This window comes from Streptococcus parasanguinis, assembly GCF_019929185.1.
GTDB classification, from domain to species: domain Bacteria; phylum Bacillota; class Bacilli; order Lactobacillales; family Streptococcaceae; genus Streptococcus; species Streptococcus parasanguinis_O.
Genome location: NZ_JAHZPC010000005.1, coordinates 57672 through 115342, shown reverse-complemented (window position 1 = coordinate 115342; position 57671 = coordinate 57672). Strand labels below are relative to the sequence as shown.

Genomic DNA, 57671 nt, shown 5'->3' with positions numbered 1-57671 from the left:
TTCATTGTATCACAATTTTTAAGAGGAGAAAAAAAGTTCTGCAAAACAGAACTTTTAAATGATTTACTACTTGAAACAATAGACTTGTCACACCAAAAAATGCCAGTAGATATAATTGTAGACGAAGATCCAAATTGGTTTCCAGTAAGATAAAAGATTGTAAAAAGCATGCAAGAGAATAACCAATCGCAGATCCCTATGTTTTTTATAAACTTCTGCAAAGAATACCCCTCCGATAAAATAAAGCAAGAAGGAGATCGGATCGCGAAACACAAACACTAGATGGAGCACTGAAAAAAACAGAGCTGATACTAATACATCTAAGTGCAAGTGGCTATGTTTAAAAAAGACATTCATCATGTAAGCACGACAAGTCAATTCTTCCAAAATTGGATAAATCACGGTGGATTGAGCAAAATCCAAAAAAACTACTATACCAATCCCCTTCAAAAACACTGAATCTGGTAGCCTAGGTAATAAATCATTCGGTACAAGTACAATGTAGTTTTGAAATGCCCTACTAATCCATATCGTCATAATTCTTAAAAGTAAATCAAGGAGAAAATATATCAGATAAGCCCACTTCCATTTTGAAGCGGTAAACGTGACCAAAATTTTCTCCCGTTTCAGCCAGAGGATAATACCAAGAATCAATAAGCATTCGAGAGCCAGTTGGATACTATATAGGAAAGTAAAGCTCCCATTGAAAAAGGCTGTGATATTTGTTGCCATCCATACTACAACAAACATATCTATAAAGTGAAAACATAGCAAGGCAATCATATGTTTCAAATATTTCATAATTTCATCTCTACTTTTTTAATTTGGAATTTCATGAAAATGATATTTATTATAGCATAGATTACCTTTCTTGAGAACACTTTATTTTAGTTTTTCTTTCGTTTCTAAAATATATAAAAGAGTCTTCCGCCCCTTATAATGCAGATGAACTTTTTCACATAAATCATCCGTAGTAAACTGTCAGAAAACATCATCACGATTTTCAACTGATGCAAGCATCTACTGAAACTTTCCGCTGTGAGAAAAGTGCCTGAAACATAATTGTTTCAGGCACACGGGAGTTTTGAAACCTTAGGTTCAAAACTAAGTCATGGAACTTCTATGAAGTTCGCTGACGTCCGTACTCACCTAAGGAAAGTTTCTAAGATGCTTTTTCTATTATTTCAAAGCTTTTAACAAATAATCATAGCCTTCTTGCTCCATTTCCTCTTTTGGAATAAAGCGCAGAGAGGCCGAATTGATACAATAGCGAAGACCACCCTGGTCTTTTGGTCCATCGGTGAAGATATGGCCGAGATGGGCATTGCCTGAGCGGGAACGAACTTCGATCCGCTCCATCCCGTGGCTATGATCCTGGTAATAGTGGACAACATCTTTGGCAATGGGACGGGAGAAACTTGGCCATCCACAGCCAGATGCAAACTTATCCTTGGCAAAAAAGAGAGGCTCCCCCGTCGTAATATCCACATAGATCCCCTCTTCAAAGGTCTGATCATAGGCATTGTGGAAAGGACGTTCCGTCGCGCTTTCTTGAGTGACTTGGTACTGCTCTACTGTCAGTTTCGCCTTTAGGATTTCTTGGTCTGGCTTCTGATAAGCTGCTGGATCAATCAAGGGCTGCTCAGCATCTGTCACATCGATATGGCAATAGCCCCCAGGATTCTTCTTAAGGTAGTCTTGGTGGTAGTCCTCAGCTAGGATATAGTGGCGCAAGGGTTCCAACTCAACCGCGATTTTGCGTCCCAGTTGCTTCTCTTCTTCCGCAAACACTTGGGCGATCACCTCACGATTTCCTTCATCTGTATAATAGACACCCGTCCGATATTGGCGGCCTCGATCATTTCCCTGTTTGTTAACGGACAAGGGATCGATCACACGGAAATAGTAGAGCAGAATCGCTCGTAGGGTGATCTTGTCTGGATCGTAGATAACTTGTACAGTCTCTGCATGATCCGTTTCCTTGATCAGTTGGTAATTGGTCGTCTCTACCTGGCCATTGGCATAGCCCACCGTCGTCTGTTCTACACCGGGGATCCGTGAAAAATACTCCTCCAAGCCCCAAAAACAGCCACCTGCTAAATAAATCTCTGCCATCTTTCTTCCTCGCTTTCCGCATTCCCTAAAAGGAACACTTCTTATCTATTAGCTCCATCATAATCCAAGAGCCTCAGATTTTCAAGGATTCTGCATCAAAAATCCCTCCTACTATATGTAAAAGGGATTCAATCCTTCTTATTTTTCAAATAAGAAAAAGAGCGAGTAATAAAAGTTCCAAAACGATAGGATTAACTGATGTAGAAAATCATGAAGGACTACCATGACCAACACCTCCTCTGAATATCTGTGGACAAGCACCAGGCACATCAACTACAAAAGCACCGTCGGTCCATAGACCTGTAACTGAGACTTCACTACCTCGTAATGCCAGTGATCATAAGCTCGCCAAGCTTGAAAGGCTTCTTCGTTCAATGCTAGCCCGCCCAGACCAATCAATAGACTGGCGGTCTGATAAAACTTTTCCAACTCGATCAACAAGCGATTGTCTACCCGCCTAGCCTTTCGTAAATCTTTCAACATCTGATCTAGATTTTCTTGAAATCGAAGGGCATCTGGACTGGGGGTGCATCCTTTCAAAAAGGCTATTTGAAGAAGGCTGACCGTTGTTTTTGCCTCTTGAATCACGTCCCTTTCTTCCATAGAAATCACCTTCCTTTTCACCTCCATTGTACACCTTTTTCTCTTTATAAAAATGGAAAATTCCTAAAACTAGGAACAGAATGAGGCTGGGACAAAAGTCCTAGCCTCTCAATTGTTTCTAGATTGTCGAGCAAGACGCAGTGGTTGAGTGGGTCTACTACGCTGATTTCATCAGCTTTTACAGCCCTACTCAACTGTGCGGAGGTGGGACGACGAAATCGAATTCTAACGAATGACCGATTTCTGTCCCACTCTCATAAAAAACTTCCCCAAGTTTCCACTTGAGGAAGTTTTTTTCGAAAAATTAGTCAATGTAGCGCAATTTGCCACGGAAGTCTTCCAGGCTTTGGTAGCCTTTTTCTTCCATGATGGCTTTGAGTTCCGCAGTGATGCGTTCAAAAGCTCCTACTCCTTCTTTATGAAGCGTGGTTCCGATTTGCACCATACTAGCCCCACATAGAATATGTTCAAAGGCATCACGACCGGTCAAGACACCACCAGTCCCTATAATTTGAATTTCTGGATTCAGACGTTGATAAAAGGCATGGACATTAGCAAGGGCAGTTGGTTTGACATACTCTCCACCAATCCCACCAAAGCCGTTCTTCGGACGAATTACTACGGATTCATCTTCAATGTAGAGACCATTCCCTACGGAATTGACACAATTGACAAACTTAAGCGGGTATTTGTTAAAGATTGCTGCTGCTTGATCGAAGTGAACAATATCAAAGTAAGGTGGCAATTTAATACCAAGCGGTTTTGTGAAATAGGCAAAGACCTCGGACAAGATCCGATCGGTCGTATCAAAGTCATAAGCAATCTGAGGTTTTCCAGGGACATTAGGGCAAGAAAGGTTCAGTTCTGTCAAGCCTTTAAAGTCGCTGTCTTGCACCTTTTTCAAGATGGTATGGGTCTCTTCAGGAGACATGCCGACAAGAGATAAGAAGAAGGTCCGGTCAGGATCTGTTTTTTGCAACTCTAATAGGTAATCCAAATAATAATCCAAGCCTTGGTTGGGAAGGCCCATCGAATTGATCGAGCCAAGTGGCACATCATGATAGCGTGGTTCGGGATTTCCAGCACGGAATTCTAAGGTCGCTGTCTTGGTCACAAAAGTCCCAGCAGCCGAATTCTTCACTTCTTCCAACTCTTCCTTGGTCATACAGGCCACTCCTGCCGCATTCATCAGGCAATTGTCAAATTCAAAACCAGCAATTTGCGTTTTTGTCGATACCATCTTGTACTCCTTTTTGAAACACCCATCAACAGAATCGTTCGGGATGCTCTCTATTTTCTTCTTTCATTATACCATCACTTGGAAGCTTCCGGACAAACAAAGCTAAAAATTCTTGCAAACATTCGGACTTTCCTAGTCGCGATAAAATTTTCAGAAAATTCAACTTTTTTCTTTACAAGCCAAAAAAAGTCTGCTATAATGATCCATGTAATAAAACGTGACATTGTTTGTCAACTGTCTCAAAACCACTCCCCTAGCGGGTTTGCTGGTTTTCGTTACATTCACAAAGGAGAATTAACATGACAACTGCAAAAGAATATATCCAAAGCACTTTCGAAACTGTAAAAGCTCGTAACGGCCATGAAGCTGAATTCCTTCAAGCTGTTGAAGAGTTCCTCAGCACTTTGGAACCTGTTTTTGAAAAACACCCTGAATACATCGAAGAAAACATTTTAGCTCGTATTACAGAACCTGAACGCGTGATTTCCTTCCGTGTTCCTTGGGTTGACCGTGAAGGAAACATCCAAGTAAACCGTGGATACCGTGTTCAATTCAACTCTGCTGTAGGTCCTTACAAAGGTGGTCTTCGTTTCCATCCAACTGTTAACCAAGGGATCTTGAAATTCCTCGGATTTGAACAAATCTTCAAAAACGTTTTGACTGGCCTTCCTATCGGCGGTGGTAAAGGTGGATCTGACTTTGATCCTAAAGGAAAAACAGACGCTGAAGTGATGCGATTCTGCCAAAGCTTCATGACTGAATTGCAAAAGCACATCGGTCCTTCTCTTGATGTCCCAGCTGGTGATATCGGGGTTGGTGGACGTGAAATCGGATACCTTTACGGTCAATACAAACGCCTTCGCCAATTCGATGCTGGTGTCTTGACTGGTAAACCTCTTGGTTTTGGTGGTAGCTTGATCCGTCCAGAAGCAACTGGTTATGGTTTGGTTTACTATACTGAAGAAATGCTCAAAGCCAACGGTGACAGCTTTGCTGGTAAGAAAGTCGTGATCTCAGGTTCTGGTAACGTTGCCCAATACGCTCTTCAAAAAGCAACTGAACTTGGTGCAACTGTTATCTCTGTATCTGACTCAAACGGTTACGTGATCGACGAGAACGGTATTGACTTCGACCTTCTTACAGACGTGAAAGAAAAACGTCGTGCACGTTTGACTGAATACGCTGCTGAAAAACCAACTGCTACATACTACGAAGGTTCTGTATGGACTTACGCTGGTAACTATGACATCGCTCTTCCATGTGCAACTCAAAATGAAATCGATGGCGATGCTGCTAAACGTTTGGTCGCTCAAGGTGTGAAAGTTGTCTCTGAAGGAGCAAACATGCCAAGTAACATCGATGCCATCAACGTATACAAAGAAAATGGTATCCTTTACGGACCTGCTAAAGCTGCCAATGCTGGTGGAGTTGCTGTATCTGCTCTTGAAATGAGCCAAAACAGCCAACGTCTTTCATGGACACGCGAAGAAGTGGACGGACGTTTGAAAGACATCATGACCAACATCTTCAACACTGCTAAAACAACTGCAGAAATTTACGGACTTGGTAAAGATTACCTTGCAGGTGCCAACATCGCTGCCTTTGAAAATGTCGCAAACGCGATGATTGCACAAGGTCTTGTATAATCAATCGATATTTTTCTTTGAGACCTTCGGGTCAAAGCCTCTCAACTCCTGAAACCAATGTGTTTCAGGAGTTTTTTGTAGCTACTGATCTCTTTAAGGACAATTGGTTCCAAGGGAGGAAAATCATTTTTAAAGAAAGGAATCTTAACCGTCATTAGTGGTGAGAAATTTGAGCCATCTCTTTTTCTGTATCTTTTTCTAAAAAAATTTTATTTTTTTTACTTTACCCCCTTGCATTTTTAATAAATTAGTATTAAACTATAGCAAAAGGAGGTGCGCTTATGTTTCATTTTGCTCAAGACAAGTCAACTACCATTGAATTCCTTAAGTCTGAATTGATGCAACTGCTTTCTGATATGCGTCAGGAGATTGCAGCAAGCCGTCAAGCACAGACTTGTACTGCTTGCCAGCACATCCAACACTGCATTAATAAGATCCAAAGGGCAAAAAGTTCCGTAGCCATAGCCCTTCCGATCGAATCATTGGATCTCGAAATCACCGCCCTATTGCGCAAGCAATTATTGATCTTACCACCTGAGGCTCGAAAGATTTGGGATCAGATTAAATATTTGGATGACAAATACTGCCACTTAAAATAGACCAAAAAAGCTCAGAAAGGTTTCTGAGCTTTTTTGTGTTAAAAAATATAAAAAATTGGTTCATAAATTAATTTATTCTATAAAAAACTTCATTTTCACTCGATGGAGCAACTTGTCCAGCTATTATCCGATCTCTGTTAATATCAGAATTAACATAAGGTAGGGAAGTCCCTGCTGGATAGAACGAAATAGCGTAGCCTGATGCGCCTGCACTTACATTATATGACGTTATGCCATTCTGTTGACCTGAACTAATAACAGTTCCACCATTAACTAATCCATTCTCATCAAAAACAATCCTTAATCCGTTGGCATTCTCCCAAGTGCCTACAACTCCTGAAAAATTACCTGTTGATGAAGATTGTTGAGATGATGAACCTAAAGTTTGACTTGATGTACTTGAAACTGAAGATTCCTGTTGTGAAGATTGCGAAGATGAATTTAATAAAGATGAAGATTCAGAAATTGAAGTTCCATCTTCTTTTGACGATGCAGTACTTGGTTTGTTTGAATGGGAATTTTTATTTCGAAATGAATTTCGATTACTCACTTTTGACTCTGTAATATTATTTTCCTCACCATGTTTTTTTAAAGCAGAAAATAAAATAAGTGAACAACAAATTGTAATAAAAATAACAGATAAAAAGACGTACGGCCATTTTTTTGAAGAAGTTTTTAACTTTGTCACATAAATTTTTTCTTTAGAACGATATATTTCTACGTTATCTTTTACTTTAGGCTTAAAATTTAGTTCACTTAATGGAATTTTCAATGTCTCATCTGAATTTAACAAAATGTACGCATGAGTCTTTGTAACACTAATTATTTTATTATACATAAGCCCTCCTAATTTTCGTACATTAGTGCTAGCATAGATGGAAGTGTTTTCGAACTATTGAAAACCGTTGTATATGATTGTCTTCCAGTTGATAATCCGTAAAGTGTTATCTGATCACCCTCTGCAATAACCCTATCATAATGAGAATCTGAAATTACAACTAATACAATTTTATCATAGTCGTCATTGATTGATACTCGTAGAAGGTGTGAGCCGTCTTCTTCTAATTCTTGTAATACTTTACCATTAATTTTTATTTTTGTTCCATTTTCAATTTCATCATGATTCCATGCATCATAATCCACATCAGTATAATGTGACTTATCATTATCTACATCGATTTCCGAAAGTTTATCTACATCATTTTCTTCTTCACTAGCTGAGGTTGATTCTTCATAGTCGCTTGTTTTTATTTGACTACTTGATTCGGTGGTAACCTTTCTCATAGGAAAAACATCTTTATCAGAAACAATAATCAAAGCAATGATAAGTGTTGTAACGAATGATAATAAAGAAATAATTAGATATACCATCGTTGCATTTCTATCTTTCAATTTCTTTCTAAATAATGTAATTAATAGATAGAATAGATTTAAGATACTAAATACTATGGCAACTAGGAAAAATAGGTTAAACAAATCTTCAAAATAGATTTTTCCATGTTGTACAACTGAGAACGTAAAAAATATTATAGCAATTAAAAAAACAAGAAAAAGTAAAGAAATATTAATCTTAGTAATCAGTAAAGTATTATTAAATCTAACTCCTGTATGTGACTTTCTTCTTTTAGAATTCTGAGCCAACGTAATAATGTCATCAAAAATCAGTACCTGTGCATTTATATATGGTTCAAAATTCAAATTCTCTATTGGAAACTCTTTAGCTGTTCCATTCTCAAAACCAATTACTATAATTTTGTCTGTAATTTTAATTATAATTCCATTCATCATAAATCCCCCTAGATTAAATGTAAATATTAAACTAAAAATTTATGCTCACTGGATAGCTTCCAGATTATTACCAATTAGTTATAATTATATCATACATTTTAATATTAGATTAACTCAATACTAAAATTTACTAACCCCAAAAGTATTCAGTTTAATAAGGATTTTCTACACCAAAATAGCTCAGAAAAATATTTCTGAGCTTTTTTACATGATTACGTTATTTCCTGTTGGAAGGTTGATTCCTGCTTCCATCAAGGCATCATGATAGAGTTTACAGTAAGTATGATAAACAGTAACCTGTGTCCCATTTTGCGCGGTCATCGCAATACGGAAGGAATAGCGACCATTTTTTTCGATCTGTGGGCCTAAAATAGTAGGACCTGTCAACACTTCTGGGTGTTTGTCTTGTTGAGACTGGTTGACCTGCGCAATCACCTGATAGATCTTATCGAGATCGGTATTCGCATCTAGCGGAATATCCACCAGCACGCGCATATCTCCACGCGAGAGGTTGCTGACGACAGTGATATTGCGGTTTGGGACAAAGTGGAGAGACCCGTCAAAATCACGTACTTGAGTTGTCCGAATTCCCACACTGCTAACGATGCCGGCGATATTAATAGAACCATTGGTAAGTCGGACATTGTCCCCCACATCCAGCTGGCGTTCTAAAAGGATAAAGAAACCATTGACCAAATCGGAAAGGAAGCCCTGGGCTCCCATCCCGATAGCCACCCCAGCAATCCCAGCACCAGCCAATAGACTAGAGACTGGAAGACCGAGGATCGACAAGATCCAGTAGATCAAGATAAAATACAAGCAGTAGTTCAAGAGACTCTCTACTAAACGGAGAATGGTTTTTTTACGGGCTTCATCCTGCACCGTATACTTAAAAGAAGGGGTTAATATCCGCTTGACCAGGCTATGGATGACCTTTTTAGCGATAAAAAATAATAGAAAGACAAAAATCAGGGAGATGCATTTTGAAATTAGGTCATCAAAAATCTTTGTCCAGTCTATTTTACTGAAATAACGTTGGAAAGCTTGACTCATTTATTCGGGCCTTTCTAACAAAGAATAGTATGATTATATCAAATATTCGGAAATAAAGCTATTTTTTAAAAATTTCATTGCTTTCCCCCCCTAACTATCGTATAATATTCCTTAATTATTTTTTAAGGAGGTCCTACATGATTCATCGACTGATTACCACTTGGAATAAAACCAACCTTATGAAAAGGATCGCAATCGGGATTGTACTTGGTGTCATCCTAGCCCTTCTCTTTCCGAAAGCATCTGGCATTGGACTCTTAGGTCAGTTCTTTGTTGGAGGGCTCCGTGCGATCGCACCCCTTCTGGTCTTTGCGCTTGTCGCAAACGCTCTCTCCCAACACCAAAAAGGGACAGAGACCAATATGAAAAAGGTCATCGTCCTCTATCTCCTAGGAACCTTTGCAGCTGCCTTCGTCGCTGTTTTGGTCAATTACATCTTCCCCATCACCATTACCCTGACTGGAAAGGCCGCTGAAGGATCCTCTCCAAACGGGATTGGCGAAGTGATTAGTAACCTCTTGCTCAAGATCGTCGACAACCCGGTCAACGCCTTGCAGCAAGCCAACTACATTGGGATCCTTTCTTGGGCAACTGTCTTTGGGATTGCCATGAGAGAGGCGAGTGAACATAGTAAAGACCTCCTCCAAACTCTAGCAGACATCACTTCAAAAATTGTTGAGTGGATTATCAACCTAGCTCCATTTGGGATCTTAGGCTTGGTCTTCACGACCATCGCTGGCCAAGGACTCAGTGCCCTTAGTAACTACGGGATTCTCTTACTTGTTTTGGTTGGTACCATGGCATTTGTAGCCCTGGTCATCAATCCATTGATCGTCTTTTTCATGATCCGCAAGAACCCCTATCCCCTTGTTTTTAAATGCCTCCGTGTCAGTGGGGTAACAGCCTTTTTCACTAGAAGTTCTGCAGCTAACATCCCTGTCAATATGCGTCTCTGTGAAGAGTTGGGGCTGAATCCAGATACCTATTCTGTCTCCATTCCACTTGGTTCAACTGTAAACATGGCAGGCGCAGCCGTGACGATCAATATTTTGACGCTCGCTGCTGCCAATACCTTGCACATTCAGGTTGACTTTGGAACTGCTCTCATTCTGAGTGTGGTAGCGGCTATCTCTGCTTGTGGAGCATCTGGAGTTGCGGGAGGATCTCTCCTTCTCATCCCTGTTGCTTGTAGCCTCTTTGGTATCACCAATGATTTGGCCATGCAAGTCGTCAGCGTCGGCTTTATCATCGGGGTCATCCAAGACTCTTGCGAAACAGCCCTCAACTCTTCGACAGATGTGCTCTTCACCGCCATCGCCGAAATGAGTAGCTGGCCAAAAGAAAAACGCTATTAAATGCTCCTATCTCAAATAGATAAGAAAACCCAGATCCATCAATCTGGGTTTTCTTATTTCTTAAAGTATTGTTTGCTTTCTTTGATGATGACAGGGGAGAGAGCTAAAAGGGCAATTAGGTTGGGCAAAGCCATCAGCCCATTCACAATATCCGCGATCACCCAGACCAGGTCCAGCTTAAGGAAGCCTCCTAGTCCAACCATAAAAACAAAGAAGGTCCGATAGAGGTTGATATGTTTAACACCAAATAGGAATTCAAAACACCGCTCTCCGTAATAAGACCATCCAAGTATGGTCGTAGTCGCAAATAGCACCAAGCATAGCGTCAGAATGATGCCTCCGACTGGGCCAAAGACGCCTGTAAACGTATCCTGAGTCAGGGTGCTAGTGCTGCCCTTAGCCATCCACTCACCTGAAACCAAGAGCGAAAGTCCTGTCAAACTACAGATGATAATGGTATCAATAAAGGTTCCTGTCATGGAGATCAAGCCCTGCTCGACGGGCTCATTGGTCTTCGCTGCGGCGGCTGCAATGGGTGCAGATCCGAGACCCGATTCATTAGAGAAAACCCCACGCGCCACCCCTTTTTGGATAGCCATTTTGACCGTTGCTCCTGCGAAACCTCCCATGGCTGCAGTCCCTGTAAAAGCACCCGAAAAGACCGATTTCAAGGCTGGAAGCAATTGGTCCAGATGCAAGACAATGATCGTGACAGTCGCAAAGATATAGGCAGTAGCCATAAAAGGAACCACTTTTTCAGAGACTTTGGAAATCCAGTGAATCCCACCAAAGATGATGGTCGAAACCACTAGCGCAATCACTACACTAGCCACTTCTGGAGCTGTGCCAAAACTTGCTTGAAGAGATCCCGTAATGGAATTAACCTGGGTCATGGTTCCGATCCCAAAGAGGGCTACCAACACTCCTGCAACCGCAAAGAAAATAGCCAGTGGTCGCCACTTCTCTCCCATCCCGTGAAGAATGTAGTACATGGGACCACCTGAGATATGACCGTTGTCATCCTTGGTCCGATAACGAATGGCTAAGAGCCCTTCTGCATACTTGGTCGCCATTCCAAAGAAGGCCGCCATCCACATCCAAAAGAGGGCCCCTGGGCCACCTGTCTGAATCGCTGTCGCTACCCCTACGATATTCCCTGTCCCTACAGTTGCCGCTAGGGCCGTCGCAAGGGCTCCAAAGCTCGAGATATCCCCATGCCCCTCATCTTCTGTAAAGATCAAGCGAAAGGCTTTTGGAAGATAGCGTATCTGAAGCAAGCCCAAACGAAGGGTCAGGTAGATCCCTGTCCCTACCAAGAGCACCAAAAGTGGGGCGCCCCATACTAAATTATCGAGTTGCTGAAAAAATTGCAATACATGATCCATTCTCTGTCTCCTTTTTATCGACCGCTCGACAGAAATGAGAAAAAGAAAGAGTACATGTCAAACATGTACTCTGGTCCTGCTTAAAATAGGGGACTTTCCCTATTTTTCGCTCTGTCCTTTTACCTGAGAGTTTGAGTAGATGCATCCTCTACCTTGCCCCTTCGGTGCCATTTCTGGTCTCTCCAGAGTTCCGTCCATTCACAGTCACTCACGCTCCTGCAAACTTCATTCGGTCGTATGTAATTTTCTCTATTTTAATCGATTTTCAAAAATCTGTCAATCATTTCCGAAAAAATATTGTAAATTATCTGAAAATGTACGGTTTTTAATCACTTAAGGAGAAGTGATTGGTCATAAGGTTGCTAGCATCGAGCAAAATCTTGTCCAAGAGTTGATCTGTCGCTTCTTGAATCTGATCACTCATGGCTTGGTTTTCAGCCTCAAAATCGACGGTTACACCTGCTGCAAGGGCACGATCGACTTTATTGATGCGTGCATGTCCCCAGGCCATTGTCGATTCTTGGTAATCATCTAGATCGCCAACATGGTGGGCATAGTGAGGATCTGCAAGTCCTGCAATAATCCGGTTAGCCCAGTAGAAGGAATCCGTTGTCACCTTAGCCGTCGTATTGGCAAAGTAGCCTGGCGTTGTATCCACTTGGGTAAAGAAAGGGACAGCTGTATTGTAAGGCATCGAACCGTAAGAAATCCATTGGATGCCTGTCGTTTCTTGCGGCTTGTTGGGACGCAATTGCAGAATCGCTGTTTGACTGGTCCGGTTGATCCCGATCGTCCGGAAAGTTCGCTGACTCACCTGATCTCCTTCCGGTCCATAAGGATCGTAGATGGTATCTTGGTAGTGATTGCTCAAGACATATTTGACATCCTCAATCGTCACCTTGCGATAGGGCTTTTGACACCAAGGAATCTCAAAGCTCCGTGGATCCTGCTCAATTTCAGGATTAAGGAAACGCTGGATGGCCCAAGCCCGCGGTGTATTGTAGTGACGGTCCTTGTCTTTTTGGCTACCAAAGGCATAGCGTGGATTAAAACCTTTTCCTTCTTGATCCAGAATCAAATGGTGCTCTGTGACAAAATTTTCAAGATCTGGGTCACAAAGAAACTCGTCTGGATTTCCAAATTCAAAATAATCACTTCCCAGTTGGTTCGGGTTGGTCACATAGGCATCATCTGGTACACGGCGCGCCATCCAGTGGTGACCTCCGATGGTTTCCAACCACCAGATTTCATTCACATCTGAAATCGCAATCCCGTTAGATTCATAGGTTCCGTACTCTTCTAAAATCTTTCCGAGACGCAAAACCCCTTCGCGGGCAGTCTTGATATAAGGCAAGACCAAGGTCAGCATGTCTTCCTCACCGATGCCACTCTCTACAAGAGGATCGGCCCCTAGCACACGGCTATTAGTCGTAATGGTCTCTGTCTCACTCATGGCTACATTATAGATATTGATCCCAGCTTCTCCCCAGATCCCGTCTTTAGGAATGGCATCTGGAACTGCCGTATAGCGAACTGGATTATCTGGCAAGTCGATTTCAAAAGATGATAAAATAGACTTGTAATGACGCGGTTGATCTTCTGGTTTGACCACGATTAATTTCTTAGGCGTAAAAACGCCATTTTGAGAATCCTCTGTTCGTGCTACAATGGTCGAACCATCATAGCTAGCATTTTTTCCGACTAGAATCGTTGTACACGAATCTGCACTTTCACGTTTACGCATGCGTATCCTCCCAAATCATTCATTGCCTCTATTATAGCACTTTTAAAAGGGAGAACCTACTGAAAATCCGATTTGAAAACGGATCGTTTTCAATTTCTTTTAATCCGGTTCATTATGTAAAATTTAAAAAAACCTAGCTGTTTATCAGCTAGATTCAGATTGAAGAAAAAGTTATCTTAGAAACTTTCCTTAGGTGAGCACGGACGTCAGCGAACTTCGAAGAAGTTCCATGACTAATTATTGAGCCTAAGGTCTCAATAATTCCGAGTGAGACTGGGACAAAAGTCCTAGCCTCTTAATTGTTTTTGGATTGTCAAGCAAGACGCAGTGGTTGAGTGGGCTCTACTACGCTGATTTCATCAGCTTTTACAGCCCTACTCAACTGTGCGGAGGTGGGACGACGAAATCGAATTTTAACGAATTACCGATTTCTGTCCCACTCTCACTTTTCTCACGGCGGAAAGTTTCGGTATTTTCTTTATTCATTTTAAAAATGGGAGAGATTTATATTTTTTTGCAGAATTTCCTAACTTATTTTTCTTTTTAAAAATTTAGTCTACGTTCTAAACCCCAGCTAATGAACAACTAGGGCTTACCTTATCCTTTAAACGTGACAATGGTTGCACCGCTTCCACCTGCATTTTGTGGGGCATATTCAAAACTCTTGACATGCTTGTTGCGGCGGAGGTATTTTGTCACCCCTTCACGGATGACCCCTGTCCCGATCCCGTGGATGATATCGACTTGGGCCATGTTGTTGAGCAGAGCCTGATCGATAAAACCATCTAGCTCTTGCATGGCCTCTTCATAGCGTTTCCCACGGAGGTCCAGACGCGCTCTCGGCCCACTCGTGTTGGAGCGCTTAACGACATTCACCTGGCGTTTCTTAGGTTGAGCCGCTTCTTTTTCAACCTTGATAAGGTTGAATTCTTTTTCTTCCAAGGTCATCTTGATCAAGCCGACTTGCGCCTCCCAGCGCCCATCTTTGAGTTGCTTGACTAGGGTTCCACGTTGGCCATAGCTGATAACCAGGATCTCATCTCCTACCTTAGGAGCACGCGCCTTCTTGGCTTTTTTCAAGACCTTATTTTTAGAAAGATCGACGGTCTCAGGAGCTAGTTTTTTCAACTGAGCCTTGGCCTCAATGATCTCATGTGGTTTCAACTGGGATTTAGCATGAAGACCTTGAAGGATGCGGTCACTCTCTGAAAGTGCCATGTCCACAATTTCCTTGGCTTCTTCTCTTGCCTTATTGAGCTCTGTTTCCCTCTCTCGAGTCAGCTCGTTATAGAGCTTTCGAAGAGCGCGATTGAATTTGAGATTTTCTTGCTCCACTTCTTGAATGGTATCCAAGCGCTTGCGACTCTCTAAGGTCTGCGCCTCCAGTTTTTCAATAATCTGATTGACATCATTGTCCGTATTGGTCATCTTCATGGCATCCTGGATAATGGTCTCAGATAAGCCCAAACGACGGGCGATCTCAAAGGCATTGGAGCGACCAGGCACCCCTTGCATGAAGCGATAGGTTGGACGAAGACTCGCTGTGTCAAACTCCATGCTGGCATTTTGCACCCCTGCAGTCTCAATCCCGTAGACCTTGAGCTCTGGATAGTGGGTCGTCGCCATGGTCTTAATTCCGCGTAAGCGCAGGTCTTCTAGGATGGCAATAGCAAGGCCAGCCCCTTCTTGAGGATCGGTTCCAGCTCCTAACTCATCCAGGAGGATCAAGGAGGCGGTATCTACTTGATGTAAGATCGATACGATATTGGTCATATGACTGGAGAAGGTCGACAAGCTCTGCTCGATCGATTGTTCATCTCCAATATCTGCAAAGACTTGTGAGAAGATGCCCACACGACTACCTGGATCCGCTAGGATGGGAAGACCAGACTGGGCCATAATTTGCGCTAGTCCCAGCGTTTTTAGCATGATGGTTTTACCACCTGTATTGGGACCAGTAATCACGATTTCAGTCAAGTCCTCGGTAAAATGCAGGTCATTCGCGACAGCATTTTCAATCAAGGGATGACGTAGTTGCAAGAGCTGAATAGAGCGATTACTGCTAACCTCTGGTACCACGGCCTTGAAATCACGCATAAACCGATACTTGGCCTTGATCAAGTCCAAGTGACCGATAATCCAGGCGTTGTTAGCAATCTCTGCCGCATGGGGGCGCAGGCTGTCAGACAATTCCTCCAGAATCTGAATGATTTCATACCGTTCATCTGCTCGATGATTGGCAATTTCTTCATTGAGATTAACCACTGCACGAGGTTCGATATAAACAGTATTCCCACTGGCTGAGATATCGTGGACCACCCCTGCAATCCGGTTGCGATAGGTGTTTTTTACCGGTAGAACATTGCGTCCATTCCGGCTAGCAATCACAGCATCCGCTAACATATCGGCCTTACTTTTCAACAGGTCTTGCAGAATCTCTCTGACCTGGTGTTCATTCTCTTGGATGCGGCGACGGATTTTAGCCAATTTTTCACTGGCAAAAGACTCGACAAAGCCTCCTTCGTTGATGGCTTGAAGCCCACCTTGTAAGCGGGGCAGATCCACCAAGTTGTCAAAGAGTCGGTGGAGCCTTTCCAGACGGACATTTTCCAAGTTGTCGTAGAAATCCTTGAGATCATGTGTCACCCGAAGGACAGCTTTTAGCGCTAGTAATTCATCGATATTGAGGGCTGCCTCCATCTCCAAACGCTTGGTCACTGGACGGACATCTTGAATGGTCGACACGGCAAAGCGAGGCTCTTCCAAGAGGATCTGCTCCATATCTTCTAGCTCCATAAAAGCCGTTTCGATGCTTTCTTTTTTATCGGTTGGAGTAAGGACTGCTAGCTCCATCTCCCCTTGTTCTGTCTGTAGATAGGGTTCAAAAAGTTGCTTGACCTTGTCAAACTCCAGAATATCTAAGATTTTTTTATTCATGTTTCTCCTACAAAAAAAGTGAGCGTCCTTCCTTGAGTCGGACTTGTCTCACTCCTTTCTTCATTTTTGCTCCTTAAGCTCCGATAATCGCAGTCATCCACAAGTTGTGGAACAGACTGGAACTGATCGGGGTATGAAGGATGATAAAGCGGATCAATCCACTTGCATTTAGTCTATTTTGGATGGAAGCCATGGGAACCGTTGAGAGAACAGTCAAGCCCATCTGGATCACCAAGAGGGTTATCACGACGGCGATCACACCTGCTCCAATTTGATACTTGCGATCCTCCAATTTTTCTGGCTGGGGAACCAAGTGCATAAAGATTCCAATCACGCGGCCGATCAAATAAACCAGCGCAAAAATCAACACATAAGCTAACCCTGCATAAAAGATGTCATCTAATTGAAACAGGTAGCGGTTGGCATAAAAATAATTCACCGATTGCTGGGTGGGACTCGAAAAAGGAACCCATAGAGACAAAACCTTAGCCAGTCCCTTGTAGCTACCACCTGCAATCAAGAGGGCCACCAAGGTCACTAGAAAGTAATAGGACTGGAGGATGATGCCTCTTGCATAGCCAATATAAAAGCTCCATGCCAAAATCAATAAGATTAAGAAAGTTAACATGTATCTCCTCTTATTTGGATGATTTATCCTTTAAGTCGTCTAAAGCTTTGCGACGAAAATCATCTAATTCTGTTTCTTTGTCGTCAAACTCAATCTCGCGATTCAGCTGCATAGACAAACTATTTACTGCCAATAAGATAGCGATGGTTTCATCATCTGCTTCTGGCATTTGTTCCTTAATTGCTTGGTATTTTTCTTTCGCAACACGTTCGACTTCTTCCATAAACAAATTATCATGGTTGGTTGTTAAAGTGAGCGCTTTGTTTCCAAATGTAAATTTATATCTATTTAAGCTCGCCATAAAAATCACCTCACGGTATTATACCAAAAAAGGCTAGCTTTGTCAGTAGCAAAGCCCCTCTTCCCAGGGATTTTCCAGTGGATTCTTTCTTTCTTTTTGCTCCCTCTCTCCCTGAATTTGTGGTACAATAGTGGTTATGGAAAGTATGACACTCACTCCAACACAGGAGCAAATCCTTGATTTTGTCCATACCTATCGCAGTTCTCTCACTCAAAGCAAGAACCCTCATATGGATTATTTCTTTCGACTAGAGGGAGCGACCGTTTCGATCTACAAGTCTGGAAAGGTCCTGCTCCAGGGCAATGACCTCACTCCTTACCTGACCTTTTTCGGGCAAGATGCTGGGAACCCTAAGCGTTCTACTTTATCTGCACGACAAGACCTAGCCATGATCGGAACCGATGAGGTCGGAAACGGCTCTTATTTTGGTGGACTCACCGTTGTCGCATCCTTTGTCACACCTGACCAGCACGACTGGCTCAAAAAGCTTGGTGTTGGAGATTCGAAGACCTTGGATGATCGAAAAATTCAGCAATTGGCTCCTCTCCTTGAGGAAAATATCCAGCACCAATCACTCTTATTGTCTCCAAAGAAGTACAATGAAGTGATCGCTTCTGGTTACAATGCTGTTTCGGTCAAAGTAGCCCTGCACAATCAGGCCATCTACCTTCTGTTAAATAAAGGAGTCCAAGCAGAGCGAATTGTGATCGATGCCTTTACGACGGCTAAAAACTACCAAAAATACGTAAAAGCTGAAAAAAATCAGGTCACGCAAGCCATTGAGTTGGAAGAAAAAGCCGAAAGCAAGTATCTAGCTGTGGCAGTTAGCTCCATCATCGCCCGTAATCTCTTCCTTCAAAATCTGGAAGATCTGGGCAAGGAACTGGGTTTTAATCTTCCTAGTGGAGCAGGGGCTAAATCAGACCAAGTGGCCGCTAAATTGCTCCAGACCTACGGGATGAAAGCTCTGGATTATTGTGCCAAACTCCATTTTAAAAACACAGAAAAAGCAAAGAAATTACTAGAAAGATAAGTCATGTCAAAAAGAAGTTCAAAACATACATCGAGCTCACCTGTGGTGAGATTCCTTAAAGAATGGGGCCTCTTCAGTATCATTGTTGGTCTCATCATCGCCTCTCGCATTTACCTCTGGGCTCCGGTCAAGGTGGATGGCCATTCGATGGATCCGACCCTGGCCGATAGCGAGTACCTCCTTGTGGTCAACCACCTCTCAATCGATCGTTTCGACATTGTCGTTGCCAGTGAAAAAGACGACGATGGCAAAACCAAGGACATCGTCAAGCGGGTCATCGGTCTTCCTGGAGATACCATCCAATATGATAACGATACCCTCTACATCAATGGGAAAAAGACCAATGAGCCTTATTTGAAAAACTATATCGCTCGTTTCAAAAAAGATAAATTGCAATCGACCTACACTGGAAAAGGCTTTGAAGAAAACGGAGAACTCTTCCGCCAACTGGCCAATACAGCTCAAGCCTTTACAGTGGACAAGGATGGCAATCCTAAATTTACTTTGAAGTTGCTTGACGATGAATATCTCTTACTTGGAGATGACCGGATCGTTTCAAAAGATAGCCGTCAGGTCGGAGCTTTCAAGAAAGAACAAATCAAGGGGCAAGCCGTCTTTAGACTATGGCCTATCTACCCTTTCAAAACTTATTAGTATAGATTAACAGACTGAGGCTGAGACAAGTATGTCCCAGCCTTGCTTTATAAAAAGGAAAAAATGATGGAATATTATTTTTCAGGCACCATCGAGCGCATTATTTTTGAAAATCCTAGCAGTTTTTTTCGAATTCTCTTGCTCGATATCAGCGATACAGATGCCGAAGATTTTGACAATTTTGAAATCATTGTAACGGGGACTATGGCAGACATCTTAGAAGGTGAAGACTACTCCTTCTGGGGAGAGTTGGTCCATCATCCCAAATACGGAGAACAACTTAAAATCAGTCGCTACGAACGAGCTAAACCCACTAGCAAGGGCTTGGTAAAATATTTTTCCAGTGATCACTTTAAAGGGATTGGTCTCAAAACCGCTCAAAAGATCGTCGATCTCTATGGCGACAACACCATCGATAAAATTCTTGAGGCTCCTGAAAAATTAGAAGAAATCGCAGGCCTCTCCAAGAAAAACCGCTTGGCTTTTGTGGACAAGCTCCGTCAGAATTATGGAACAGAACGCATTCTCGCCCAACTAGCTAATTACGGAATTCCCAATAAATTGGCCTTTCAGATCCAAGATTTCTACAAAGAAGAAACGATCCAAATTGTGGAGCAACAGCCCTACCAATTGGTGGAAGATATCCAAGGTATGGGCTTTAAAATCGCGGACCAATTGGCCGAAGAGCTTGGCATTGCCAGTGACGCCCCTGAACGTTTCCGTGCGGGGCTGATTCACAGCCTCTTTAGCTATTCTATCGAGACAGGAAATACCTATATCGAAGCCAAGGACCTTTTGCGCTACACTATTGATCTCTTAGAATCTGCACGACCAGTGGAATTGGATCCTTCCACTGTCGCCCAAGAATTAGGCCACCTCATCGAGGAAGACAAGGTCCAAAACGTGGATACTAAGATTTTTGACAACAGCCTCTTCTTTGCGGAGGAAGGCATTCACAGTCACATCGGTCGATTGTTGGAAAAAGGAAAGCAGACTTCATTTGAAGCTGAGAAAATCAACCAGGCTATTGCGCAAGTTGAAAAAGATTTGGGGATCCACTACGATGCCATTCAAAAAGAGGCCATTCACCAAGCCATCCAAAACAAGGTCTTTATCCTCACTGGGGGACCGGGGACAGGAAAAACCACTGTTATCAATGGGATGATTAGTGTCTATGCCCAACTCCACCAGTTGGATCTTCGGAAGAAACAAGACCTGCCGATCCTGCTGGCTGCTCCAACGGGACGGGCAGCTCGGCGCATGAATGAGCTGACAGGGCTTCCGAGCGCCACTATCCACCGCCATTTGGGAATGACAGGAGATGATGATACCAGCCACTTAGAGGACTATCTAGATGCAGATTTTATCATTGTGGACGAGTTTTCCATGGTCGATACCTGGCTCGCTAATCAATTAATCAGCAACATCGCAACCGATACCAAACTCTTGATTGTGGGAGATGCTGACCAATTACCATCCGTCAGTCCTGGACAGGTCCTAGCGGATCTCTTGCAGATCCCAAGCATCCCTCAGACCAAACTCGAACATATTTTCCGTCAGAGTGAAGATTCGACCATTGTCTCACTAGCAGGAGACATTCGCCAGGGCAAGCTTCCTCAAGATTTCACAGAACGAAAAGCCGACCGCTCTTATTTCGAAGCCGGAAGCGAACACATCCCTAAGATGATCGAACAGATCACCTCTGCCGCCCTTCGCAGTCAGATCCCAGCTCGAGATATCCAAGTCTTGGCACCTATGTACAAGGGCCAGGCCGGCATTGACAACATCAATACTCTCATGCAAGACCTTCTCAATCCAGCTGTCAAAGATCAGGTCGTCTTTGACTCGCCAGACTGCCAATACCGCGATGGAGACAAGGTTATCCATCTGGTCAATGATGCAGAAAGCAATGTCTTTAATGGAGATATTGGCTACATTACCGATCTTCTCCCCGGAAAATATACAGAATCGAAGCAAGATGAATTGACTATCCAATTTGATGGCAATGAAATCGTCTACCCGCGCAATGAATGGTACAAGATTCGCTTAGCCTATGCGATGAGTATTCACAAATCGCAAGGAAGCGAATTTCCTGTGGTGATTTTACCCATTACGAATCAAAGCCACCGGATGTTGCAACGTAATTTGATCTATACCGCCATCACGCGCTCAAAGAGCAAGCTGATTCTCTTAGGAGAATACAGCGCCTTTGATTTCGCTACTAAAAATACAGGTACAGCGCGCAAGACCTATTTGGTTGAACGCTTCAAGAACCTGGACGGAGGCGAGGCAACCACAGACTATTCTTCATCCGTTGCAACGGCTTCTGCTACAGTCGAATCTGCACGAAGCAAGGAAGGGACTGTTGAAACGAAAGCAGAGACGTCTAAGCCTACTGTCTATCGACTAACAGAAGACAATCTCCACGCCATCTCGCCTATGATTGGACTAACAGAAGAAGAGATTGCAGCCTTCTTTGATATCAAACAACCTAATTGATACCCCAAAAATTAAAATAATATATTTTTTAAGGCTCATTCAAATACAACTGAAACTTTCCGCCGTGAGAAAAGTGCTAGAAACACTATGGTTTCTAGCACTCGGGAGTTTTGAAACTTTAGGTTCAAAACTAAGTCATGGAACTTCGTAGAAGTTCGCTGACGTCCGTACTCACCTAAGGAAAGTTTCTAAGATGACTTTGTCATCAATCTCAGACGACTAGTGAATAGACTAGTCGTCTTTTTCTTCCTCTACCAGAGGCAGTTCAGTATGATCAACAAAGTTGGTCATGGTGACACCCAAGAGGCGGATTCCTGTATTTATCGATTCGATTTCTTGAAAAATGTGACGCGCTGAACGATTGATGCGCTCAGCATCTCGCGTTGGCTCCGTCAAGGTGATGCGCTTAGTCAAGGTGGTAAAGTCTCCATAGCGCACTTTTAAGACCAAGGTCTTTCCTTGCTTATCATGTTTTTCCAGCGATTGGGCCACCTTACTGGACAGATTGGCAATTTCTTCTAGAATATCATCTTCTGCATAAAGGAGCTTGCGGTAGGTTCGCTCTTTTCCGATCGACTTGCGGATGCGATGACTTTTGACAGGGCTATTGTGAATCCCTCGCGCCTTTCGAAAGAGATCATAGCCAAATCGCCCAAACCGATCAATCAAAGTCATCTCCGAGACGGCTAAAAGATCCGCGCCAGTATAGACCCCCATCTCATGTAGTCGCTCTACTGTCTTCTTTCCTACTCCATGAAATTTGGCAATGTCCATTTGGCTCAGGAAATCCTCAGCGTCCTCCGGTAAGACCACCGTTAGCCCACGGGGTTTTTGGTAGTCACTTGCCATCTTGGCCAAAAACTTATTATAAGAAACACCCGCTGAAGCTGTGAGATGCAACTCTTCCCAGATAGCATGCTGAATCAAGCGGGCGATTTTGACAGCTGATTTGCTCTGGATTTTATTTTCCGTCACATCTAGATAGGCTTCATCAATACTCATGGGCTCGATTAGATCTGTATAACGCTTGAAAATCTCACGGACCTGCTCACCTACTTCTCGGTATTTCTCATAATTTCCAGAGATAAAAATCGCTTGAGGACAAAGGTCCAGCGCTTCTTTAGAGCTCATAGCTGAATGAATGCCATATTTCCTTGCTTCATAGTTACAAGTCGAGACAACACCTCTCCCTCCTGACTGACGAGGGTCCTGGCCAATCACGACAGGCTTGCCCTTCAAACTAGGGTTGTCTCTTTCTTCGACGGCAGCAAAAAATGCATCCATATCAATATGAATAATCTTGCGACTGGTATCATTCACTAATGGAAATATCAGCATTTTTCACCCTCCTTTCTTTCTATTATAGGAAGAAAATTTCAGAATTGCAAAAATCGACTCTCCAGAAAACATGAAAATTGATGAAAAACTGTGTTTGTTTTCAAAAATATAGTACAGTATCGCATAGGATTTGAAACTGTATTACAAAAGAATCTGTTGTTTTTCGCAATTCGCCTTTGTGTAACCGATTTCTGTATGGTATACTACTATTGTAAGTGCAACAGATATAGTTGCTAGAAAGACAATAGAGGAAAATAAAAATGGTTGTTAAAACAGTCGTTGAAGCACAAGATATTTTTGACAAAGCCTGGGAAGGCTTCAAAGGTGAAGATTGGAAAGAAAAAGCAAGCGTTTCTCGCTTCGTTCAAGCTAACTACACACCATATGATGGAGATGAAAGCTTCCTAGCTGGTCCAACGGAACGTTCTCTTCACATCAAAAAAATTGTTGAAGAAACAAAAGCTCATTATGAAGAAACTCGTTTCCCATACGATAACCGTCCAACATCTATCGCTGATATCGCAGCTGGATATATCGACAAAGAAAATGAAGTCATCTTCGGTATCCAAAATGATGAATTGTTCAAATTGAACTTCATGCCTCGTGGTGGTATCCGTATGGCGGAAACTACTTTGAAAGAAAATGGATACGAACCAGATCCTGCAGTTCATGAAATCTTCACAAAATACGTTACAACTGTAAACGACGGTATCTTCCGCGCTTACACTTCTAACATCCGTCGTGCTCGTCACGCTCACACTGTAACTGGTCTTCCAGATGCTTACTCTCGTGGACGTATCATCGGGGTTTATGCTCGTTTGGCTCTTTACGGTGCTGACTACTTGATGGCTGAAAAAGCAAACGACTGGAACTCTATTACTGAAATCGATGAAGAATCAATCCGTCTTCGTGAAGAAGTAAACCTTCAATACCAAGCACTTCAAGAAGTTGTTAAATTGGGTGACCTTTATGGTGTAGACGTACGCCGCCCTGCCTTCGATACAAAAGAAGCGATCCAATGGACAAATATCGCCTTCATGGCTGTCTGCCGTGTGATCAACGGTGCTGCTACTTCTCTTGGACGTGTGCCAATCGTTTTGGATATCTACGCTGAACGTGACTTGGCTCGTGGTACTTACACTGAATCAGAAATCCAAGAATTCGTTGACGATTTCGTTATGAAATTGCGTACTGTTAAATTTGCTCGTACAAAAGCTTACGACCAATTGTACTCAGGTGACCCAACCTTCATCACAACTTCTATGGCTGGTATGGGTAACGACGGACGTCACCGTGTTACTAAGATGGACTACCGTTTCTTGAACACTTTGGACAACATCGGTAACTCTCCAGAACCAAACTTGACAGTTCTTTGGACTGATAAATTGCCATATAGCTTCCGTCGCTACTGTATGCACATGAGCCACAAACACTCTTCTATCCAATACGAAGGTGTAACAACAATGGCCAAAGACGGATACGGTGAAATGAGCTGTATCTCATGTTGTGTATCTCCACTTGACCCAGAAAATGAAGAACAACGCCACAACATCCAATACTTCGGTGCTCGTGTTAACGTGCTTAAAGCTCTTCTTACTGGTTTGAACGGTGGTTACGACGATGTTCATAAAGACTACAAAGTATTTGACATCGATCCTATCCGTGACGAAGTTCTTGAATTCGAATCTGTTAAAGCAAACTTCGAAAAATCTCTTGACTGGTTGACTGACACTTATGTAGATGCTTTGAACATCATCCACTACATGACTGATAAGTACAACTACGAAGCAGTTCAAATGGCCTTCTTGCCAACTCACCAACGCGCTAACATGGGATTCGGTATCTGTGGATTCGCTAACACTGTTGATACTTTGTCAGCTATTAAATACGCTACTGTTAAACCAATCCGTGATGAAAATGGCTACATCTACGATTACGAAACAATTGGTGAATACCCACGTTGGGGTGAAGATGACCCACGTTCAAACGAATTGGCAGAATGGTTGATCGAAGCTTACACTACTCGTCTTCGCAGCCACAAACTTTACAAGAACGCTGAAGCAACTGTTTCACTTCTTACCATCACTTCTAACGTTGCATACTCTAAACAAACTGGTAACTCTCCAGTCCACAAAGGGGTATACCTCAACGAAGATGGTTCTGTAAACTTGTCTAAATTGGAATTCTTCTCACCAGGTGCTAACCCATCTAACAAAGCGAAAGGTGGATGGTTGCAAAACTTGAACTCACTTGCTAGCCTTGACTTTGGTTATGCAGCTGATGGTATCTCACTCACTACTCAAGTTTCACCACGCGCTCTTGGTAAGACTCGTGACGAACAAGTTGATAACTTGGTAACTATCCTTGATGGTTACTTCGAAAACGGTGGACAACACGTTAACTTGAACGTTATGGACTTGAACGATGTTTACGAAAAGATCATGTCAGGTGAAGACGTTATCGTTCGTATCTCTGGATACTGTGTAAACACGAAATACCTCACTCCAGAACAAAAAACTGAATTGACACAACGTGTCTTCCACGAAGTTCTTTCAATGGATGATGCCTTGAGCTAAGATTCAAATAGATGAAAAAACCAGTCGGAAACGGCTGGTTTTTTTATCCTCATCGCAAGATTATTCTGAATTTTGAAAGAGTTTAAGAGCCTGCTATATAGAGTTTGACAGCGCTTTCTCCAAGTGTTATAGTAGAGCTGTGAATAAGATAGAAGGGGTGATCCTATGTTTTTAACATTTATTTTCGCTATTATTTGGCTCTTTATCCTGATTGCACTGATCTTTTTAGCAACCCTTCTCGTCCAGGATATGACCGTGCAGCACCACCACCCGAGTTAACGAATCTTAGGGCTAGACAATAGCTATTCTAAACGAATTCATAAGGACAAGAAACAAACTAGAATTGTCAAATTTTAGTTCTGTCTCTCGTCCTTTTTTGCTATAATAGAAACAGATTATTTAGTAAGAAGGAAATTATGGAAGAGTCAAAACAGATCAACCAAGTGATCGACGTCCTGATGTTAGCTGGAACCCTCCTGATAGAGAGCGGTTCTGAGATTCACCGGGTCGAAGATACCATGATCCGGATCGCCCATTCACAGGGAATCGTCGATTGCAATGTTTTAGCGATGCCAGTCGCTATTTTCTTTTCAATTGAGAACACCAATGTCACGCGCATGAAACGGATCTTGCGAACTAATTACAATATCGAGAAGGTCTGTGACGTCAACCAGATCTCTCGTCAACTAGTCTCTGGAGAGATCGATCTCGAGCACGCTTACCAGGCCCTGAGCGAGTTAAAAAATAAGCGTGTTCCTTATACCAATCTCCAGTTGACCATTGCAGCAACCCTTAGTGCGCCTTTCTTCTCCATCATGTTTGGTGGAAATTTCTATGATGCGATTGGAGCGGGCATTGCAACTGTCTTTGCCTTTGCTTTTTCACTTGTCGTAGAGAAATATGTTCGCATTCCTTTTGCCACTGCTTTTGCGGCAGCCTTTGTCTTTGGCTTTTTAGCCCATATTTGGACGCGCTATAGTGGTTTTCCTTCCAATACCGATCTCATTATCGCAGGCTGTGTCATGCCCTTCGTTCCTGGGATCGCTATGACCAATGCCGTCCGAGATCTGATGAATTACCACCTCAACTCTGGGATGAGCAAACTCTTTGAGACTCTCCTCATTACTCTTGCACTTGGTGCCGGTACAACCGTTGCCCTCGTCCTTATGAAATAAAATCATGAACTTAACTGAATTTTTAATCCAAGCGGTGGCTAGTTTGATTGCCATCATCACCTTTTTAATTGTCCTAAATGTGCAACGCTCCATGCTGATTCCTGGAGGAATCTTAGGGATGGGCATCTGGCTACTATACTATATTCTAAAAGGTCCTACCAATGTTATCGTAGCAACCTTTATCGCAGCTATTGTCGGCTCCTGTATCAGTCAGATTTTAAGTATCATTCTCAAGACGCCTGTCGTGGTCTTTATGTTGTCCATTCTCGCCCCCTTGGTTCCTGGATATATTTCCTATCGGACCACTTCCTTCTTTGTTAGTGGCCAATATCGACAGGCAGTAACCAGCGTGACCCTGGTGGTTATTCTCGCCTTGGTGATCTCCATCGGGATGGCTAGTGGATCTGTCGTTTTGAAACTCTACCATTCTTATCAACGCCATCAAAAAAGAAAAATGACCAATGCCAACTAGCATTGGTTGTTCAATTTTTATGAGTGTCATCGCTTGCATTTTCCACATAAAAGAATACAATAAAAGTGAAAAACAAATCCTTTAAAGGATGCGAGGTGCTGTAGGATGGTAAACAAGTATATCAAGTATCTTCCTTGGGGGATTTTAGGAGCAATCAACTCCTATCTAGAAGCAACTAACTATGCACGCAATTCATTTGACTTGTTCTTTCTGACCTTGAACTTTCTGATTGTGTACATCGCTATACTCGTCTTCTACGAAAAAGTTCTAAGAGATAAATGCAAAGAACTCTTCATAAGAATCATGAGCAACCCTAAGAAGGATAAGCAAGCATAAGAGTTGAAAAGCCATCTAAGGATGGCTTTTTCTGATAGATTCTTTATTTTTCTATGAAATATTGCAAAATCGGTCCCGAGAATGATTTCCTTGCTGATCTAGCTTTTTCAAGGGAGTTTTACCCTTAAATATGGTAAAATAGTAACGAAATATACTAGTAGATATCAAATAAAAAAGAGGTTAAGAATGACAATTGGGATTGATAAGATTGGTTTTGCGACGAGCCCTTATGTCTTGCGTTTAGAAGATTTGGCTGCTGCTCGTGATACTGATCCTGAAAAACTGAGCAAGGGTCTTCTCTTAAAAGAACAAAGTGTTGCACCGATCACAGAAGACATCGTCACACTGGCTGCAACTGCGGCAGATGATATTTTGACAGATGAAGACAAACAAGCAATCGATATGGTGATTCTTGCGACGGAATCTGGGATTGACCAGAGTAAGGCTGCTGCTGTTTTTGTCCATGGTTTACTAGACATCCAGCCTTTTGCCCGCTCTTTTGAGATGAAGGAAGCTTGCTATGCTGCAACTGCTGCTTTGGATTATGCTAAACTCCATGTTGAAAAATTCCCGCAGAGTAAGGTCTTGGTCATTGCCAGTGACATTGCTAAATATGGAATCGGAACTCCTGGTGAACCGACACAAGGGGCTGGAGCGGTTGCTATGCTAATCAGTCAAAATCCCCGTGTTCTATCTTTTAACGATGATAACGTCGCCCAAACACGTGATGTCATGGATTTTTGGCGTCCAAATTATGTGACAACCCCCTTCGTGAATGGGATTTATTCAACACAGCAATATCTAGATTCTCTGAAAACAACCTGGGCGGAATACCAGAAACGGACTGGCCTTACCTTGACAGACTTTGCAGCCGTCTGCTTCCACTTGCCTTATCCGAAATTAGCTCTCAAGGGCTTGAAAAAAATCTTGGATAAGTCAGTATCAGAAGAGAAAAAAGATCAATTACAATACAATTTTGATCAATCGATTCTATACAGCCAACGCGTAGGAAATATCTACACTGGATCTCTTTTCTTAGGCTTGCTGTCACTACTGGAAAATCGTCCCCAACTCAAAGCCGGGGACCGAATCGCCCTCTTTAGCTATGGAAGTGGAGCAGTTTCTGAGATCTTTAGTGCCAACCTTGTTCCTGGTTTTGAGCAACTCTTAGATCACAAACGCATGGAAAAACTAGACCAACGTACGGTTCTTAGTGTTGCTGACTACGAACGACTCTTTTATGAGGAAGTAGATCTAGACTCTAGTGGCAATCAAGTATTTGAGCCTGCTACGCTTCAAACTTATGCTTTGACAGAGATCAACGAACACCAACGCACTTACCAGAAAGTAGAAAAATAATGGCACGATTACCAGGTTTTGCAAAACTTTCGCCCACTGAACGCATAGAGGCCTTACTGAAGGAAGGCCTCTTAACTTGGGATGAAGCACAGATCTTAAAAGAACAAAAGGGACTCCCCCTCTCTATTGCAGATCAACTGACGGAAAATGTCGTGTCGACCTTTGATCTGCCTTTTAGCCTCGCTCCTTATTTTCTGATCAATGGTCGTGACTATGTCCTTCCTATGGTCACAGAAGAGCCTTCCGTCGTTGCTGCAGCCAGCTTTGCAGCCAAGCTCATCCAACGTTCGGGCGGTTTCACCACCCAAGTGCACCAACGTCAAATGATCGGTGAGATTGCTCTGACAGATGTTAGGGATGTGGAAATGGCTAGCAAGCGCATCCTAGAAGACAAGGAAACTCTTCTTCAGCTGGCTAATGAAGCCTATCCTTCTATCGTCAAGCGTGGAGGCGGAGCGAGGGATCTTTGGGTCGAAAACAAGGGGAACTTTCTCATTGTCTACTTGGCTGTCGATCCTAAAGAAGCCATGGGGGCCAATATGCTCAACACGATGCTGGAAGCTCTGACCGATCGCATCCAAGAACTCTCTGGTGGACAGGCCTTAATGGCGATTTTATCCAACTTGGCCACGCGCTCTTTGGTGAGTGCACGGTGTGCTATCGATTTTAAAGCACTGAGTCGAAATCCTGAGGAAGCCATTGAGATTGCCCACCGGATGGAGCTAGCTAGCCAACTGGCTCAAGTGGATCCTTACCGTGCAGCCACTCATAACAAGGGGATTTTTAACGGGATTGATGCCCTGGTCCTTGCGACAGGTAATGACTGGCGGGCTATCGAAGCAGGAGCCCATGCCTATGCCGCGCAAAGCGGCTCATACAAAGGCTTGAGTCACTGGACAAGTCAGCCAGAAGAGAAAAAACTCTATGGAGAGATCACCCTGCCAATGCCGGTTGCGACAAAAGGAGGCTCCATTGGCCTCAACCCTACGGTTCAAGTCAGCCACCGTTTACTAGGAGAACCTTCTGCTATCGAATTAGCCGGTATCATCGCGTCACTCGGTTTAGCGCAGAATTTTGCTGCCCTGAAGGCCCTAGTCACCACAGGGATCCAAGCAGGACATATGAAACTCCAAGCACGCTCTCTAGCTCTGCTAGCAGGAGCTAAGGAAGAGGAAGTTCCCTGTCTGGTCAGCCAACTCCTTGAAAACAAACCCTTTAATTTAGAAAAAGCACAAACACTCTTACAAGAACTGAGAAAATAAAAGAACTAAGACATGTTTTTCGTTTTCAGATTGAAGACAATGTCATTTTTGAAACTTTCCTTAGGTGAGTACGGACGTCAGCGAACTTCTTCGAAGTTCCATGACTTAGTTTTGGACCCAAGGTTCCAAAACTCCCGAGCGCTAGAAATAATCTAATTTCTAGCACTTTTCTCACTGCGGAAAGTTTCAATGTATGTTTGAACGAGCCTACTGATATTATCAGTTTTAATTATTCTTCATCACTTAGATTGTTTTATGTAAAAAACAGTTTGTTTACATTCTAAAAGAACTAAGACGCACGTCTTAGTTCTTTTTTGTTTGAAAAAATTTGACTTATTATTTTAAAAATGGCAAATCGGGCTCTTTCTTGGTATAGAGCACCACTTCGATAAAGGTCCCTACTTGGACGGCAAAGAGCAGTCCGACGAGAAGATTAATCCGATGGTCTGTTTCATAAAACGGAGAATTCCATAAGAAGTGATTGGCTACTGTCGAGACAACACACCAGAGTCCAAAGAGTTTTTCCTTTTTCTGGGTCACTTGAGACAACAAGAGGAAGACACCAACGGATACAACTGCTGTATAGAGGGCGTGTGAAGCTAACCCACCAGAAATACGGTTAATGGCCTCAGTAACGGCGGCTAATTGGCTCGTTTTTGTTTGGCGGGCAACGTACCCTAAATCCTCAATGATTTGAAAACCAAAACCAGAGCCCAAGCCTGCAATTAGAATCGCTTTTAGATCTTTTTTGCCAACCATCAAGACAACCCAAAAGGCAACCAGAGCCTTAAAGAATTCCTCTGAGAATGGGGCTGTCAAGGCATCGGTCCACTTGTTAAAGACAGTGGCATCCTTGATCACATGGCTATTCATAATATCAATCAAGCTATTACCTGAAAAGCTCAACCAGCCTGCTACGAAGGCACCCCCAAACATAGCAATCCATAAGAGATAGGTTGGGACAGACAACTGCTTGGCCAATCGTTTTGAAAAGAGATAGAGTGGGATAATAATAGCAGCTAAAACAGACAAGTTCAAGACCAAGTCTCTTCCTGCAGACTGGCTAAATTCTTGTTGAGAAAGATGACCGAGTTCAAACTCCAAGCCAATTCCTGCAAATAATAGAAAGAGATAGATCGAGGCTCTTTGAATTTTAGTCATCTTGTTTTCCTCCCTTTTGTTTCTTTGAGCGAATTAGGTAGATCACAATCGCTAGAAGGGTTGCTCCGAACAAGCCTGCTGCTAAAATGTAATCATAGTCAAAATCAACCAAATCAATTTTTTCTTCATAAGCAGCATCTTCTTCGTCATCTAGATCTTGCAGAGCACTTTTTCCGTGTTCATCTGCTACCTTTTGTTCTGCTTCTTTTCTAATTTCTTGCAAGCGTTCAAAGGTTTTCTCAGCTCTCGCTATTCCTTCTTCTGTTGCCTTCTTACTCGCCTCTTCAGGCTGAGAAGCAAGGGCAATTTGTTCCTGATCACTCAGATCTTGTTCAACCATCCACTGAGATTCCAATCGTTCCATTTCAGTACGAATCGCCCCATCTTCGAATAAATCAGGATACTTGGCTACAAGGTCATTGATTCTTGAAATGGTCCAATACCAGGAGCGGTCATTGTAATGATCCCCTAATTCTTGGTAGGCTTGATAGGTGTTGAGAATATTGCCATAGTACGGTAGGTAAGGAGCATTCCGCGGACTACCCATCGACAGCCACATGGTGCCTCCACCCGCACTTGCTGGGACCTCGTCTTTCAGTTGGAAAATATGGGCCTCCATGACATTTGGATTGGAGATGGGGTATTTATAAACGGCATCAAACTCTCCTTTTTTCGGGATGCCTTTTCCATCCAGCTCCATTTGATCCTGTGGTTTGTATTTGGTTCCTTCCAAACGATTGCGTTGGAGATTCATGGCATCGCGGAGAGTTAATTTCCGATCGGTTGTATGAAGAAGGTCAAAGGACGCATCGTCATATTTAACAGGAGAGCTTGGATCTAGAGATTTGATCCCAGACCAAACCCGCGAGCGATCCGCTTCTTGCAAAGGCGGATTATAGGATTGAGAAACATGGAATTTTCCATCCACTTCCTTATAGCTATTTGCGTCCTTGGCGACTTTTTCAAGATCTTTTGAGGCAATCGTACGCTCTGTATCTGATAAATCAACATGGCCTAAGAAGAAAGTATTTGGAAAGACTGCAAAGCGATCTTCTGGGAAGAGAATGGCCGCATATTGGTGACCAGATAGGATTTCCATATACCAGACGCCTTCTTTATCGGCAATAGTCACAATATTTCCTTCTGCAGCGCCTTTTTCTTCGACGATTTTAGCAATGAGTTCAACACCTTCTCTTGCGGTTTTCACACTTGGGAGAACAATGCTGGTTAAGCCGGATTCTGCCAAACCATCCTTGACATAGGGATCCACTTTTTGGATCTTGTCATTTGCTGAAGCAGATACAGTAGCAGAAATGGAAACCCCATATTCATTGAATCCTGCTTCGTCAAAAATTCCCTGATCTGGGGTGACATCTGGGACGGCTGTATACTTATAGCTAATCTCTTGCAAGGGATATTGAAAACCGTTGGCGGCATCCTCAAAGATGGCACCTTTTTTATTGTAGACGCGCTCTCTGACTACAAAATTTTTATTATGGTTGGGCTCTAAATCTTCGGTACGCCCTACCAAGGTCGAGCCGTCGGCCGTCAGTTTCTTCCCAATGATGAACCCCGTACAAGCCTCAACAGGTTGAGCAATCAACAAAAGCGGAAGCAAGGCTGCTACAGCTGAGCGAAAATAGTGCTTCTTCATCCTAAACTCCTTTTTAAAAATGTTTTTCCTTATTTAGTATACTCTTTTACAAGCCTATTTTGCAAGCGATTCCAGCAACCGTAAACGATTCGTAAACTATCAGAATTTTTGAGGAGAAACACTTTTTCAAAAAAGAAAGGATTGGCTTTAAAAAGTCAATCATTATGTAGATAAACTATTTTAAAGTAAAATAAGTTAAGCGATTCTGCAAAGAAATAAAAATGCATTCCAATTTTTAAATCGATCCAAAAATACTGAAACTTTCCGCTGTGAGAAAAGTGCCTGAAACGTTTTTGTTTCAGGCACTCGGGAGTTTTGAAACCTTAGGTTCAAAACTAAGTCATGGAACTTCCTGGATTGCTGAAATCATCCACTGGATAATTTCACCTAACCTCCGTACTCACCTAAGGAAAGTTTCTAAAATGATTTTTCTTCATTTTCTCTGTTGCTTCGCTTGCCACAATTTTCCATAGAGGAGATAGTCGACTTCTCTGAGCTCTTTCAGGTTCTGACAACCGAGCGCACAAAGGAGTAATTTAAGGTCTTCTTTCCATCCTTGGACAATAGCAATCACTTCTTCGATGCTCTTGGTCTCTACCATCTCAAGAAAAACGCGGGAAAGTCCTACGCCACGCGCTCCAAGGACCAAGGCCTTGACCATATCAAGGGGATGACGGATGCCCCCACTCGCGAGGATCTCAACCTGATCTATCTGATCCTGTAACTGTAAGAGACACTGCGCAGTTGACTGTCCCCAGTCATCCAGATAAGCACGATTGCCACCACGACGATTCTCAATATAGGCAAAACTAGTACCACCACGGCCAGAAATGTCGACGGTTTTGATCCCAGCCTCTAGTGCCAGCTGAACTGTTTTAGGATCCATACCAAAGCCGACTTCTTTCAGGACTACCGGCACAGGAAAGGCCTGCCCATAGCTCTGGAGATGGTCTTTCCAAGTGCGGAAAATGCGCTCCCCTTCTGGCATGAGTAACTCTTGCATCAGATTCACATGAACTTGAAGAAAGAGGGGTTGTAGTTCTTCCACCGTTTGTAAACCCAAGTCTGGTTCTTTATCTATGCCAATATTGGTCGCTAACAGTAGACGAGGGTGATCTGTTTTGACAGCGTACGATTGATCGCTCGGATCCTTCAGCCCTGCACTGTAAGAACCCGTCACAAAGAGAATCCCACAGGCTTGGGCTACTGCTGCCAACTTTTGATTGATCTCTTTGGCCCGTTCACTCCCACCGGTCATGGCATTGATATAAAAAGGGACCTCCCAATCACGGCCTGCGAAATGGGTCGTTAGATCAATCTCCGCTAGATCCACAAGTGGGAGGGAACGGTGAATTAGCTCGATCTCATCAAAGCTATTATAGGAGGAGCTTTGCTCCAAAGCATAGCGAATATGCTGGTCTTTTCGATTTTCGCTCACGAATCTCCCATCCTTTCTTGGTAAATGACTTCAATATTCTTTTCCTTCCAGCGGTCTATCAAGGTCTGAGTCTCAACTGGGTCAAAACTAAGGGCGATTCCACAGTCGCCTCCTCCAGCGCCACTAGATTTGGCACAGGCAGAAAGGTCCTCTGTCGCTTCTTGCAGCTCTTTTAGAGTTGGGGTATAAATCAAAGGGTTCAAAGACTTTAGGTTCTTATCCGCACGTTTGATACTTGTCTCAATTTCCTTTTGATTCCCTTCACGGAGGCCTTTTTCAAGATTCTTCACTGCAGTCTGACTCTCCTTGAGAAAGTCTTCCTTGATCGCTCCCTTGACCTGGCGGATCAAATCACTTGAAATCGCTGGTTCCTTGGTCCAACCAACCAGAAAATCATAAGCGATGGCTGGCTGGATCGAGCAGATCTGGTAGCCCCAATCTAGGTCTAAAACTTGTGAAAGAGACTGAGAAGTCAATACTTCATGCAACCAAGCCCGATCAAAGGATTGGTAGTAAACCAAGTCCTCGTAAGCAATACAAGCCAAATCGCCCATGGAACCATTGTCCCCTCTTTGCACCAAGACCACTGCCGCTAGTCGAAAGAGCAGATCCGGATTTAGGTCTAGTTCATACAAAGCAGCCATGGCCTTGATCACGAGCAAAACCACACTTCCGCTGGAACCAATCCCATACTTCTTTCCCTCTTCCCCCAGTGTCCCCCTAAGGTGAAGATCAAGGGGTTTCGGGGCTATTCCCTGATCTTTCAACCATTCTTCCATGAGCTGGATGGTCTCTTGAATCAAGGCGTAGTCCTTATTTGGGGTCAAATCTACACTATAGCCAAAAAGATCTGAGGCTAACTGGTAGGCTGTTGCTTCTTGGATGATAGCTGACAGATAAATGGGAATAAACTGAATCACGGCTCCACACCCAGGCGTTAGCACCGCGTATTCTCCAGCTAGATAGAGCTTGCCTCCGGTCTGTACCTGATACTTAGTCTTCATCTTGAGGATCCTTTGTCTTAGATACGATGGTCCGATAGCGGGCGTCAAATAAGGGCACCAGCTGATCCAAGTCTTCTTCTAAACAGAGAACTTTAACGTTTGGCCCTGCATCCATGGTAAAGTAACAAGCATGGCCTGCAGCACGGAGTTCACGGACATAGTCCATGGCTTTGTGGCTTTCTTCTGTCAAGTAGCTAAAGGCTGGAGTGGCTGTCATAGTGGTCGCATGCATAGCAAGAGCATTGCGCTCTGTCAAGTGACCGACTTGTTCAAAATCATTTGTAGCTAGATAGCCCAGCATGTCCTTGTAATCTTGTCGAGACTCTTCGATCCATTCTTTGAAATTGGTCGAGGTTTCCATGCAGCGTTTCATCCCTTCGCGGCTGGAAACGGGCTTTTGCTTATCATTGAGAACCAGCATAATCATAGCCAGTTTTAGGTCTGTTTTGACCTTATAAATCTCTCCACTTTCTTTGTCCCAGGCTGCTAAGGGACCAAAGAAAGACCGTGAAGAGGAACCCGAAGCAAACTTGGCTTTTTGAGCTAATTCCTCCTGAGTTAAGCCCAAATCATAATACCGATTGCAGGCCTTGACAAGAGCAGAGAGGCCGCTTGAGCTAGAGGACAAACCGGCTGCAGTTGGCATGTTGTTGCTGGTATCCACCCGAACAAATCCTGCTTCATCTGCTGGCTTCAAGCCATTAATCACAGCTCCAATTTTGGCTTGCTCAGCTGGATGTTGGAATGCCCCATCGATGTAAAATTCATGCGCTGTCGCATCTGCTGGCAAGGGAGAGAGACTCGTCTCTGTATACATATTCTCTAAGGTCAACGAAATCGAACTAGTCGAAGGAACCATTTGTTTGGCATCTTCTTTTCCCCAGTATTTGATAATCGCGATATTGGCATAGGACTTAGCCTTTACAGGTTTTCGATCCATGTATGGTGCGCTCCTTCTTTTTCTAATGCATGGGCAATGGTTGCTGCTTCACGAGAATCCTTGACGAGGGCAATCACACAGCCACCAAGACCGCCTCCGCTCATTTTAGCGCCTAAGGCCCCATTTTCAAGGGCAACGGCGACCAGATGGTCTGCTTTTTCACAGCTGACACCCACGGCTCTCAAGTGCTCATGGCAAGTAGTCAGAGCCTGTCCTAGGTTCGTTAGATCATTCATTTCCAGAGCCTCTTCCACCTGCTGGGTCAACTGACCAATCTCATGGAAATGGGACAAAACTTCCTGCCCCCTGGCTTCAACCTTTTGAATCGCCTCACGGGTATTGCCGTGAATTCCCGTATCCGCAATCACCAAGCTCGCTTTTATACCCAGCTCCAGCGGGTAAAAGCCGACATTCCGGATGAATTTAATGGCTTGATCGCTCAAACAGGTCTTGGCATCGAGCCCACTTGGATTCATATGGGCAATGGTTTCTGCTCGATTGACCAGGACTTCTAAGGTCTCATCATCCAGCTCCTCTTGATAATAGTCAAAAACGGCACGAATGGCTGCGATACTCACCGCCGCAGACGATCCCATCCCCCGTTTTTCCGGTACCATGGACTGAATCCGGCAGCGAATTCGGGCCTCGCGAATCCCGAGGTGCTCAAGAGACGCAAAAACCGCCATGGACAAGGTGTCATCTTCAAACAAAATCCATGGACTGTCTGCCGGGATGATCTGGCAGGTCACTTCGATATGATGGAGTGGCAAGGCAATAGCCGGATAACCATAGACCACCGCATGCTCTCCAATTAAGATAATTTTACTATGCGCCCTTCCGACGCCTATCTCTTTGTTCATATTCATCTCGTTCTATTATGGTCATTACTATTTTAATATAAATCAGCCAAAAAAGCGATGCTTTTGAAGGAAATCCAACCTAAGACGGAGTTCAAAAATGAATCTCCTACCAGTTTCTTTCTCACGGACAGACCGTAAAAGGCCAGGATCCATCATCCTAGCCTTCCATTTCTATTGTTCAAATTCTTGTTTGATCAAATCCATCAAGGAGTTGCGGTCGAGGATCCATTGGGCCCGTTCGTCCTTCTCATAGGTCCGGTTGGACAAAAAGATCACAGCTTCCTGTCTCTTGCGATTGTACATGATGAAGGTTCCAGTATAGCCCGTATGATCCAACCAGTCACCCTCTAGATTCCATCCGAGAGCGCGGGTCTTGCCCTCTTCACGCGCAAAATTCTGAGACAAGTCACGCGCAAAATCCTCCTTCAGATAATGCTCTAAGAAGCACTCTAGATCAGCAACAGTTGAAAAAAGTCCAGCACTTCCCGCATGACGACCCAATACTCTCGCTTTTGGATCGTGGACACTTCCAGAAGCAAGCCCACGAACCGTTGGCACTGCCTTTTCGACCGGTCCAAACCGTGTTTCCGTCATCTTCCAAGGTGTAAAAATCAGCTCTTCAAATAAACGATCCAAGGGCTGGTGAAACCTGTCTTCTAACCAAAAGCCCAGCAAAAGAAAATTGACATCGGTGTAATGAAAACTCTTGTCCTCTTTTAACTGCAAATTTTCAAGAGCTTCTTTCAATTGTCTCGCATCCAATTGATCCCGGTTGGGGATAAAAGGATCAAGTCCTGAAGTATGGGTCAGGAGTTCCCGGATGGTCGTCTTCTCATGAGCAAAACGCGGGTAAAGCTCTTTAAAGGGGCGATCAAGCGCAAGCTCCCCTTTCGCGTACAAAAAGGCACAAATGGTAGCGACTCCGACGACCTTACTGACACTGGCCAAATCATAGACCAGGTCAGCCTCTACTGGCTCTCCTTTTTCAGGGTCCGCAAGTCCTAGATAGTGCTCACTCCACTGACCCTTGCGGTAAAGCGCAAGAGAGGCACCTGGATAGATGCCTTCTTGGATTTGTTCGGTAATTTTTTCGATGATTGCCTTCACGCTCATCACTCCATTCTTATGCTTCATAAGAAATATGGACCTGATCTTGATCGGCTTCAAACCAGAGTTCGATCTGACTTGGATCCTTGGCAATCAAGAAAGTTCCCTTACGGTGCACAAAATCGACAGCTTCTCCCAAGCGTTCTTTCAAGACTTCCACATCAAAAGGATCCAATTCGATCTTGATCATGCTCAAATCCCAAGTCACCTTGTTCTCCACTTGGAGATCTTCTCCTTGAGCTTCTTGCAAATGGATAAAGCGGGCAAGATCTGGCAAGCTGCTATAGAACTTCTCAGCCTCAGCAAGATCAGCCACGTTGACCTCAAGAAAGTCCACATCAAAGTTCGTCAAACCTTTGAAATCTTCGGGAGCTTCTACAAGAGGCGATTTCTCCAAAGGCTCTAGACTTTCAAGATTTTCTTCAGCATGCACGAAAATGGTATCTCCTTGAGGAGACACAACTTCAAAGGCGCGACCATTAGCTCCTTGGTAAAGGGCGCTTGTTTCTGGCTGGCGGGCCAACAAGTAATCAATTTCTTGAGCTTGTGCCACTTTCACCACGATGCGACCCAATTTCTTTGGACCTTCGACCTTACGCGAACGCATACTCGGTGACTCTTCTAGGACGATTTTTTCTACTTTTGAGGCATCTCCTAAAGACAGGAGAGCTCCTTCTTCCACTAATACTTTCATTCCCAATGTCTCTTCATAAAAGCGTTGATTGACATTTCGGTTATTCACTTTCAAGACTGGGATCACTCTTACGATCTGATTTGCTGTCATACTTTCCTCCAAGCACTTTTTATTGTAAAAGATTTTCTGGCTTTTTACAAGAAATCTTGTGCAAAAAAGACAGATTTTTCAAAAATAAAAATCTGTCTTTCTTTTTTTAGTATACTGTTCGTGTATGGACCCGCCCGTTTGGAGCTTCAAATTCGTATTCTAAGTAATCCTGATAGGTCCCTGGTGCAATCACTCCACGCACATCTAATACAGCCGTTCCTGCCTGTCCCACAATGGAATCTGCTAACAGGCAGCAATTAGTAGACAGAACAAAGTAAGATTTAAAACGCGAAGAAGTAAATTTATATAGCTCAGCCCCTAAATCATATTTCAATTTGTAAGCGTAGGTCGGCTGACCGTCTTCCAGTAACCTCCTAGGTGGATCCCAAGGTTCTAACAACTGATCAATTTCAGCTAGACGCTTCTCTACTGCCTGATTCTCTTCTTCGGTAAGGGATAGGCTGTAGCCAAACAGCGTCTTTTGACTCTCTTTTTTACATAGTTCGATGTATGGTTCCTTATCCACTTTAAACAGTACGCCATCCCCAATCGTCCCAAATAGACGCTCTGAAAAGGGATCGTAACTTCCGTAAGAAATGACCTTCCCCTGATAACAAATATCTACATGCCCAATCGCTCCAAATAAGTTGCTGTCAGAAGTATGAACCAAAATTTCTAATTCCCTTGCCTCTTCTTCTTTTTTCACCAATCGATAAGGGCCTGTGTGTCCCGCCGAGCTCCCTTTTTGAAGAAACTGGTTAAACCGTTTTAACTCCTTAGCAGGGATAAAGGCTGCAAAGATAACCGGTAGGCTAATACGAAAGCGACGTTTTAACTCTTGGCCTTGTTGGTCTTTGTCAAATAAAATACCATCTCGAATATTAGAAATCCCCAACAAGACCAGATAAGCCCCCAAGAGGATAAATTGGAAGTGCCCATCTGAACCAGGTTCCAAGACAGTTGCTAGACCAAGCCCACCGTTTAAAAGCGCATCCCATAAATAGAGCCAGCCTCCTTTTACCCGATTGGCCTTATAAAGCCAAAATGTGATCCCATAGACAATGGCACTCCCCAACTGATATGCCCCTAAACAAATCACAACTAAGTTTACGGGCAGACTACTCAGTCGATTCAACCAGATCAACGCAAGTGAAAGAAAAATAAACCAAATAGAGTGGCTATAGGAAATAGACTTGCTACGTAACAAAAAGCGAAGAAGAAAGCTTCCTAGTCCATCAACTAAAAAGTAAATGGCTAATAGATCCAAGGAAAATTTGGTGAAACCAACGCCGTTTCGAAAAATGAGAATCCCAAAAATGACGGCAAGAACCCCAAACAATAAGGTCCGTCTTCTTGCAACTTGTTCAAAAGATATTTTTTTCAATATTCCTTCTCCTTATAGACGAAAAGTCTTTAGACAAATACTATTTTATCAAGTATAATATAAGAAGTAAAGAAAAAAGAAACTGATAAAAGGAGCAGTCTATGAAATACAATCAATATAGCTATCTATCTGTTGACCAAAAAGACATTCTTAAGGAACTAAAAGAAATTGGGTTTGACCTTCCCACCCACCTCCCAGAAAAAGAACTGTTTGAATGGTTTGTCCGCAAGGTTTACTTCACCTATAAAGATACAGATTATCCCCTCTCTAACCTAGTGGTGGATTCTAAAACAGACTTTTTAACGTATATCCAATCTGACTGCGAATGGTCTCCGAACATTTTTTACACAGTAGCCCTCCAATTACTCGGTTTCCGCTATTTTATTGATTTTGAAGATACGGATAGCTTCTTGAAAGAAGTCCAATTTCCGATTGAGTATGGAAACTTGGTAGAAAACCTCTATCACCTTCTCAATACTCGAACAGTAAAAGGAAATTTACTCATCGATCAGTTGGTCAGCGATGGCTTGATTCCTGAAGATAACCAGTATCACTATTTTAACGGCAAGAGCCTCGCAACCTTTACGAGCCATGATGCCATCCGCGAGGTCGTCTATGTGGAAAGTCGGGTCGATACCGACAAAGATGGTCTGCCAGACTTGGTCAAGGTCAGCATTATCCGTCCTCGCTATGAAGGCAAGATTCCAGCTGTTATGACCGCAAGTCCTTATCACCAAGGGACCAACGATAAGGCCAGCGACAAGGCCCTCTACAATATGAATGTCGACCTCGAGGTCAAAGAACCTCATACCATTCAAGTAGAAGTACCTCAATTAGAATTGGTGGATCCTGTCGGTTCAGCTGAGCTAGTCGATGAAGCTGAAGAAACTCTCACCCATATCAATTCCAGCTATACCCTCAACGACTACCTCCTTCCACGCGGCTACGCTAATCTCTACGTATCTGGAGTGGGGACAAAAGATTCGCAAGGCTTGATGACCAATGGAAATTACCAACAAATCGAAGCCTACAAGAACGTTATCGACTGGCTCAATGGCCGTTGCCGGGCCTTTACAGATCACACACGCAAACGCCAAGTCAAAGCTGATTGGTCTAATGGAAAGGTCGCAACCACCGGGATCTCTTACCTTGGAACCATGTCTAACGGCCTTGCGACCACAGGTGTGGACGGTCTTGAAGTCATCATTGCAGAGGCTGGGATCTCTTCTTGGTACAACTACTACCGCGAAAACGGCCTCGTGACAAGTCCTGGTGGCTATCCAGGTGAAGATTTCGATTCCCTTGCCGAATTGACCTACTCGCGCAACCTTCTAGGTGGAGACTATTTGCACCATAATGCAGCCCACCAAGCCGATCTAGACATCGTGAAAAAAGAGCTGGACCGCGCTTCTGGAGACTACAATCAATTCTGGCACGACCGCAATTATCTCTTACATGCTGATCAGGTGAAGGCTGAGGTGGTCTTCACTCATGGTTCGCAAGACTGGAACGTGAAACCTCTTCACGTCTTTAATATGTTCCAGGCTCTTCCAACAAGCATCAAGAAACACCTCTTCTATCACAATGGTGCCCATGTCTATCTCAACAACTGGCAATCCATTGACTTCCGCGAAAGCATGAACGCCCTCCTCTCTAAAAAATTGCTGGGCTACGATTCAAGCTATGAATTGCCTACTGTCATCTGGCAGGACAATACAGGAGAACAAAGTTGGACTTCCTTGGATGATTTTGGCAACCAAACAAGTCAGCGAACCTTCTCCCTGGGAGATGACGAAAAAGTCATCCAAAACCGCTACGAGACAAAAGATTACGAGCGCTATGGAAAGGCTTATCCGACCTTCTTAACGGACCTCTACCAGGATAAGGCGCAACAGGTGACCATTGACCTGCCAATCGAAGAAGACCTACACCTCAACGGGAAAGCTCGCCTTCACCTGCGACTTCACTCCAGCACCAATAAAGGCCTGCTTTCAGCACAACTCTTAGAGCTTGGAAGCAAGAAGTACCTCCAACCCTATCCTGCAGTCTTATCGGTCCGTACACTGGATAACGGTCGCTACCATATGCTAGACAATTTGACCGAGTTGCCTTTCAAAGAAGCTGGCCAACGAGTCATTTCGAAAGGTTATCTCAACCTCCAAAATCGTCATGATCTCTTAGAGATTGAGACCGTGACGCCAGGCGAGTGGATGGAATTTGACTTTGATCTCCAACCAACCATCTACAAGCTCGAAAAAGGAGCGACCCTTCGCCTGGTCCTTTACACAACCGACTTCGAGATCACTGTCCGTGATCAAACCGATTACCAACTCACCATTGACTTAGCACAATCCAGCCTCCATCTTCCTGAAATGACAGAGGCCCGCTAATCGTGGTCTCAAGGCTTGCCCTTACTCGGCTTCATTTGACAGCTTAGCCTACTTATGTTACTATCTAATAGAGTATTTCATAGAAAAAGATATTAGAGGAAGTTATGGCGATTGAAAAAACTGTCAGCGAAATTGCTGAAATTTTAGGAGTCAGCCGCCAGGCGGTCAATAACCGTGTCAAGGCGCTGGCTCCAGAAGATACACAAAAAAACGAAAAAGGGGTTACCGTTGTAACCCGTAGTGGCTTGATCAAGCTCGAAGAAATCTACAAAAAAACTATTTTTGAAGATGAGCCAGTCAGCGATGATGTGAAGCAACGCGAATTGATGGAAATTTTAGTGGATGAAAAAAATGCTGAAATCGTCCGTCTTTACGAGCAACTCAAAGCCAAAGACGAGCAACTCGCTAAGAAAGATGAACAGTTGCGCGTGAAAGACGTTCAAATTGCTGAAAAAGACAAGCAATTGGACCAACAACAACAATTGACTTTACAAGCAATGAACGACCGCGATACCTTGAAACTTGAACTCGAACAAGCCAACGAAAAAGTTCAAGAGCAAGAAAGCAAAGGTTTCTGGGCACGCGTTTTCCGTCGATAATCCGGGGCTGGATCCTACCAGTCCCTTTTCTTTTCTACCACAGGAGATTTCCCATGAAAGCATTAGAAGATTATATCGCCTTTGATCTCGAATTTAACCAATACGAAGGCGCCTATCAGATCATCCAGGTGTCTGCCGTACGTTTTACGAACGGTAAAGAAGTCGATCACTACGACTCCTACGTCTACACCGATAAGCCTCTAAAAAGCTTTATTAACGGCCTGACTGGCATTACACAGGACAAGATCCAAAATGCCCCACAACTAGAACATGTCCTCATCGAATTCAAGACCTTCGTTGGAGACCGGCCCTTGATCGGATACAATGCCAAAAAGAGCGACCTTCCCATTCTACTTGAAAATGGCTTAGATTTAGAAGAGCAGTACGCTGTCGATGTCTTTGACGAAGCCTTCGAACGTCGTCCATCTGACCTTCATGGCATTAAAAATCTCCAACTCCACACCGTTGCAGAATTTTTGGGAGTTGCAGGAAAATCACACGATAGCTTAGAAGACGCCCGCATGACAGCTCTTGTTTACGAACAATTCCTCGAATTTGATCAAGGCCGTACCCTCCTTGAAGAGCAAGAGGAATTCTCCACCAAACCCTTTGGAAGCTTGGACTTATCTGGATTTTTTGATGAATAAAAAGAGAGAGTGGGACAGAAATCGGTAATTCGTTAGAATTCGATTTCGTCGTCTCACCTCCGCACAGTTGAGTCGGGCTGTAAAAGCTGATGAAATCGGCGTAGTAGAGCCCACTCAACCACTGCGTCTTGCTCGACAATCCAAAAACAATTAAGAGGCTAGGACTTTTGTCCCAGCCTCTTTTTAGTTGATGAAAACTTTCTTTGCTTAAAATGGCAATTTCCCTGCGAACGCACCGAGTTTTTTCTTGGTTGCAGCATCAATTTCTTCAATGGCAGCATTGATGGCTTGCACTGTCATATCAGAAAGCGTTTCTGTATCTTCTGGGTCAACCACTGCGGCGTTGAAATCGATGGAAACGACCTTCTTATCGCCTGTCAGGGTTGCAACAACCAAGTCCTGAGCAGATTTCCCTACAAATTGAGTTGCAGCTAATTCTGCTTGGCTTTGCTCCATTTGCTTTTGCAATTTTTGAGCTTGCTTCATCATATTTTGCATATTCATCATAGTAATGACATTCCTTCCAACTTCTGAAATTTACAGTTCATTATACCATTTTTTAGACGCTTGGAAAAGCTTTGAGCTGGGGAAGTTCTGATTCTTCTTTGATCTTGGATTCGATCTATAGTATAATGTTACAAGAAATTTCACGAAATAGAAAAAGAGGTTACCGTGTTATATAAGACTATCCAACAGTACTGGGATAAACGCTATCAGGGCTATTCCCAGAAAAATAAAAAAGAAATCGAAAGTGTTCAGATTGAAAAATGGAAGTATGAACTCATCCGTTGGCTACCAAAAGAGCGAACGATTTCCATCTTAGATATCGGTACAGGACCCGGATTTTTCCCGATTGTCTTAAAACAAATGGGTTATACCAAGGTCACTGCAATTGACGCTTCAGAAAATATGCTAGAGATTGCGCAGGAGAATCTCCTCAAATATGGCGGAGAAACACCAGATACTGTCCGCTATCTACAAATGAATGCCCAGGAGTTGGACTTTGAGCCAGAATCTTTTGACGTCATTATGATGCGCAATGTTACGTGGAATTTAGAAAAGCCCGAGAAAGCTTATAAGTCCTGGCTACGCGCTCTTAGACCTGGCGGACAACTCCTCATTTATGATGCCAACTGGTACTCTTATCTCAACGATCCTGCTATTCGTTTACAATTTGAGAACAATCTCAAGATCGTTTCCAGCGAACAGTTAGAAGATTACTGGCACGGCGAAGGGGTCGATGAGGCCTTGATTGAAGAAATCGCCCGCCAATTGCCACTAACCAAGCGCCTTCGTCCTGGATGGGATCTGGAGTTTTTGAATCAATTTGAAGAGGTCGAAGCAACAGTTGACACCGAATTTGGACCAAAAATTTGGAGCCGAGAAGAAGAACTCAACTACGCAGCTACACCGATGTTTGCCCTTTATATCACAAAAAGAAGCTGATTCCTGTTTGGATCAGCTTTAATGTTCTTTTATACAAAACTAATAAATTCTACAAAAATAAAATAATTTTATTCGTTAGAGTCATTCAATCATCTACTGAAACTTTCCGCCGTGAGAAAAGTGCTAGAAACACTATTGTTTCTAGCACTCGGAATAATTGAGACCTTAGGCTCAATTATTAGTCATGGAACTTCTTCGAAGTTCGCTGACGTCCGTATTCACCTAAGGAAAGTTTCTAAGAAGATTTTGTCTTCAATCTAAAAGCTGATTCCTGTTTGGATTAGCTTTTTATTTATATTCTTGTTGGATGGCAGAGTACTGTTTGAGGAGTCTTCCTAACACCATTACGCCTCCAATAAAGAGGATGAGAAAAAGGCTAGGAAAGGCCACGATCCATGGCGCTGTCTGCAAATAGCTTCTGCCAGTATTGATCATCGCGCCCCACTCTGCATCGGGCATCTGGGCACCCAAACCGATAAAACTCATCCCTGCAATTTCCATGACAATGGTATTCAGGTCATACACCATGGTTGTTACGACTTGGGGGAAGACGCTAGGGAGATAGTAAAGTTTGATCTTACTCCAGAAGGTATTGCCAAACATATCTGCATAGCGGAAATACGGTTCTTCTTTGATATCGAGGAGAAGTGAGCGCACTAGGTAGGCATATTTTGTCCAGCTGGTCAAACAGATAGCCAGTAATGTCTGCTCTATTCCAAGACCTAAAAAACCAACGATCCCAATCACAAAGATAATGGGAGGAAAGGCTTGAAAAAGCGTAATGACTACTTGAACCAAGCGATCCACGATCCCACCAAACTTGACACTTAATACTCCCATTAAGCAACCAAAAAGGACGACCAAAAAGAGAGCGAGAAGGGATGGAAAGAGGGTATGGGCCCCTCCGACAAACACTCGGACCAAGAGATCGCGGCCCAACTCATCTCTCCCAAAGAGGGCTTGATGAGAGGGGCTTGCTAAAACCTGGCCTAAGTCGACCTGGTTAGCGCGGTCAGCTCCCAACCACTGCGCAAAGGCCAGAAAGACTAGAAAGGCGAGCAAACCAAGGGATACCCACCGAATGTTCCGTTTGATCTGATCAGATGACATGGTTAGCTCCCTCCTTGCGATAGCGTTTTGGATTGATGAAGAGCTGGATAAATTCAGCAAAGGTATTGACTAGAAGAACACCAGCTGTAATGACCAGAACCGATCCCTGGATCAAAGGAAAATCCCGGTTGTGAACAGCTGTGATCAACATTTTCCCAATTCCTGGCCAAGAAAAGAGATACTCGATCACGGCCACACCTCCTAATAAGGAGGTTAAAGATAGGGTGATCAAGGTCAAGAGCAACGGAAATAATTGTGGAAAAATGGTTGTCCTGAGGATCTGCCCCCATCTCAAACCGCGCCCCATAGCCCCCAGCACTGCATCTGACTCAAGAATCTCTGTTAAGCCTTCTTGTAGCTGCGGGATGTAACGGCTCGACATGGTCAAGGCCAAGGTCAAAGAAGGCAGTACTGCTCCTTGTAGATTCACCGTTGATTGGATTGGAAACAGATGCAAATATAGTGAAAACACCAGCATCAGGCCAATCCCTAGAACGAAATTGGGAATGGTATTGGCGAGAGCCGTAGCAAACGAGATGACCTTAGAAAGCGGGTTCTTCTTATAAAAGATTGCCATAAAACTAAGCGGAATCGAGATCAAGAGGGTCAAGAAGAGGGTAGAGCCTGCTAGCACTAATGTATTAGGAAAATAAAAGGCCAATTCTTTTGCGACGGACGATCCGGAGTGGTAGGTCATTCCCAGATTTCCATGGAAAACTCCGAATAGCCACCGTCCATACTGCACCCAGAAGGGATCCTGAAAACCAAATTCCAGACGCTTGGCCTCAAGCAGTTCTTTTGTAAAAGGAATCCCCTGGGCAGCCAACATATTTTTAGCTGGATCTCCTGGCGCTAGATACATGAGTAAAAAGGAGATCAAACTGACGCCAAGTAAGATCAGTAGGAAACGGACCAGTAATTTACAGCTTATTCGAAACATCCACTCACCCACCTTTCTTGTAGCTGATAAGTGGCTAACAATTCCTGAGTATAGGGATCTTGTGGGCTACTCAAGCACTCACTAGTCTTTCCTAGTTCTCTGATTTGTCCTTCTTTTAGGACCATCAGCTGTTGACAAAATTGGCTGACCAAGGCTAGGTCATGGGAGATAAAGACAAAACTCATCTGAAACTGCTCCCTCAACTGCTCCAGCAAGCGCATCAGCTCTGCTTGGATGGTCATATCGAGGGCACTAGTCATCTCGTCGCAAACGAGGATTCTCGGTTTGATGAGTAAGGCACGCGCAATGGCTGCTCTCTGGCACTCCCCCCCACTTAAAAATTGAGGTCTTTGTTGGACTAGCTGGCGATTTAGGTGAACGGCCTCTAACACAGCCTCGATCACTTTTTCTTTCTCAGCTTTTGTTGACGCCTGATCAAAATGATCACAAACTTCCATCAAGCTTGAATAAACCGAGCGAGCTGGATGAAAACTAGCATGTGGGTGTTGATCAATATACTGGATCGTTTGATAGAATTCTTTAGTTGAAAAGTCTTCATAGGGACGGCCCTGTAAATAGAGTTGCCCCTGATGAGGTTTGATAAAGCGACACAGCAGATGACTAAGACTGGTCTTTCCAGATCCAGATTCGCCTACAATGCCAAAGCTTTCACCTTCTTCTAACTCAAATGAAATCGGACCTACTTGCATACCCGATGCAGAATGACGGTGGGTGAAAATCAGATCTTTACAGGTCAAAATGGTCCCCATCTGTAGCTCCTTTCTGTAAACGAGGGGTTGCAGCAAGCAACTCTTTTGTATAGTCCTCTTTCGCGGACTCTAACAATTGGACCGTAGCTCCTTGCTCAATGACCTGTCCCCCACGAATCACAAGCATGTGATCACTCAAGGCTGCAGCGACTGCCATATCATGTGTCACTAATAGAAGAGACAAGCCTTCTTCTCTTTTTAAACGGGCTAATAAGTCCACAATTTCAAGCTTTGTGACCACATCGAGCGCACTGGTTGGCTCATCAGCTAGCAAAATCCTCGGATAAGAGACCAGAGACAAAGCAATTGCGACCCGCTGCATCATGCCTCCACTTAGCTCAAAGGGATAGGCTGGCGCAATCTTTTTCGCTTCTAAACCAACCAGGTCCATACATTCTTTGAAAGAACGAATGTTAGGAATCCGCCCTTTTAGACTGTTGACTAGGTCCTTGTAATGGTTTTCAATTGTTCGTCGATCATAAAAAAAGCGCCCAGCCTGCTGGCTGATCCAAGCTATCTCACTTCCCACAAAGGAGAAGGGAAAGGCCTGCTGGAGTTGTTCCTCTCCTTGCCAACGATACTGGCCTTTTGCAATCCAGAGATCTCGCAAAGGGAGTCCTAGCAAAACCTTTAGTAGGGTAGACTTCCCGCTGCCACTTTCTCCGACAATAGCCAGGCTCTGAAATTCTCCTAATTGAAAGGAGACATCTTCAAGAATGATCCGATCCTTGGATTGGACCGTTAGGTGTTGAAGTTCAAGCATACTTATTCCTTTGTTAATTGATTGGTTATATGGTAATAGTCTGAGGCACTCGATGCGAGCCCTGACACGCGGTCATTCATAATGACTGCCACCTTAAACGTCACCAAAAAGCTGATCGGTAGATCCTCTTGAATCTCCCTTTGGAGGTCCTTACTCAGCTCTTGACGCTTCTCTTGATTGCCTTCTATCCCCAGAGTTTGAATGAGTTGGTCTACCTTGTCGCTCTTATATTTTCCAAGATTAACTGAACCGTCTGAAGCCAGTGAACTCTTAAAGAAGGGGTAGGGGTCGCCTACAGGAGTCGCCACCATGGTATAAGGCGTAAACGAATAATCTTCTGCTGCAGCAATCGAGCCCACTTCAACAGTCCGAATCTTCACATCGATCCCAATCTGCTTCAAGGCAGCTTGTGTCGCCTGAACTGCTAAAGGAATCTCTGGCAAACGCTCATAAGAGAGAGCTGTCAATGTAACCTTTTTACCATCTTTATAGCGAAACCCATCTGCTTTTTTCAAGTAGCCTGCTTGGTCCAAGAGCTTCTCAGCTTCCTTGGCATTCGCATTTGGAACAGGCTCTTCTAAAGCAAAAGGAAAGCGACTTGGAAACGGACCACTTGTAGCTTGGGAACCTTTTTGAAAGAGCGATTGACTATAGGTCTTTCGATCAATCACCAAATCAAGGGCTTTTCGTAGCGTCTTGTCTTTCATCCAAGGATCTCGGAAATTATAAACATAAGAAAGATAGCGCGAGCCATCAACTTCTGAAATCCGATAACCTGTTTTCTTACGATAAGAAGCTAGATTGAGCGCCGGCATCCCATAAGCCGCATCGATCTCACCAGCATCTAAGGCGAGACTCATCGAGGTCGCATCTGAAAAGGAGCGAATCTCCACCTTCGCTACTTTGGCTGCCCCATTCCAATAATTGCCAAAGGCCTTTAAACTAGCCCCATTTTCTGGACGAAAAGCCGTCAGCTGATACGGGCCTGTCGCAACAACCGATTTTCCAGTTGACTCCTTGGCTCCCACATGAAGGATGGTCGAATACGGATCTGCCAAGAGGTTCAAAAGAATCGGTTGGGGCTCTTTGGTTTTGATCCGAATGGTATGATCTGTCGTTGTCATTTGCTCGATCATTAATTCACCTGCCGCCCGCTGATTGGAAGTCAAAAGATGTTCCAACGACTCCTTTACCGTCTTAGGAGTCATGAGGCTGCCATCATGAAATCGCACCCCTTGACGGATCGTGATTTCCCACTCCAGAGGAGACAACTGTTCACCCTTAGTTGCCAGCCAAGGCTGGATCTGAAGCTGATCATCCATTTTAAACAAGGTCTCTCCGACCCCGTAGCGCACCGTAAACCAGCCATTGTACTCTTTGACTGGATCAATATTGGCTGGAAATTGGGTATAGCCCATAGTTACTGTATCACGAGAAGAGACCGTTTTTTCCTGGCTCTCCTGAAAAGCCCTTAAGCCTAGCAAGCAAATTCCTGCTAAAAGGAGCGTCCAGCAGAGCTTGGCCCAAGATCCTTTTTTTCTTTTAAAAACCAGCATGTTCTGCTAGATACCCCTCTTCTTCTTTGGTCGATATTCTCCCTAAAATAGCATTGCGGTGCGGATAGCGTCCAAATTGTTGGAGAATCTCCGCATGCATCTTCTCATACTTCAAGCGTTTTTCGAGCCCCGGTTGATCAAACAAGCGCAAGGCTACTTCATGGACGACTAAAGATTCAGAATGCATAAAGGGCATGTAGAAAAAACCTCTTTGTACAACTGGTAGATCCAAGGCTTGCTCTAACCCTTCTTGGGCCAAGACCAAGGCCAGGGAATCTGTCGCAAATGCTTGAACCGTCCCTCGAAAAATGTTGCGAGGAATCTGGTCCAAGAGCAAAATCTCTGCTAAACGCCCTTCTGCTGTAGTGCGCCAGCCAAACAATTCCCCACGACTAGCCTTCCAATAGAGTCCCTCAAAGCGCTCCCGCATTTCTTGGTCCAACGCATCCGATTTTTTAAACCAATCCTCTGGCTTCAACTCTTCAAACCAAAATCGTACTACTTCATTCATGCCTTATTCCGCCATAATTTTTTCTTTGGTTTTTTCATCCAAAGAGTCATTCATCCTACCATACTTGTAACCAGCCAAATCCAAGGCTACATAAGTAAAGCCAATTCCCTTCATAAAGTCATTGATCTTGTCATGCATTTGGATCGCTTCAAGAAGATGGTCCTCTTCTACTTCGATACGGGCCAAATCCCCATGCACGCGTACACGGGCTTGTTCAAAACCAAGTCCTACAAGGAACTCTTCCCCCTCAAAGACTCGTTGAACATTTTCCAAAGTGATTTTCACTCCGTATGGGAAGCGGGAGGCTACACTACAAGACGGAACCTTGTTCCAATTGGAGACACCTCTTTCCTTAGCCAATTGACGAATTTCTGTCTTATAGAGACCTGCTTCTTGCAAGACACTGCGTACTCCCGCTTCGTTTCTAGCCTTGATACCTGGGCGGAAGTCGTCTATATCATCCATGATCATGCCGTCTACCAATTGCTCAAATCCCAATTCTGTAACAGAATCCTTAATAGTTTGGTACATCAATTGCTTGGTGTAATACCAAATATTAGGAGTGTTGGCAGCAATACGCGGATCACTCAATTCTCTCATTTCAAGCCCCAGTATCGGTGCCCCCAACTGATCCGCCAAATCAAGCGCTAAATTAAATTCCTCATCTGAGAAGAGTTCTGAATTCACCACTGCTGCAATCACATTGTCAGGCCCTAAGGTGTCCAAAGCAACCTTTAAGAGATAGGAACTATCAATCCCACCAGAATAGGTAATGGCCACTTTTCCGATTTCCCGCAAAATGTCTTGTAATTTTTCTTCTTTTTCTTTTCTGATTTGTGCTTCTGTTGCCATGTTAGAATGTTTCCCTTCCAATTAATTCTTCGATGCTTTCTGTATCCAAAATAACGATCTTTTGCTGTCGAATGTCTAAAACACCCTCCCGCTTTAATTCATTCAGAATGCGATTGACACTGTTTCGGGTTGAAATCCCACAAAAACCAGCAATATCTTCGTTGGTAATATTAAAGTCAATCAAGACACCATCGTCCTGCTCTACCCCAAATAAACTGCACAGCTTTTGTAGGTGGAAACAAACCGCGCCTTTTTTCCCATTCATCATCATGTACTGCTGGGATTCCATACTTTCAGACAGTTTATTGCGATAATAATCCCGTACGTAGTCTTGCAGTTCCTTCTTTTCTTTGACAAAGGTCCAAAACTTAACCCGAGGAATCCGATAAAAGCTTGCCTCGGCTGTTTCCACGCGTACGTTAAAAGGCGAGTCCGTATAATTGGATACCTCGTCCCGTAACAGGGACACAATATCTGTCGCTTTTAAATAGGAAAAGTTAAATTCTCGACCATCACGCATGATGACACTGGTCTTTACGACCCCTTCTTTTAAAATATAGATGTAGTCCTCTTTAATCCCGCGATAAGAGAGGTAGCTGTGGTATTTTTTCTTGATAATGGGCGTTCGCCTCTCTTCCAAGAATTTCACTAAAAATGCTGAATCCACGCGCGATTTTCCTCCTTCTTCATTCCTTTGTAGAAGTCACACTAATGATACACCTGTTCTTGATTAGTATAGTTAACATTTGTTAACATCAATTAGTACACACCTCTTTTAAAAAAGAATTATACTATAAGTATCAGTATTAATAAAGGAGATCGCAAATAATGGTAGAAATTAAATTACCGTACGACAAAAAGACGATTGTTGCAAAGATTCCAGATGAAAACTTTGCAGGATTGTTAGAGTCTAAGGCGGAAAACTTCCATAACCCACTGTCTGAAGAAGAAACTGTTGAACGTTCAATGGACAACCCTATCGGCAGCCCAACTTTGGAAGAGCTTGCTAAAGGCAAAAAAGACATCGTGTTGATCAGCTCTGACCACACTCGTCCCGTTCCTTCTCACATCATCACCCCAATCATTTTGCGTCGTATTCGCTCAGTTAACCCTGATGCACGTGTGCGTATCTTGGTTGCTACTGGTTTCCACCGTCCTTCAACTCGCGAAGAATTGATCAACAAATACGGCCAAGAAATCGTTGACAATGAAGAAATCGTTATGCACATTTCAACAAATGACGACGACATGGTTAAAATCGGTCAACTTCCTTCAGGTGGGGATTGTATCATCAACAAGATCGCTGCTGAAGCTGACTTGTTGCTAGCAGAAGGATTCATCGAATCCCACTTCTTTGCTGGATTCTCAGGTGGACGTAAATCAGTCCTTCCAGGTATCGCTTCATACAAAACTATCATGGCGAACCACTCAGGTGACTTCATCAATTCTGATAAGGCACGTACTGGTAACCTTGACCACAACCCAATCCACGAAGATATGCTTTACGCTGCTCGTACTGCAAACTTGGCCTTCATCGTCAATGTTGTATTGGACGGCGAAAAACACATCATCGGATCTTTCGCTGGGGACATGGTTGAAGCCCACAAAGTTGGTTGTGACTTCGTTGCAGACTTGGCACGTGTGTCTAAGATCGAAAGCGACATCACAATTTCTACAAACGGTGGTTTCCCACTTGACCAAAACATCTACCAAGCTGTTAAAGGGATGACTGCAGCCGAAGCTTCTAACAAAGAAGGCGGAACAATCATCATGGTTGCTGGATGTGCAGACGGTCACGGTGGAGAAGGTTTCTATCGCAACCTTGCTGACGTAGAAGATCCAAAAGAATTCTTGGAACAAGCTATCAATACACCTCGTTTAGAGACTGTCCCAGACCAATGGACTTCTCAAATCTTGGCACGTATTTTGGTACACCACCATGTTATCTTTGTATCTGACCTTGTAGATCCTGCTTTGATTACAGGTATGCACATGGAACTTGCAACTTCATTTGATGAAGCGCTTGAAAAAGCCTTTGCTCGTGAAGGAAAAGATGCTAAAGTAACAGTTATCCGCGACGGACTTTCTGTCGTTGTTGAATAGAATCAAACATGGATTTTCAACCCAATCTAGAACAGACACTCCGTTCTTTGCAAGCAGGTCATCTCTCCGTTGAGGATGCGCTTGAGCAAATCAATGGGGTTAAAGAACTAGGGTATGCAGCAATTGATACTGACCGGCAACGTCGCAACGGCTTCCCTGAGGTCGTATACGGCGAAGGAAAGACAGTTGAGCAAATTGAAGGGATCCTGCAATTTCTTTCAGAAAAAGAATTGCCGATCCTCACAACAAGGGTCTCTCTCCAAAAGGGAGAGGCTCTTTCTCAGCGCTTTCCGACTGGCCACTATTATCCAGAAGCTCGCTGCTTCGTTCTCAACTCTAAAAAAGAAGAAGCCGATCCTGAACACTACATTGCGGTCGTCACAGCAGGGACAAGTGATGTTCCTGTTGCAGAAGAAGCTGCAGTCACTGCAGAAACCTTTGGCCATTCGGTTCACCGAATCTATGATGTGGGAGTCGCCGGCATCCATCGCCTCTTCAATCGCTTAGAAGAGATCCAAAAGGCCAGTGTGATCATCGTGATTGCTGGTATGGAAGGAGCTCTTGTCAGTGTCGTTGGAGGTCTTGTGGATGTGCCTGTGATTGCCGTTCCGACTAGTATTGGATACGGAAGCAACCTTCAAGGGCTAACGACCTTGATGAGTATGTTGACCTCTTGTGCTTCTGGAGTCACCGTCGTCAATATTGACAATGGATTTGGTGCAGCTTATTCAGCATGTATGATCAACCGACTCAACCTCAATCGAAAGGAAAACTGATGACCAGTCTATTTTTAGAACCTTTTTCTGGAATAAGTGGCGATATGCTCAACGGTCTTCTTGTGGACCTTGGGGCAGATGTCGAACTTCTTCACACAGAACTCGAAAAACTGGGAGTGGATGGTTTTCACCTCCACGTTCATCGCGTCGCAAAAAGCGCAATTTGGGGAACTGATTTCGATGTTCACCTTCACCACGGGGAGAAAGATACGGGGATTGAAGGTGATTTTGATCATGATCACGATCATGAACATCATCACGATCACGAACATCATCATGATCACGAACATCATCATGATCACGAACATCATCATGATCACGAACATCATCATGACCATTCCCATGCGGATGCTCGCAGTTATGCGGATATCCACGGTTTAATTGCCGCTTCACAGTTGAGTCCTTTTGTGAAACAAAAAAGTCTGGAAGTTTTTCTTGATATCGCAAAGGCCGAAGCAGCTGTGCATAACATGCCTGTCGAACAGATTCATTTCCATGAAATTGGAGCAATTGACTCCATCGTCGACATCGTTAGCTTTTTCATCCTAGTGGAATCGCTCGGTATCGATACAGTTTACTCCACTCCTCTCACTGAGGGAAGTGGGACCATTTCAGTTGCCCATGGAGAAATGCCTGTTCCGGTTCCCGCTGTGATGCAATTGAGAAAAGGGACGACTATTCCGATTACTCAAGACTTCACAGTCAAAACGGAGTTGATTACTCCAACAGGGTTAGCCCTCCTTAAGGCATTGTCCCCAATCTTTGAACCAATCCCCTCTCACCTTTCTATCGAAAGTGTTGGCTATGGATTTGGTAAAAGAGAGACTGGAAAATTTAATGCTTTACGCGGTTCGCTATTGAGAGAAGACACCTCTCACAGCACCACTGTTGTTCATCGCACGGAAGATCAAATCGTTGAGATCACCACTACGATCGATGATCAAACACCAGAGCAACTCGGTTATATTATCCACCGCTTCCTGGACGCTGGAGCTTTAGATGTCTACTATCGTAGCGTCGTTATGAAAAAGAATCGCCCTGGCTTTGAGTTAATTCTCTTGATTCAAGGAAGTCAGTTGGAAGATTTTTCAACCCTCTTGTTCAAAGAAACCAGTACCATTGGTTTTCGATACCAACAAGTTGACCGCAAGGTCATGCAACGTCGGTTTGAACAAATCGATACGGAATTTGGAACCGTTACGGTTAAAATCAATCAGTACGGATCCATCACTAAGAAGACGCTTGAATACGAAGACTGTCAGCGTATTGCTACGGAGATGCAGTTGTCGATTCAAGAGGTTTATCACCAATTACAAAAATACATTTATTAATTTAGGAGACATTTATTAACATGACACATCAATTACTTGCAGAAGTTATGAGTACAGCTTTGATGATTATCTTCGGGGTTGGCGTACACTGTGACGACGTTTTGAAGAAAACAAAATATGCTGGAACTGGACACTTATTCGCGATCACAACATGGGCATTCGGTATCACTGTCTGCTTGTTCGTCTTTGGCGGCGTTTCAATGAACCCTGCTATGGCTTTGCTTAAAGTCCTTCTTGGTAAATTGACAATCGCTCAATTCTTCCCAATCGCAATCGCTGAATTCATCGGTGCCTTCCTTGGAGCAGTCATTGCTTACTTTATGTATGCAGATCACTTCAAGATTTCTGAAGGTCAAATTGATGGTGTTGCTATCCGTAACATCTTCTCTACAAACCCTAACTGCCGTAACCTTCCACGTAACTACTTCGTCGAAGCGTTCGCAACATTTATCTTCTTGACATCTATCATGGCTGCTGAACACGCCAACGAAGCAATGCTTCCATTCACTGTTGGTTTGATCGTTTGGGCTATCGGTATGGGTCTTGGTGGTACTACAGGTTTCGCCATGAACCAAGCGCGTGACCTTGGACCTCGTTTTGCTTACCAAATCTTACCAATCAAAGATAAAGTAAACAACGACTGGCAATATGGTCTTCTTGTACCAGGTACTGCTCCATTTGTTGGTGCTGTCCTTGCCTTCTTCTTCATCCGTTACTTCCTTGGAATCATGTAATGAGTTGATTGAAAAATCATTCAAAAGCAAGTATCGAAAGGTGCTTGCTTTTTTGATCCCTTCATTATCCGAAGCCAGCCATAAAATGATATAATGGACAAAGCAAATCATGAAAAAAAGAGAAAGAAGATTGATATGACTCACTTTCACACCATTGTCATCGGTGGTGGCCCAGCAGGTATGATGGCGACCATTGCCAGCGCCTCTTATGGCCAACCTACGCTACTGATCGAAAAAAATAAAAGGCTCGGTAAGAAACTTGCTGGTACCGGAGGAGGTCGCTGTAACGTCACGAATAGCGGGACCTTAGACGATTTGATGGCCGGTATCCCTGGAAATGGCCGTTTCCTTTACAGTGTGTTTTCCCAATTTGATAATCATGATATCATCCAATTTTTCACCGATAATGGCGTCAAGCTAAAAGTCGAAGATCATGGCCGGGTCTTTCCTGCTAGTGATCAATCTCGCACCATTATTCAAGCCTTAGAAAATAAGATCCTTGAGCTAGGTGCTAGCATTGCCACCAACTGCGAAGTGGTCTCCGTCACCAAGCCAGAAGACGTCTTTATTGTCAAGTCTGCTGAAAAAACATGGACAGCTGACAAGCTGATTGTCACAACTGGGGGCAAATCCTATCCTTCTACCGGTTCTACTGGCTACGGACACGAAATTGCCCGCCACTTCAAACACACCATCACCGATCTCGAAGCGGC

The 57671-nt window shown here is 43.7% G+C and carries 52 protein-coding genes and 1 riboswitch (1 of these 53 only partly in view); of the genes, 21 read left to right on the top strand and 31 right to left on the bottom strand.

Annotation, left to right across the window (positions count from 1 at the left end; all coding sequences use genetic code 11):
- Positions 1-87: 87 nt before the first annotated feature.
- The 4 genes from K1I56_RS05060 to K1I56_RS05045 form a co-directional block, all read right to left on the bottom strand.
- The gene (locus K1I56_RS05060) at positions 88-801 is read right to left on the bottom strand and encodes a CPBP family intramembrane glutamic endopeptidase (protein ID WP_223325428.1); all 714 of its coding nucleotides are present in this window, start codon (positions 799-801) and stop codon (positions 88-90) included.
- 378 nt (positions 802-1179) lie between these two features.
- Positions 1180-2115 carry a peptide-methionine (R)-S-oxide reductase MsrB gene (msrB, locus tag K1I56_RS05055; RefSeq protein WP_223325427.1) on the bottom strand — a complete coding sequence of 312 codons (936 nt, stop codon included), beginning with the start codon at positions 2113-2115 and terminating at the stop codon, positions 1180-1182.
- Between the two features lie 273 nt (positions 2116-2388).
- Positions 2389-2745, bottom strand: a complete 357-nt coding sequence (locus tag K1I56_RS05050) for a helicase BlpT (RefSeq protein ID WP_317627947.1) — start codon at positions 2743-2745, stop codon at positions 2389-2391.
- A 277-nt stretch (positions 2746-3022) separates the two neighbouring features.
- Positions 3023-3958: a dihydroorotate oxidase gene (locus K1I56_RS05045; protein WP_223325425.1), complete on the bottom strand. Its 936-nt coding sequence runs from the start codon at positions 3956-3958 to the stop codon at positions 3023-3025.
- A 299-nt stretch (positions 3959-4257) separates the two neighbouring features.
- Between K1I56_RS05045 and gdhA the strand changes: the two genes are divergently transcribed.
- Positions 4258-5604 (top strand): NADP-specific glutamate dehydrogenase, encoded by a 1347-nt coding sequence (gdhA, locus tag K1I56_RS05040; protein ID WP_118396459.1) that lies wholly within the window; start codon positions 4258-4260, stop codon positions 5602-5604.
- A gap of 281 nt (positions 5605-5885) precedes the next feature.
- The gene (locus K1I56_RS05035; protein WP_014713894.1) at positions 5886-6203 is read left to right on the top strand and encodes a hypothetical protein; all 318 of its coding nucleotides are present in this window, start codon (positions 5886-5888) and stop codon (positions 6201-6203) included.
- A 67-nt stretch (positions 6204-6270) separates the two neighbouring features.
- On the opposite strand, the gene K1I56_RS05030 is transcribed toward K1I56_RS05035, so the two are convergent.
- The 3 genes from K1I56_RS05030 to K1I56_RS05020 all read right to left on the bottom strand — a co-directional run bounded on the left by K1I56_RS05030 (position 6271) and on the right by K1I56_RS05020 (position 9044).
- Positions 6271-7041: a hypothetical protein gene (locus K1I56_RS05030; RefSeq protein ID WP_014713895.1), complete on the bottom strand. Its 771-nt coding sequence runs from the start codon at positions 7039-7041 to the stop codon at positions 6271-6273.
- Positions 7042-7049: 8 nt separating this feature from the next.
- Positions 7050-7991, bottom strand: a complete 942-nt coding sequence (locus tag K1I56_RS05025) for a hypothetical protein (RefSeq protein WP_223325424.1) — start codon at positions 7989-7991, stop codon at positions 7050-7052.
- Between the two features lie 204 nt (positions 7992-8195).
- Positions 8196-9044: a mechanosensitive ion channel family protein gene (locus tag K1I56_RS05020; protein WP_223325423.1), complete on the bottom strand. Its 849-nt coding sequence runs from the start codon at positions 9042-9044 to the stop codon at positions 8196-8198.
- Between the two features lie 137 nt (positions 9045-9181).
- On the opposite strand from K1I56_RS05020, the gene sstT reads away from it, so the two are divergent.
- Positions 9182-10399, top strand: coding sequence for a serine/threonine transporter SstT (gene sstT, locus K1I56_RS05015; protein WP_223141596.1), 1218 nt, complete (start codon positions 9182-9184; stop codon positions 10397-10399).
- A 53-nt stretch (positions 10400-10452) separates the two neighbouring features.
- Here the strand turns inward: sstT and K1I56_RS05010 are convergent, their stop codons facing one another.
- The 5 genes from K1I56_RS05010 to K1I56_RS04990 all read right to left on the bottom strand — a co-directional run bounded on the left by K1I56_RS05010 (position 10453) and on the right by K1I56_RS04990 (position 17394).
- Positions 10453-11784, bottom strand: coding sequence for an alanine/glycine:cation symporter family protein (locus tag K1I56_RS05010; RefSeq protein ID WP_195189345.1), 1332 nt, complete (start codon positions 11782-11784; stop codon positions 10453-10455).
- A gap of 101 nt (positions 11785-11885) precedes the next feature.
- Positions 11886-11980: riboswitch (glycine riboswitch) on the bottom strand.
- A gap of 129 nt (positions 11981-12109) precedes the next feature.
- Positions 12110-13528: a C69 family dipeptidase gene (locus tag K1I56_RS05005; RefSeq protein ID WP_223325422.1), complete on the bottom strand. Its 1419-nt coding sequence runs from the start codon at positions 13526-13528 to the stop codon at positions 12110-12112.
- A gap of 597 nt (positions 13529-14125) precedes the next feature.
- Complete coding sequence (locus tag K1I56_RS05000) at positions 14126-16465, bottom strand: endonuclease MutS2 (protein ID WP_223325421.1); 2340 nt, start codon at positions 16463-16465, stop codon at positions 14126-14128.
- A gap of 73 nt (positions 16466-16538) precedes the next feature.
- Positions 16539-17093: a CvpA family protein gene (locus tag K1I56_RS04995; RefSeq protein WP_223325420.1), complete on the bottom strand. Its 555-nt coding sequence runs from the start codon at positions 17091-17093 to the stop codon at positions 16539-16541.
- 10 nt (positions 17094-17103) lie between these two features.
- Positions 17104-17394: a hypothetical protein gene (locus K1I56_RS04990; protein WP_049471900.1), complete on the bottom strand. Its 291-nt coding sequence runs from the start codon at positions 17392-17394 to the stop codon at positions 17104-17106.
- A gap of 136 nt (positions 17395-17530) precedes the next feature.
- Between K1I56_RS04990 and rnhC the strand changes: the two genes are divergently transcribed.
- The 3 genes from rnhC (at position 17531) to recD2 (ending at position 21580) form a co-directional block, all read left to right on the top strand.
- Complete coding sequence (gene rnhC, locus K1I56_RS04985) at positions 17531-18427, top strand: ribonuclease HIII (RefSeq protein ID WP_223325419.1); 897 nt, start codon at positions 17531-17533, stop codon at positions 18425-18427.
- 3 nt (positions 18428-18430) lie between these two features.
- Positions 18431-19081, top strand: a complete 651-nt coding sequence (gene lepB / locus K1I56_RS04980; RefSeq protein WP_014713905.1) for a signal peptidase I — start codon at positions 18431-18433, stop codon at positions 19079-19081.
- Between the two features lie 66 nt (positions 19082-19147).
- Positions 19148-21580: an SF1B family DNA helicase RecD2 gene (gene recD2, locus K1I56_RS04975; protein WP_223325418.1), complete on the top strand. Its 2433-nt coding sequence runs from the start codon at positions 19148-19150 to the stop codon at positions 21578-21580.
- 231 nt (positions 21581-21811) lie between these two features.
- Here the strand turns inward: recD2 and dinB are convergent, their stop codons facing one another.
- Positions 21812-22918, bottom strand: a complete 1107-nt coding sequence (gene dinB / locus K1I56_RS04970; protein WP_014713907.1) for a DNA polymerase IV — start codon at positions 22916-22918, stop codon at positions 21812-21814.
- 260 nt (positions 22919-23178) lie between these two features.
- Here dinB and pflB point away from each other — a divergent pair, with 260 nt between their 5' ends.
- The 6 genes from pflB to K1I56_RS04940 all read left to right on the top strand — a co-directional run bounded on the left by pflB (position 23179) and on the right by K1I56_RS04940 (position 30098).
- Complete coding sequence (pflB, locus tag K1I56_RS04965; protein ID WP_045759873.1) at positions 23179-25494, top strand: formate C-acetyltransferase; 2316 nt, start codon at positions 23179-23181, stop codon at positions 25492-25494.
- A gap of 416 nt (positions 25495-25910) precedes the next feature.
- On the top strand, positions 25911-26669 hold the full coding sequence (locus tag K1I56_RS04960; protein ID WP_045764074.1) for a threonine/serine exporter family protein: 759 nt from the start codon (positions 25911-25913) through the stop codon (positions 26667-26669).
- A gap of 4 nt (positions 26670-26673) precedes the next feature.
- Positions 26674-27141, top strand: a complete 468-nt coding sequence (locus K1I56_RS04955) for a threonine/serine exporter family protein (protein ID WP_003005049.1) — start codon at positions 26674-26676, stop codon at positions 27139-27141.
- A 105-nt stretch (positions 27142-27246) separates the two neighbouring features.
- Positions 27247-27477 (top strand): hypothetical protein, encoded by a 231-nt coding sequence (locus K1I56_RS04950; protein ID WP_223325417.1) that lies wholly within the window; start codon positions 27247-27249, stop codon positions 27475-27477.
- A gap of 186 nt (positions 27478-27663) precedes the next feature.
- Positions 27664-28836 (top strand): hydroxymethylglutaryl-CoA synthase, encoded by a 1173-nt coding sequence (locus tag K1I56_RS04945; protein ID WP_014713911.1) that lies wholly within the window; start codon positions 27664-27666, stop codon positions 28834-28836.
- The gene (locus K1I56_RS04940) at positions 28836-30098 is read left to right on the top strand and encodes a hydroxymethylglutaryl-CoA reductase, degradative (protein WP_223325416.1); all 1263 of its coding nucleotides are present in this window, start codon (positions 28836-28838) and stop codon (positions 30096-30098) included. The genes K1I56_RS04945 and K1I56_RS04940 overlap by 1 nt, the downstream gene beginning before the upstream one ends.
- Before the next feature lie 336 nt (positions 30099-30434).
- On the opposite strand, the gene K1I56_RS04935 is transcribed toward K1I56_RS04940, so the two are convergent.
- The 9 genes from K1I56_RS04935 to K1I56_RS04895 form a co-directional block, all read right to left on the bottom strand.
- Complete coding sequence (locus K1I56_RS04935; RefSeq protein WP_014713913.1) at positions 30435-31259, bottom strand: PrsW family glutamic-type intramembrane protease; 825 nt, start codon at positions 31257-31259, stop codon at positions 30435-30437.
- On the bottom strand, positions 31252-32913 hold the full coding sequence (locus K1I56_RS04930; RefSeq protein ID WP_223325415.1) for a C69 family dipeptidase: 1662 nt from the start codon (positions 32911-32913) through the stop codon (positions 31252-31254). Before K1I56_RS04930 ends, K1I56_RS04935 begins: the two co-directional genes overlap by 8 nt.
- A 433-nt stretch (positions 32914-33346) precedes the next feature.
- Positions 33347-34351, bottom strand: a complete 1005-nt coding sequence (gene fni, locus K1I56_RS04925; protein WP_223325414.1) for a type 2 isopentenyl-diphosphate Delta-isomerase — start codon at positions 34349-34351, stop codon at positions 33347-33349.
- Complete coding sequence (locus tag K1I56_RS04920) at positions 34348-35355, bottom strand: phosphomevalonate kinase (protein ID WP_223325413.1); 1008 nt, start codon at positions 35353-35355, stop codon at positions 34348-34350. Before K1I56_RS04920 ends, fni begins: the two co-directional genes overlap by 4 nt.
- Positions 35345-36295 carry a diphosphomevalonate decarboxylase gene (mvaD, locus tag K1I56_RS04915; protein WP_223325412.1) on the bottom strand — a complete coding sequence of 317 codons (951 nt, stop codon included), beginning with the start codon at positions 36293-36295 and terminating at the stop codon, positions 35345-35347. The genes K1I56_RS04920 and mvaD overlap by 11 nt, the downstream gene beginning before the upstream one ends.
- Positions 36277-37155 (bottom strand): mevalonate kinase, encoded by an 879-nt coding sequence (gene mvk / locus K1I56_RS04910; protein ID WP_223325411.1) that lies wholly within the window; start codon positions 37153-37155, stop codon positions 36277-36279. The genes mvaD and mvk overlap by 19 nt, the downstream gene beginning before the upstream one ends.
- A 171-nt stretch (positions 37156-37326) precedes the next feature.
- Positions 37327-38268 carry a serine hydrolase domain-containing protein gene (locus K1I56_RS04905; RefSeq protein WP_223325410.1) on the bottom strand — a complete coding sequence of 314 codons (942 nt, stop codon included), beginning with the start codon at positions 38266-38268 and terminating at the stop codon, positions 37327-37329.
- A 10-nt stretch (positions 38269-38278) separates the two neighbouring features.
- A complete protein-coding gene (locus tag K1I56_RS04900; RefSeq protein ID WP_223325409.1) occupies positions 38279-39046 on the bottom strand; it encodes a CppA N-terminal domain-containing protein in 768 nt (255 codons plus the stop codon).
- Between the two features lie 106 nt (positions 39047-39152).
- Positions 39153-40430, bottom strand: a complete 1278-nt coding sequence (locus K1I56_RS04895; RefSeq protein ID WP_023919173.1) for an HdeD family acid-resistance protein — start codon at positions 40428-40430, stop codon at positions 39153-39155.
- A gap of 101 nt (positions 40431-40531) precedes the next feature.
- On the opposite strand from K1I56_RS04895, the gene K1I56_RS04890 reads away from it, so the two are divergent.
- The 3 genes from K1I56_RS04890 to K1I56_RS04880 all read left to right on the top strand — a co-directional run bounded on the left by K1I56_RS04890 (position 40532) and on the right by K1I56_RS04880 (position 44066).
- On the top strand, positions 40532-42820 hold the full coding sequence (locus K1I56_RS04890) for a Xaa-Pro dipeptidyl-peptidase (protein ID WP_223325408.1): 2289 nt from the start codon (positions 40532-40534) through the stop codon (positions 42818-42820).
- A gap of 104 nt (positions 42821-42924) precedes the next feature.
- Positions 42925-43419 (top strand): DUF536 domain-containing protein, encoded by a 495-nt coding sequence (locus K1I56_RS04885; RefSeq protein ID WP_003008835.1) that lies wholly within the window; start codon positions 42925-42927, stop codon positions 43417-43419.
- 53 nt (positions 43420-43472) lie between these two features.
- Positions 43473-44066: a 3'-5' exonuclease gene (locus K1I56_RS04880; RefSeq protein ID WP_223325407.1), complete on the top strand. Its 594-nt coding sequence runs from the start codon at positions 43473-43475 to the stop codon at positions 44064-44066.
- 207 nt (positions 44067-44273) lie between these two features.
- On the opposite strand, the gene K1I56_RS04875 is transcribed toward K1I56_RS04880, so the two are convergent.
- Complete coding sequence (locus tag K1I56_RS04875; RefSeq protein WP_003005613.1) at positions 44274-44573, bottom strand: YbaB/EbfC family nucleoid-associated protein; 300 nt, start codon at positions 44571-44573, stop codon at positions 44274-44276.
- A 165-nt stretch (positions 44574-44738) separates the two neighbouring features.
- Here K1I56_RS04875 and K1I56_RS04870 point away from each other — a divergent pair, with 165 nt between their 5' ends.
- The gene (locus K1I56_RS04870) at positions 44739-45512 is read left to right on the top strand and encodes a class I SAM-dependent methyltransferase (RefSeq protein ID WP_223325406.1); all 774 of its coding nucleotides are present in this window, start codon (positions 44739-44741) and stop codon (positions 45510-45512) included.
- Positions 45513-45800: 288 nt separating this feature from the next.
- Here the strand turns inward: K1I56_RS04870 and K1I56_RS04865 are convergent, their stop codons facing one another.
- Genes K1I56_RS04865 through K1I56_RS04830 form a run of 8 tightly spaced genes read right to left on the bottom strand, consistent with a single transcriptional unit; the run spans position 45801 to position 52681 of the window.
- Positions 45801-46622 carry an ABC transporter permease gene (locus K1I56_RS04865; RefSeq protein WP_223325405.1) on the bottom strand — a complete coding sequence of 274 codons (822 nt, stop codon included), beginning with the start codon at positions 46620-46622 and terminating at the stop codon, positions 45801-45803.
- The gene (locus K1I56_RS04860) at positions 46612-47562 is read right to left on the bottom strand and encodes an ABC transporter permease (protein WP_223325404.1); all 951 of its coding nucleotides are present in this window, start codon (positions 47560-47562) and stop codon (positions 46612-46614) included. Before K1I56_RS04860 ends, K1I56_RS04865 begins: the two co-directional genes overlap by 11 nt.
- Positions 47550-48332 carry an ABC transporter ATP-binding protein gene (locus K1I56_RS04855; protein WP_223325403.1) on the bottom strand — a complete coding sequence of 261 codons (783 nt, stop codon included), beginning with the start codon at positions 48330-48332 and terminating at the stop codon, positions 47550-47552. Before K1I56_RS04855 ends, K1I56_RS04860 begins: the two co-directional genes overlap by 13 nt.
- A complete protein-coding gene (locus K1I56_RS04850; RefSeq protein ID WP_223325402.1) occupies positions 48310-49095 on the bottom strand; it encodes an ATP-binding cassette domain-containing protein in 786 nt (261 codons plus the stop codon). Before K1I56_RS04850 ends, K1I56_RS04855 begins: the two co-directional genes overlap by 23 nt.
- 2 nt (positions 49096-49097) lie before the next feature.
- The gene (locus tag K1I56_RS04845) at positions 49098-50651 is read right to left on the bottom strand and encodes an ABC transporter substrate-binding protein (RefSeq protein WP_223141575.1); all 1554 of its coding nucleotides are present in this window, start codon (positions 50649-50651) and stop codon (positions 49098-49100) included.
- Complete coding sequence (locus K1I56_RS04840) at positions 50638-51162, bottom strand: DUF924 family protein (RefSeq protein WP_223325401.1); 525 nt, start codon at positions 51160-51162, stop codon at positions 50638-50640. The genes K1I56_RS04845 and K1I56_RS04840 overlap by 14 nt, the downstream gene beginning before the upstream one ends.
- A 3-nt stretch (positions 51163-51165) precedes the next feature.
- Positions 51166-52014, bottom strand: a complete 849-nt coding sequence (gene larE, locus K1I56_RS04835) for an ATP-dependent sacrificial sulfur transferase LarE (protein WP_223325400.1) — start codon at positions 52012-52014, stop codon at positions 51166-51168.
- A gap of 1 nt (position 52015) precedes the next feature.
- Entirely contained in the window at positions 52016-52681 is a 666-nt protein-coding gene (locus K1I56_RS04830) for a Crp/Fnr family transcriptional regulator (protein WP_223141572.1), read from the bottom strand.
- Positions 52682-52842: 161 nt separating this feature from the next.
- On the opposite strand from K1I56_RS04830, the gene larA reads away from it, so the two are divergent.
- From larA to aao, 5 genes are all read left to right on the top strand, one after another.
- A complete protein-coding gene (gene larA / locus K1I56_RS04825; protein ID WP_223141571.1) occupies positions 52843-54117 on the top strand; it encodes a nickel-dependent lactate racemase in 1275 nt (424 codons plus the stop codon).
- An 8-nt stretch (positions 54118-54125) separates the two neighbouring features.
- Positions 54126-54893, top strand: coding sequence for a nickel pincer cofactor biosynthesis protein LarB (gene larB / locus K1I56_RS04820; protein ID WP_070466622.1), 768 nt, complete (start codon positions 54126-54128; stop codon positions 54891-54893).
- Complete coding sequence (gene larC, locus K1I56_RS04815) at positions 54893-56224, top strand: nickel pincer cofactor biosynthesis protein LarC (RefSeq protein ID WP_223325399.1); 1332 nt, start codon at positions 54893-54895, stop codon at positions 56222-56224. The genes larB and larC overlap by 1 nt, the downstream gene beginning before the upstream one ends.
- Positions 56225-56244: 20 nt before the next feature.
- Positions 56245-56958, top strand: coding sequence for a D/L-lactic acid transporter LarD (larD, locus tag K1I56_RS04810; protein WP_021153955.1), 714 nt, complete (start codon positions 56245-56247; stop codon positions 56956-56958).
- 135 nt (positions 56959-57093) lie between these two features.
- On the top strand, positions 57094-57671 hold the beginning of the coding sequence (gene aao / locus K1I56_RS04805) for an aminoacetone oxidase (RefSeq protein WP_223325398.1). Its footprint extends 595 nt past the window's final position; the window shows 578 of its 1173 coding nt (coding positions 1-578); its start codon is at positions 57094-57096; its stop codon lies beyond the right edge, outside the window.

Coding starts and splice junctions, on each gene's coding strand:
- K1I56_RS05060 (WP_223325428.1), bottom strand. CDS start 801: ATGAAATATTTGAAACATATGATTGCCTTGCTATGTTTTCACTTTATA.
- msrB (WP_223325427.1), bottom strand. CDS start 2,115: ATGGCAGAGATTTATTTAGCAGGTGGCTGTTTTTGGGGCTTGGAGGAG.
- K1I56_RS05050 (WP_317627947.1), bottom strand. CDS start 2,745: ATGGAGGTGAAAAGGAAGGTGATTTCTATGGAAGAAAGGGACGTGATT.
- K1I56_RS05045 (WP_223325425.1), bottom strand. CDS start 3,958: ATGGTATCGACAAAAACGCAAATTGCTGGTTTTGAATTTGACAATTGC.
- gdhA (WP_118396459.1), top strand. CDS start 4,258: ATGACAACTGCAAAAGAATATATCCAAAGCACTTTCGAAACTGTAAAA.
- K1I56_RS05035 (WP_014713894.1), top strand. CDS start 5,886: ATGTTTCATTTTGCTCAAGACAAGTCAACTACCATTGAATTCCTTAAG.
- K1I56_RS05030 (WP_014713895.1), bottom strand. CDS start 7,041: ATGTATAATAAAATAATTAGTGTTACAAAGACTCATGCGTACATTTTG.
- K1I56_RS05025 (WP_223325424.1), bottom strand. CDS start 7,991: ATGATGAATGGAATTATAATTAAAATTACAGACAAAATTATAGTAATT.
- K1I56_RS05020 (WP_223325423.1), bottom strand. CDS start 9,044: ATGAGTCAAGCTTTCCAACGTTATTTCAGTAAAATAGACTGGACAAAG.
- sstT (WP_223141596.1), top strand. CDS start 9,182: ATGATTCATCGACTGATTACCACTTGGAATAAAACCAACCTTATGAAA.
- K1I56_RS05010 (WP_195189345.1), bottom strand. CDS start 11,784: ATGGATCATGTATTGCAATTTTTTCAGCAACTCGATAATTTAGTATGG.
- K1I56_RS05005 (WP_223325422.1), bottom strand. CDS start 13,528: ATGCGTAAACGTGAAAGTGCAGATTCGTGTACAACGATTCTAGTCGGA.
- K1I56_RS05000 (WP_223325421.1), bottom strand. CDS start 16,465: ATGAATAAAAAAATCTTAGATATTCTGGAGTTTGACAAGGTCAAGCAA.
- K1I56_RS04995 (WP_223325420.1), bottom strand. CDS start 17,093: ATGTTAACTTTCTTAATCTTATTGATTTTGGCATGGAGCTTTTATATT.
- K1I56_RS04990 (WP_049471900.1), bottom strand. CDS start 17,394: ATGGCGAGCTTAAATAGATATAAATTTACATTTGGAAACAAAGCGCTC.
- rnhC (WP_223325419.1), top strand. CDS start 17,531: ATGGAAAGTATGACACTCACTCCAACACAGGAGCAAATCCTTGATTTT.
- lepB (WP_014713905.1), top strand. CDS start 18,431: ATGTCAAAAAGAAGTTCAAAACATACATCGAGCTCACCTGTGGTGAGA.
- recD2 (WP_223325418.1), top strand. CDS start 19,148: ATGGAATATTATTTTTCAGGCACCATCGAGCGCATTATTTTTGAAAAT.
- dinB (WP_014713907.1), bottom strand. CDS start 22,918: ATGCTGATATTTCCATTAGTGAATGATACCAGTCGCAAGATTATTCAT.
- pflB (WP_045759873.1), top strand. CDS start 23,179: ATGGTTGTTAAAACAGTCGTTGAAGCACAAGATATTTTTGACAAAGCC.
- K1I56_RS04960 (WP_045764074.1), top strand. CDS start 25,911: ATGGAAGAGTCAAAACAGATCAACCAAGTGATCGACGTCCTGATGTTA.
- K1I56_RS04955 (WP_003005049.1), top strand. CDS start 26,674: ATGAACTTAACTGAATTTTTAATCCAAGCGGTGGCTAGTTTGATTGCC.
- K1I56_RS04950 (WP_223325417.1), top strand. CDS start 27,247: ATGGTAAACAAGTATATCAAGTATCTTCCTTGGGGGATTTTAGGAGCA.
- K1I56_RS04945 (WP_014713911.1), top strand. CDS start 27,664: ATGACAATTGGGATTGATAAGATTGGTTTTGCGACGAGCCCTTATGTC.
- K1I56_RS04940 (WP_223325416.1), top strand. CDS start 28,836: ATGGCACGATTACCAGGTTTTGCAAAACTTTCGCCCACTGAACGCATA.
- K1I56_RS04935 (WP_014713913.1), bottom strand. CDS start 31,259: ATGACTAAAATTCAAAGAGCCTCGATCTATCTCTTTCTATTATTTGCA.
- K1I56_RS04930 (WP_223325415.1), bottom strand. CDS start 32,913: ATGAAGAAGCACTATTTTCGCTCAGCTGTAGCAGCCTTGCTTCCGCTT.
- K1I56_RS04920 (WP_223325413.1), bottom strand. CDS start 35,355: ATGAAGACTAAGTATCAGGTACAGACCGGAGGCAAGCTCTATCTAGCT.
- mvaD (WP_223325412.1), bottom strand. CDS start 36,295: ATGGATCGAAAACCTGTAAAGGCTAAGTCCTATGCCAATATCGCGATT.
- mvk (WP_223325411.1), bottom strand. CDS start 37,155: ATGAACAAAGAGATAGGCGTCGGAAGGGCGCATAGTAAAATTATCTTA.
- K1I56_RS04905 (WP_223325410.1), bottom strand. CDS start 38,268: ATGAGCGTGAAGGCAATCATCGAAAAAATTACCGAACAAATCCAAGAA.
- K1I56_RS04900 (WP_223325409.1), bottom strand. CDS start 39,046: ATGACAGCAAATCAGATCGTAAGAGTGATCCCAGTCTTGAAAGTGAAT.
- K1I56_RS04890 (WP_223325408.1), top strand. CDS start 40,532: ATGAAATACAATCAATATAGCTATCTATCTGTTGACCAAAAAGACATT.
- K1I56_RS04885 (WP_003008835.1), top strand. CDS start 42,925: ATGGCGATTGAAAAAACTGTCAGCGAAATTGCTGAAATTTTAGGAGTC.
- K1I56_RS04880 (WP_223325407.1), top strand. CDS start 43,473: ATGAAAGCATTAGAAGATTATATCGCCTTTGATCTCGAATTTAACCAA.
- K1I56_RS04875 (WP_003005613.1), bottom strand. CDS start 44,573: ATGATGAATATGCAAAATATGATGAAGCAAGCTCAAAAATTGCAAAAG.
- K1I56_RS04865 (WP_223325405.1), bottom strand. CDS start 46,622: ATGTCATCTGATCAGATCAAACGGAACATTCGGTGGGTATCCCTTGGT.
- K1I56_RS04860 (WP_223325404.1), bottom strand. CDS start 47,562: ATGTTTCGAATAAGCTGTAAATTACTGGTCCGTTTCCTACTGATCTTA.
- K1I56_RS04855 (WP_223325403.1), bottom strand. CDS start 48,332: ATGGGGACCATTTTGACCTGTAAAGATCTGATTTTCACCCACCGTCAT.
- K1I56_RS04850 (WP_223325402.1), bottom strand. CDS start 49,095: ATGCTTGAACTTCAACACCTAACGGTCCAATCCAAGGATCGGATCATT.
- K1I56_RS04845 (WP_223141575.1), bottom strand. CDS start 50,651: ATGCTGGTTTTTAAAAGAAAAAAAGGATCTTGGGCCAAGCTCTGCTGG.
- K1I56_RS04840 (WP_223325401.1), bottom strand. CDS start 51,162: ATGAATGAAGTAGTACGATTTTGGTTTGAAGAGTTGAAGCCAGAGGAT.
- larE (WP_223325400.1), bottom strand. CDS start 52,014: ATGGCAACAGAAGCACAAATCAGAAAAGAAAAAGAAGAAAAATTACAA.
- larA (WP_223141571.1), top strand. CDS start 52,843: ATGGTAGAAATTAAATTACCGTACGACAAAAAGACGATTGTTGCAAAG.
- larB (WP_070466622.1), top strand. CDS start 54,126: ATGGATTTTCAACCCAATCTAGAACAGACACTCCGTTCTTTGCAAGCA.
- larC (WP_223325399.1), top strand. CDS start 54,893: ATGACCAGTCTATTTTTAGAACCTTTTTCTGGAATAAGTGGCGATATG.
- larD (WP_021153955.1), top strand. CDS start 56,245: ATGACACATCAATTACTTGCAGAAGTTATGAGTACAGCTTTGATGATT.